The 56,987-nt window shown below is 61.5% G+C and carries 50 protein-coding genes and 1 pseudogene (2 of these 51 running past the window's edge); 20 read left to right on the top strand and 31 right to left on the bottom strand.

Annotation, left to right across the window (positions count from 1 at the left end; all coding sequences use genetic code 11):
• The 13 genes and pseudogenes from mnmG to ACOSV0_RS20075 form a co-directional block, all read right to left on the bottom strand.
• Positions 1-278 carry the start of a tRNA uridine-5-carboxymethylaminomethyl(34) synthesis enzyme MnmG gene (mnmG, locus tag ACOSV0_RS20015; protein ID WP_434107853.1) on the bottom strand. 1,681 nt of this gene lie to the left of the window's left edge, so the window shows 278 of its 1,959 coding nt (coding positions 1-278); it begins with the start codon at positions 276-278; the stop codon falls past the left edge of the window.
• 175 nt (positions 279-453) lie between these two features.
• Positions 454-1,206 (bottom strand): ABC transporter ATP-binding protein, encoded by a 753-nt coding sequence (locus ACOSV0_RS20020; protein WP_434107854.1) that lies wholly within the window; start codon positions 1,204-1,206, stop codon positions 454-456.
• A gap of 11 nt (positions 1,207-1,217) precedes the next feature.
• The gene (locus ACOSV0_RS20025; protein ID WP_434107855.1) at positions 1,218-3,002 is read right to left on the bottom strand and encodes a branched-chain amino acid ABC transporter ATP-binding protein/permease; all 1,785 of its coding nucleotides are present in this window, start codon (positions 3,000-3,002) and stop codon (positions 1,218-1,220) included.
• Between the two features lie 4 nt (positions 3,003-3,006).
• Positions 3,007-4,062: a branched-chain amino acid ABC transporter permease gene (locus ACOSV0_RS20030; protein WP_434107856.1), complete on the bottom strand. Its 1,056-nt coding sequence runs from the start codon at positions 4,060-4,062 to the stop codon at positions 3,007-3,009.
• Between the two features lie 206 nt (positions 4,063-4,268).
• Positions 4,269-5,429, bottom strand: coding sequence for an ABC transporter substrate-binding protein (locus ACOSV0_RS20035; protein WP_434107857.1), 1,161 nt, complete (start codon positions 5,427-5,429; stop codon positions 4,269-4,271).
• Positions 5,430-5,832: 403 nt separating this feature from the next.
• Positions 5,833-5,970: pseudogene (locus ACOSV0_RS20040) on the bottom strand (ABC transporter substrate-binding protein); the annotation flags it as partial.
• 621 nt (positions 5,971-6,591) lie between these two features.
• Entirely contained in the window at positions 6,592-7,563 is a 972-nt protein-coding gene (locus ACOSV0_RS20045; RefSeq protein ID WP_434110339.1) for a branched-chain amino acid ABC transporter permease, read from the bottom strand.
• Positions 7,563-8,447 carry a branched-chain amino acid ABC transporter permease gene (locus ACOSV0_RS20050; protein ID WP_434107858.1) on the bottom strand — a complete coding sequence of 295 codons (885 nt, stop codon included), beginning with the start codon at positions 8,445-8,447 and terminating at the stop codon, positions 7,563-7,565. The genes ACOSV0_RS20045 and ACOSV0_RS20050 overlap by 1 nt, the downstream gene beginning before the upstream one ends.
• A gap of 195 nt (positions 8,448-8,642) precedes the next feature.
• Positions 8,643-9,857: an ABC transporter substrate-binding protein gene (locus ACOSV0_RS20055; RefSeq protein WP_434107859.1), complete on the bottom strand. Its 1,215-nt coding sequence runs from the start codon at positions 9,855-9,857 to the stop codon at positions 8,643-8,645.
• A 66-nt stretch (positions 9,858-9,923) separates the two neighbouring features.
• Positions 9,924-10,682: an ABC transporter ATP-binding protein gene (locus tag ACOSV0_RS20060; RefSeq protein ID WP_434107860.1), complete on the bottom strand. Its 759-nt coding sequence runs from the start codon at positions 10,680-10,682 to the stop codon at positions 9,924-9,926.
• A complete protein-coding gene (locus tag ACOSV0_RS20065; RefSeq protein ID WP_054038612.1) occupies positions 10,679-11,458 on the bottom strand; it encodes an ABC transporter ATP-binding protein in 780 nt (259 codons plus the stop codon). The genes ACOSV0_RS20060 and ACOSV0_RS20065 overlap by 4 nt, the downstream gene beginning before the upstream one ends.
• A gap of 453 nt (positions 11,459-11,911) precedes the next feature.
• A complete protein-coding gene (locus ACOSV0_RS20070) occupies positions 11,912-13,627 on the bottom strand; it encodes a GMC family oxidoreductase (protein WP_434107862.1) in 1,716 nt (571 codons plus the stop codon).
• A gap of 1,129 nt (positions 13,628-14,756) precedes the next feature.
• On the bottom strand, positions 14,757-16,295 hold the full coding sequence (locus ACOSV0_RS20075; RefSeq protein ID WP_434107864.1) for a CoA-acylating methylmalonate-semialdehyde dehydrogenase: 1,539 nt from the start codon (positions 16,293-16,295) through the stop codon (positions 14,757-14,759).
• A gap of 133 nt (positions 16,296-16,428) precedes the next feature.
• Between ACOSV0_RS20075 and ACOSV0_RS20080 the strand changes: the two genes are divergently transcribed.
• Together ACOSV0_RS20080 and ACOSV0_RS20085 are read left to right on the top strand one after the other, a co-directional pair.
• Entirely contained in the window at positions 16,429-17,328 is a 900-nt protein-coding gene (locus ACOSV0_RS20080) for a LysR family transcriptional regulator (RefSeq protein ID WP_434107866.1), read from the top strand.
• Positions 17,329-17,702: 374 nt separating this feature from the next.
• The gene (locus ACOSV0_RS20085) at positions 17,703-18,239 is read left to right on the top strand and encodes a class IV adenylate cyclase (RefSeq protein ID WP_120302736.1); all 537 of its coding nucleotides are present in this window, start codon (positions 17,703-17,705) and stop codon (positions 18,237-18,239) included.
• Between the two features lie 89 nt (positions 18,240-18,328).
• Here the strand turns inward: ACOSV0_RS20085 and ACOSV0_RS20090 are convergent, their stop codons facing one another.
• Positions 18,329-18,820 (bottom strand): Lrp/AsnC family transcriptional regulator, encoded by a 492-nt coding sequence (locus tag ACOSV0_RS20090; RefSeq protein ID WP_054042727.1) that lies wholly within the window; start codon positions 18,818-18,820, stop codon positions 18,329-18,331.
• Between the two features lie 148 nt (positions 18,821-18,968).
• Between ACOSV0_RS20090 and phhA the strand changes: the two genes are divergently transcribed.
• A complete protein-coding gene (phhA, locus tag ACOSV0_RS20095; protein WP_434107867.1) occupies positions 18,969-19,859 on the top strand; it encodes a phenylalanine 4-monooxygenase in 891 nt (296 codons plus the stop codon).
• Between the two features lie 103 nt (positions 19,860-19,962).
• On the top strand, positions 19,963-20,253 hold the full coding sequence (locus tag ACOSV0_RS20100; protein ID WP_434107868.1) for a 4a-hydroxytetrahydrobiopterin dehydratase: 291 nt from the start codon (positions 19,963-19,965) through the stop codon (positions 20,251-20,253).
• Positions 20,254-20,347: 94 nt separating this feature from the next.
• Here the strand turns inward: ACOSV0_RS20100 and ACOSV0_RS20105 are convergent, their stop codons facing one another.
• Complete coding sequence (locus ACOSV0_RS20105) at positions 20,348-20,572, bottom strand: DUF3717 domain-containing protein (RefSeq protein ID WP_325047281.1); 225 nt, start codon at positions 20,570-20,572, stop codon at positions 20,348-20,350.
• A 184-nt stretch (positions 20,573-20,756) separates the two neighbouring features.
• Between ACOSV0_RS20105 and ACOSV0_RS20110 the strand changes: the two genes are divergently transcribed.
• Positions 20,757-21,443 carry a response regulator transcription factor gene (locus ACOSV0_RS20110; protein ID WP_028197606.1) on the top strand — a complete coding sequence of 229 codons (687 nt, stop codon included), beginning with the start codon at positions 20,757-20,759 and terminating at the stop codon, positions 21,441-21,443.
• Positions 21,444-21,585: 142 nt separating this feature from the next.
• Positions 21,586-23,085: a sensor histidine kinase gene (locus ACOSV0_RS20115; RefSeq protein ID WP_434107870.1), complete on the top strand. Its 1,500-nt coding sequence runs from the start codon at positions 21,586-21,588 to the stop codon at positions 23,083-23,085.
• 70 nt (positions 23,086-23,155) lie between these two features.
• On the opposite strand, the gene ACOSV0_RS20120 is transcribed toward ACOSV0_RS20115, so the two are convergent.
• The 7 genes from ACOSV0_RS20120 to mnmC form a co-directional block, all read right to left on the bottom strand.
• Positions 23,156-23,668, bottom strand: a complete 513-nt coding sequence (locus ACOSV0_RS20120; protein WP_434107872.1) for an SET domain-containing protein — start codon at positions 23,666-23,668, stop codon at positions 23,156-23,158.
• A 220-nt stretch (positions 23,669-23,888) separates the two neighbouring features.
• A complete protein-coding gene (locus ACOSV0_RS20125) occupies positions 23,889-25,001 on the bottom strand; it encodes an NADH:flavin oxidoreductase/NADH oxidase (RefSeq protein WP_434107873.1) in 1,113 nt (370 codons plus the stop codon).
• 73 nt (positions 25,002-25,074) lie between these two features.
• The gene (locus ACOSV0_RS20130; protein WP_434107874.1) at positions 25,075-25,788 is read right to left on the bottom strand and encodes a glutamine amidotransferase; all 714 of its coding nucleotides are present in this window, start codon (positions 25,786-25,788) and stop codon (positions 25,075-25,077) included.
• A 128-nt stretch (positions 25,789-25,916) separates the two neighbouring features.
• The gene (locus tag ACOSV0_RS20135; RefSeq protein WP_434107876.1) at positions 25,917-26,555 is read right to left on the bottom strand and encodes a MarR family winged helix-turn-helix transcriptional regulator; all 639 of its coding nucleotides are present in this window, start codon (positions 26,553-26,555) and stop codon (positions 25,917-25,919) included.
• Between the two features lie 535 nt (positions 26,556-27,090).
• Complete coding sequence (locus tag ACOSV0_RS20140) at positions 27,091-28,206, bottom strand: YbdK family carboxylate-amine ligase (protein WP_434107877.1); 1,116 nt, start codon at positions 28,204-28,206, stop codon at positions 27,091-27,093.
• Positions 28,207-28,310: 104 nt separating this feature from the next.
• A complete protein-coding gene (locus ACOSV0_RS20145; protein WP_434107878.1) occupies positions 28,311-29,516 on the bottom strand; it encodes a cation:proton antiporter in 1,206 nt (401 codons plus the stop codon).
• Between the two features lie 844 nt (positions 29,517-30,360).
• Entirely contained in the window at positions 30,361-32,328 is a 1,968-nt protein-coding gene (mnmC, locus tag ACOSV0_RS20150) for a bifunctional tRNA (5-methylaminomethyl-2-thiouridine)(34)-methyltransferase MnmD/FAD-dependent 5-carboxymethylaminomethyl-2-thiouridine(34) oxidoreductase MnmC (protein WP_434107879.1), read from the bottom strand.
• A gap of 416 nt (positions 32,329-32,744) precedes the next feature.
• On the opposite strand from mnmC, the gene ACOSV0_RS20155 reads away from it, so the two are divergent.
• Complete coding sequence (locus ACOSV0_RS20155) at positions 32,745-33,023, top strand: HU family DNA-binding protein (protein WP_006050811.1); 279 nt, start codon at positions 32,745-32,747, stop codon at positions 33,021-33,023.
• 125 nt (positions 33,024-33,148) lie between these two features.
• On the opposite strand, the gene ACOSV0_RS20160 is transcribed toward ACOSV0_RS20155, so the two are convergent.
• The 3 genes from ACOSV0_RS20160 to ACOSV0_RS20170 form a co-directional block, all read right to left on the bottom strand.
• The gene (locus ACOSV0_RS20160; RefSeq protein WP_434107880.1) at positions 33,149-34,474 is read right to left on the bottom strand and encodes a GTP-binding protein; all 1,326 of its coding nucleotides are present in this window, start codon (positions 34,472-34,474) and stop codon (positions 33,149-33,151) included.
• A 159-nt stretch (positions 34,475-34,633) separates the two neighbouring features.
• Positions 34,634-35,080, bottom strand: coding sequence for a lytic transglycosylase domain-containing protein (locus ACOSV0_RS20165; protein WP_434107881.1), 447 nt, complete (start codon positions 35,078-35,080; stop codon positions 34,634-34,636).
• A gap of 336 nt (positions 35,081-35,416) precedes the next feature.
• A complete protein-coding gene (locus tag ACOSV0_RS20170; protein WP_434107882.1) occupies positions 35,417-35,593 on the bottom strand; it encodes a hypothetical protein in 177 nt (58 codons plus the stop codon).
• Here ACOSV0_RS20170 and gspD point away from each other — a divergent pair.
• The 3 genes from gspD to gspF are packed head-to-tail and all read left to right on the top strand — an operon-like array spanning position 35,587 to position 40,776.
• The gene (gene gspD / locus ACOSV0_RS20175; protein ID WP_434107884.1) at positions 35,587-37,977 is read left to right on the top strand and encodes a type II secretion system secretin GspD; all 2,391 of its coding nucleotides are present in this window, start codon (positions 35,587-35,589) and stop codon (positions 37,975-37,977) included. The genes ACOSV0_RS20170 and gspD overlap by 7 nt on opposite strands.
• A complete protein-coding gene (gene gspE / locus ACOSV0_RS20180; RefSeq protein WP_434107885.1) occupies positions 37,974-39,554 on the top strand; it encodes a type II secretion system ATPase GspE in 1,581 nt (526 codons plus the stop codon). The genes gspD and gspE overlap by 4 nt, the downstream gene beginning before the upstream one ends.
• Positions 39,555-39,558: 4 nt before the next feature.
• The gene (gene gspF / locus ACOSV0_RS20185) at positions 39,559-40,776 is read left to right on the top strand and encodes a type II secretion system inner membrane protein GspF (protein ID WP_434107886.1); all 1,218 of its coding nucleotides are present in this window, start codon (positions 39,559-39,561) and stop codon (positions 40,774-40,776) included.
• Between the two features lie 132 nt (positions 40,777-40,908).
• On the opposite strand, the gene ACOSV0_RS20190 is transcribed toward gspF, so the two are convergent.
• A complete protein-coding gene (locus tag ACOSV0_RS20190) occupies positions 40,909-41,322 on the bottom strand; it encodes a type II secretion system protein N (RefSeq protein WP_434107887.1) in 414 nt (137 codons plus the stop codon).
• A 204-nt stretch (positions 41,323-41,526) separates the two neighbouring features.
• On the opposite strand from ACOSV0_RS20190, the gene gspG reads away from it, so the two are divergent.
• From gspG to ACOSV0_RS20230, 8 genes are all read left to right on the top strand, one after another.
• Positions 41,527-41,991, top strand: a complete 465-nt coding sequence (gene gspG / locus ACOSV0_RS20195) for a type II secretion system major pseudopilin GspG (protein WP_434107888.1) — start codon at positions 41,527-41,529, stop codon at positions 41,989-41,991.
• A gap of 135 nt (positions 41,992-42,126) precedes the next feature.
• Positions 42,127-42,723 carry a GspH/FimT family pseudopilin gene (locus ACOSV0_RS20200; RefSeq protein WP_434107889.1) on the top strand — a complete coding sequence of 199 codons (597 nt, stop codon included), beginning with the start codon at positions 42,127-42,129 and terminating at the stop codon, positions 42,721-42,723.
• 1 nt (position 42,724) lies between these two features.
• On the top strand, positions 42,725-43,141 hold the full coding sequence (gspI, locus tag ACOSV0_RS20205; RefSeq protein ID WP_434107890.1) for a type II secretion system minor pseudopilin GspI: 417 nt from the start codon (positions 42,725-42,727) through the stop codon (positions 43,139-43,141).
• Complete coding sequence (locus ACOSV0_RS20210; RefSeq protein ID WP_434107891.1) at positions 43,119-43,796, top strand: prepilin-type N-terminal cleavage/methylation domain-containing protein; 678 nt, start codon at positions 43,119-43,121, stop codon at positions 43,794-43,796. Before gspI ends, ACOSV0_RS20210 begins: the two co-directional genes overlap by 23 nt.
• A gap of 974 nt (positions 43,797-44,770) precedes the next feature.
• Entirely contained in the window at positions 44,771-45,838 is a 1,068-nt protein-coding gene (gene gspK / locus ACOSV0_RS20215; RefSeq protein ID WP_434110341.1) for a type II secretion system minor pseudopilin GspK, read from the top strand.
• 28 nt (positions 45,839-45,866) lie between these two features.
• Positions 45,867-47,291: a type II secretion system protein GspL gene (gene gspL / locus ACOSV0_RS20220; protein ID WP_434107892.1), complete on the top strand. Its 1,425-nt coding sequence runs from the start codon at positions 45,867-45,869 to the stop codon at positions 47,289-47,291.
• Positions 47,288-47,791 (top strand): type II secretion system protein M, encoded by a 504-nt coding sequence (locus ACOSV0_RS20225; RefSeq protein WP_434107893.1) that lies wholly within the window; start codon positions 47,288-47,290, stop codon positions 47,789-47,791. Before gspL ends, ACOSV0_RS20225 begins: the two co-directional genes overlap by 4 nt.
• 22 nt (positions 47,792-47,813) lie before the next feature.
• Complete coding sequence (locus tag ACOSV0_RS20230; protein WP_434107895.1) at positions 47,814-48,593, top strand: type II secretion system protein N; 780 nt, start codon at positions 47,814-47,816, stop codon at positions 48,591-48,593.
• 192 nt (positions 48,594-48,785) lie between these two features.
• Here ACOSV0_RS20230 and ACOSV0_RS20235 read toward each other — a convergent pair whose 3' ends face one another.
• Together ACOSV0_RS20235 and ACOSV0_RS20240 are read right to left on the bottom strand one after the other, a co-directional pair.
• Entirely contained in the window at positions 48,786-50,345 is a 1,560-nt protein-coding gene (locus ACOSV0_RS20235) for an efflux transporter outer membrane subunit (RefSeq protein WP_434107896.1), read from the bottom strand.
• Positions 50,346-50,591: 246 nt separating this feature from the next.
• Positions 50,592-50,954, bottom strand: a complete 363-nt coding sequence (locus tag ACOSV0_RS20240; RefSeq protein ID WP_434107897.1) for a hypothetical protein — start codon at positions 50,952-50,954, stop codon at positions 50,592-50,594.
• A 253-nt stretch (positions 50,955-51,207) separates the two neighbouring features.
• Between ACOSV0_RS20240 and ACOSV0_RS20245 the strand changes: the two genes are divergently transcribed.
• Both ACOSV0_RS20245 and ACOSV0_RS20250 read left to right on the top strand, forming a co-directional pair.
• Positions 51,208-51,750 (top strand): MarR family winged helix-turn-helix transcriptional regulator, encoded by a 543-nt coding sequence (locus tag ACOSV0_RS20245; RefSeq protein WP_434107899.1) that lies wholly within the window; start codon positions 51,208-51,210, stop codon positions 51,748-51,750.
• 133 nt (positions 51,751-51,883) lie between these two features.
• Positions 51,884-53,446 carry a DHA2 family efflux MFS transporter permease subunit gene (locus tag ACOSV0_RS20250; protein WP_434107901.1) on the top strand — a complete coding sequence of 521 codons (1,563 nt, stop codon included), beginning with the start codon at positions 51,884-51,886 and terminating at the stop codon, positions 53,444-53,446.
• Positions 53,447-53,874: 428 nt separating this feature from the next.
• Here ACOSV0_RS20250 and ACOSV0_RS20255 read toward each other — a convergent pair whose 3' ends face one another.
• From ACOSV0_RS20255 to ACOSV0_RS20265, 3 genes are all read right to left on the bottom strand, one after another.
• A complete protein-coding gene (locus ACOSV0_RS20255; RefSeq protein WP_434107902.1) occupies positions 53,875-54,366 on the bottom strand; it encodes a hypothetical protein in 492 nt (163 codons plus the stop codon).
• Positions 54,367-54,646: 280 nt separating this feature from the next.
• Positions 54,647-56,263: a glutamate--cysteine ligase gene (gene gshA / locus ACOSV0_RS20260; RefSeq protein WP_434107903.1), complete on the bottom strand. Its 1,617-nt coding sequence runs from the start codon at positions 56,261-56,263 to the stop codon at positions 54,647-54,649.
• A 416-nt stretch (positions 56,264-56,679) separates the two neighbouring features.
• A protein-coding gene (locus ACOSV0_RS20265) for a DNA-3-methyladenine glycosylase family protein (protein ID WP_434107904.1) crosses the window boundary here: on the bottom strand, positions 56,680-56,987 show its end. It continues 610 nt past the right edge of the window; the window shows 308 of its 918 coding nt (coding positions 611-918); its start codon lies beyond the right edge, outside the window; its stop codon occupies positions 56,680-56,682.

Below are 56,987 nucleotides of genomic sequence, written 5' to 3' on the forward strand. Positions count from 1 at the left end.
CGGACAGCAGGCCCCTTCGACGAATTGAGGATGCGGAACTGGATCCCGCCCTCGTCCGTCGCAGCCGCCATCGCACCGCCGAGCGCATCGACTTCCTTCACCAGATGGCCCTTGCCAATCCCGCCAATGGACGGGTTGCAGCTCATCTGACCGAGGGTTTCGATGTTATGCGTCAGCAGGAGGGTCGTATTGCCCATGCGTGCTGAGGCCAAAGCGGCCTCAGTACCGGCATGACCGCCGCCAACGACGATTACGTCAAATTCTGTGGGAAAAAGCATCGCGGATCTCACGCCAGATCGTCGCGTGAGCCTTTCAGAGAAAAATGTATGGGCGAATTATAACGGGTTCGGTTTAGGCCCGAATTTCGTCCGAATGGCCAGGCAACAAAAAAGCGGTGTGTTTCACGTGAAACACACCGCTTTGAACCACAGCGAACTGAACGAAAGTGGAGAGTTAAGCCACCTTCTTAGCCAGCCCCAGATACGTTTCAATCACACGCGGATTCTGCGCCAGATCAGCCGCGGGTCCTTCCAAAGCCAGTTCACCGGTTTCCAGCACGTAGCCGTAGTCGGAAATCTGCAGTGCAGCGCGTGCGTTCTGCTCGATCAACAGCGTCGCGACGCCGGTCTGCCGTAGTGCGCTAATGATGTGGAAAATTTCCTTCACGATCAGCGGCGCGAGGCCCAAGCTCGGCTCGTCGAGCATCAGCAGATCGGGTTTGCCCATCAGCGCACGGCCGACCGCGAGCATCTGCCGCTCCCCACCCGATAGTGTCCCGGCCGCCTGTTTCCGACGTTCCTTCAAACGAGGAAAAAGCGTGAAGACCGGCTCGAGTTGGTCGAGAAAGTCGCGCTCCCCGGCCCGCTTGCGCCGATACGCGCCGAGAACCAGATTGTCTTCAACGGTCATCGACGCGAATAGCTCGCGCTTTTCCGGCACCAGGCACATACCGCGCGCGACCCGCTTTTCAACGGGCACGGCACTGACATCCTCACCCCGATACAGAATCGAGCCTTTCGCATGCCCCGTAGTCGGCAATGCGCCCATGATCGCGTTCAGCAACGTAGACTTGCCCGCGCCGTTCGGACCGATCACCGAGACGATCTGCCCGGGACGCACCTTGATTGCCGCACCGTGTAGCGCTTCGACCTTGCCATAGCGGACCGACAAGCCGTTCACGTCGAGAATCGGTGCAGCTGCGTTCATCGTGTTCTCCATCACTCCACCCCGCCCAGATAAGCCTCAAGCACGGCCGGATCTTGCTGGACGTCCTGCGGCAAGCCTTCCGCGATCCGCGTGCCGAACTCCATCACCACCAGACGATCGGTGAGATTCATCACGAAATCCATATCGTGCTCGACCAGTAACACGCTCATGCCTTCGGCTTTGAGGCGGCGCAGCAAGTCCGCCAGTTGCAGCTTTTCCTGATAACGCAAACCAGCGGCCGGTTCGTCCAGCAGCAGCAAGGTCGGGTCGCAACACAGCGCGCGAGCAATTTCGAGAATTCGCTGCTGCCCCAGCGCCAGGCTGCCCGCTTCGTCATACATATGCTGCTCAAGCCCGACACGACGAATCTGGCGGGCCGCTTCGGCCATCAAGCGCGCTTCCTCCGCACTGTTCAGCCGCGCCACGCTGCGCCACACACCTGCCTGACCACGCAGATGTGCGCCGATCGCAACGTTCTCCAGCACCGTCATCCCAGGCAGCAGCTTGACGTGCTGGAAGGTGCGGCCAATGCCACGCTTGACGATTTCACGTGAACTCAGCGAATCGATGCGCTCGCCATGAAACGTGATTTCGCCACTCGTCGCTTGCAGCACGCCCGTGACCAGATTGAAGGTCGTCGACTTGCCGGCGCCGTTCGGGCCGATCAAACCGATGATCTGCCCTGCTTTCACCTCAAAGCTGACATCGTTCACCGCGACCAGACCGCCGAATTGTTTGCGTGCCTTATTCACCGTCAACAGGCTTTCGCCCGCGGCCGGCTTGCTGCGTTGCGGCAACGGCTCCGCATGATCGGACACATGCGCGCGTGGCCCCTTCGGGAAAAATCGCGCGACAAACGGCCAGACACCTTGGCGAGCGTATTGCAGCAGCAGCACCATCAGAATGCCGAACACGATCACTTCGAAGTTACCGTTCTCGCCAAGCAGCTTGGGCAGCAGTGTTTGCAGATAGTCCTGCAGGATGGTCAGAATCGCGGCGCCGAGCACTGCGCCCCAGACGTGCGAGACGCCACCCACCACCGCCATGAACAAAAATTCGATGCCGTGGTTCAGACCGAACGGCGTCGGATTCACCGCGCGTTGCAGATGCGCGTAAAGGAACCCCGAAATCGACGCCAATACCGCGGCATAGACGAAGATCACCACGCGCATCCATGCCGTATTGACACCCATCGCTTCGGCCATCATGCCGCCGCCGCGCAATGCGCGGATCGCCCGCCCTGGCCGGCTATTAAGCAGATTCTGAACAGAGATCACCGCACCGAGCACCACCACCCAGATCAGGTAATAGATATGGCGACCAGACTCCAGGTTAATGCCAAAAACATTCAGCACGGGAATGCCATTAATGCCGTCGTACTTGCCAAGCATCTCCAGGTTGCCGAACAGATAGAACAGCGCGAGCCCCCACGCGATCGTGCCGAGCGGCAGAAAGTGACCCGATAGCCGCATCGTCACGAGCCCCAGCATCAGCGCGATCAGCGCCGTCACCACCACGCCCGCGATCAGCGCGAGCCACGGCGACACGCCGTACGTCGTTGTCAGATACGCGGTCGCATACGCGCCGATGCCGACGAACGCCGCCTGCCCGAAGCTCGTCATCCCGCCGATACCCGTCAGCAGCACGAGACCGATCGCGACGATCGAATACAGCCCGATGTAGTTGAGCAGCGTCACCCAGTACTCAGGCACGTGAATCGGGTGCGGCAATACCGGCAGCGCGAACAGCACCACGAGGAACAGCCAGAAGAACTTGTTTTGCATGATCCGTTTCATCGCGTCACTCCTCTTCCTCTTCCGAGTGCGCGCTGGCCAGACTCCGCCACAGCAGCACCGGGATGATTAGCGTGAACACGATCACTTCCTTATAAGCGCTCGCCCAGAACGACGAATACGACTCCAGCAGGCCGACGAGAATCGAACCCGCAGCGGCCAGCGGATAGCTGACCAGGCCGCCGATAATCGCCCCCACAAAGCCCTTCAAACCGATCAGGAAGCCCGAGTCGTAGTAGATGGTGGTCAAGGGTGCAACGAGGATGCCGCACAGCGCACCGAGGCCCGCAGCGAGCGTGAACGCGAGGCGCCCTGCCTGCGTCGTGCCGATGCCGACGAGCCGCGCACCGAGCCGGTTCACCGACGTCGCGCGCAAAGCCTTGCCGGAAATCGAGCGATCGAAGTACAGGTACAGGCCACCGATCAACACCACCGCCGTGCCCACCACCCACAGGCTTTGTCCGGAAATGGACAACGTACCGAGATTGAAGGTCGCATCGGAAAACGCCGTGGTGCGTGAGCCTTCCGCGCCGAACATCACAAGCCCGAGGCCGACCATCGCAAAGTGCACCGCCACCGCCACGATCAGCAGCAACAGCGTGGTCGCCTCCGCGATCGGTTCATACGCGAGCCGGTAGACGAACGGTCCCATCGGAATCACGATCAGCAGCGTCAGCGCGATTTGCGCGATCATCGGCAGCGGGTGCAGGAAAACGCCTTGCGTGAGCGCGTAAACCGCGACCGGGAACAGCAGGTATTTGCCGACCAGCATCACCAGCGTGCGCGCCGCATGCCGGCGCCGTTCGGGATGCCGCACCAGCCCCGCTATCTCGACGACAAAACACGCCGCGCCCATCGCCATCAGCAACCAGCACGTCGCCGGAAATTTCTGTGTCTGCAATGCGGCGAGCGTCAGCGCGCCGTACGAAACAAACTCGCCCTGCGGGATGAAGATCACCCGCGTCACGGAGAACACCAGCACCAGCGCGAGCGCGAGCAGCGCATAGATGGCGCCGGTGGTGATGCCGTCCTGCGCGAGGATCGCCGCAATTGATAGATCCATACTTCCTCGTCCTGAAGCGTCGAAATCGAAACCGGGAAACAGTCCGTGGCGGCAGAACCCCTGGCCGGTCACTGACCTGCAATGCCAGAAAAGGCGACCGCCGCGCCGGAACATGGCGCGGCGGTCGTTGCCATTGTCATCGAACAGAATGGCAATGCGGCATGACATGCCGCAGGTTGCGCGAGAGGCGCGTACCGCTTTTGTTGTTAGTCGTTCTGCAGCTTCCATTTGCCGTCGACAATCTGCACGATCACGCGTGCGCGCTTGTCGAGGCCGTTGTGGTCGGTCGTCGTGGTGTTCATGATGCCGTGCGAAACCGGCAGCTCCTTGATGTTTTCAAGCGCACCACGCAGCGCCTCGCGGAACGCAGGCGTGCCCGGCTGAGCAGTCTTCAGCGCAACCGGAATCGCAGCTTGCAGCATCTGGCCGGCATCCCATGCATGACCGCCGAAGGTCGCCACCGAGCCCGCGCCATACGCTTTCTCGTACGCTGCCTTGTACGCTTCCGACGACTTCTTCACCGGATTCGATTCCGGCAACTGATCCGCCACGAGGATCGGGCCAGCCGGCAGGAACTCGCCTTCGCAATCCTTGCCGCAAACGCGCAGGAAGTCGTTGTTGGCGACGCCGTGCGTCTGATAGACCTTGCCCTTGTAGCCGCGCTCCTTGAGCGTCTTGGCCGGCAACGCCGAGGGCGTACCCGCGCCCGCGATCAGCACCGCATCCGGGTTCGCGCCCATCGTCTTCAGCACCTGGCCGGTCACCGATGCATCGGTGCGGTTAAAGCGTTCGTTGGAGACGATCTTCAGATGGTGTGCCGCGGCCGCGGCAGTGAAGACGTTGTTCCAGCCGTCGCCATACGCATCCGCGAAGCCGATGAAACCCACCGTCTTCACGCCGTGACGCTCCATGTAGTCGGCGATCGCGTCAGCCATCAGGCTGTCGTTTTGCGGCGGTTTGAAGGCCCATGCGCGCTTGGCGTCCATCGGCGAAATGATCGCCGCCGATGCCGCCAGCGAAATCACCGGCGTCTTGCCTTCGGCCGCGGGGTCGAGCATTGCCAGTGAATTCGGCGTGACAGTCGAACCGATGATTGCGTCGACGTGGTCTTCGTCGATCAGCTTGCGCGTGTTCTGCACGGCCTTGCCGGTGTCCGATGCATCATCGAGGATGATGTATTGCACGGTCTTGCCGCCAATCTCTTTCGGCAGCAGCGCGATCGTGTTCTTTTCAGGAATCCCGAGCGATGCAGCCGGCCCCGTGGTGGATAGCGTGACGCCGATTTTCACCTGCGCGAAGGCAGCGCCCGCACTGCACATCAACGCCATCGCGATACCGGTGCGTACCCATTGCTTTGTCTTTTTCATGCAAGTCTCCAAACGCTTTGAAGCGCGTATCTGAATCCGGCGCACGGGCCGGGTGTCTGAATCTAGTTATAGGGTTCAGGCATGCCAAGCATGGTTTTCCCTGCTCAACGCCAATGCCTTCGCCGTTCTGGTGCTACTCCCTGCTGCTAACCACTACTGCGATTTCGGTGCGTTAAACACTAATATGTTAGTAGTATTGCGTTCTGCATCATTCATGGTCAATAGACTGTCGCCCGAATGCGGGTTTGTCCTGAAACCGACCGCTTTGGCTACGCTTTGACCGCCCGTATTTCACTCGTCCAGCGCACTTCATGCACCGCCATTCATCAAATGCGGGCAATAAAAAAGACGCGTCAACTGCACGCGTCTTGTTTAATGGGGTTCCGTATCGCCTCGTCTCCACTCAGTCGCCGGACCGCTTCCACTTGCCGCCGGCGATCTCCACCATCACACGCGCCTGCTGGTCGAGATCAGCGTGGCTGTTCGTGCTCATGTTGAAGATGCCATGGGAAATGGGCATGTCTTTCGTTCTTTGCGCGGCGACGCCGATTTTCACGTCCGCGAATGCATGGCCGCTCCACGCGGCGGATGCTCCGGTGGCGACTCGTGCCGCGCTCATCCAACGCAATGCCGATTTCATCCCGCTCCCCTATCTACCCCGTTATTCATTTGAATTCAAATTCGCAAATTCGATTCCCCGACCAAGCGGTCGGTGAATGGCAAGTTTAGCGGACAAAAGCCCCGCGCTGCAAGCAATTTGCAGGGTGGCAACGAGTGAAATCGGGAGTGATCCGGTGAATAAAAAAGGGGCACCGAATTAGCGGAAGATTTGAATGGCGAATAACGGAAAATGCAAATAAAAAGCGCTGTTGGATATCAATCCAACAGCGCTTTCGTCTGGGCACTGAGTGCCTCATTGTCTCCTCGTTCTCCACCTGCAAAATTCGTGGTGCATCAGAACTGCATGAAGATTAAACGAGCACCTGGGTGACTACAACTAGCAATTACCCTAGTGGTGCACTGCGGCACAAATTTGGGGCACGTTTGGTGCAGCTTGGGTCGCGGGGGTCAACAGCGCACAATACAGGACCCGGCTCAACCGACGTCAGGACCGCCGGATTATATCGGATGCCAAAGCAATTTAGCATCCGGCACCACGGTTTCAGGCTCGCAATGGCCGCACACGCGCGACGATCTCACCGACAATGCCGCGTCTGAACGCCAGCACACAGGCAATGAAAATCAGGCCGGTGACGATGGTTACCGATTCACCCAGCGACTGGAACCATGCGACACCCGTCGACGAAGCCAGCGCCGTACCGATATCGCCGAGCCGGTCTTCGAGCGCGACGATCAGCGCCGCACCGAGTAGCGGCCCAAACAGCGTGCCCATTCCGCCGACGAGCGTCATCAGGATCACGAGGCCCGACATGGTCCAGTAGGCGTCGCTCAGCGTCTCGAAGCCCTGCACCAGCACCTTGAGCGAGCCCGCCAGACCGGCGAGTCCTGCGGACAGAATAAAAGCCAGCAACTTGAAGCGATCGGTGTCGTAACCGAGCGACACGGCACGCGGTTCGTTCTCCTTGATCGCCACCAGCACCTGCCCGAACGGCGAGTGCACGATCCGCACGATCAGCAGGAATGCCAGCACCATCACCGCCAGCACGACAAAGTACAGCGCCACGTCCGACGACAGATCCAGCAAGCCGAACAGCTTGCCGCGCGGCACGCCTTGCAGACCGTCCTCGCCGTGCGTGAACGGCGCTTGCAGGAACACGAAGTAGACCATTTGCGCGAGCGCCAGCGTCACCATCGCGAAGTAGATGCCCTGCCGGCGGATCGCAAACAGACCGACTACCAGCCCAAGCAGCGTCGCTGCGGCAGTGCCGGCCAGCACACCGAGTTCGGGGGAAAAACCAAGCGTCTGCATCGCGTAGCCGGTGACGTAGCCGGCCGAAGCGAGAAACATCGCATGACCGAACGAGAGCAGGCCCGTGTAGCCGATCAGCAGATTGAAGGCCGCAGCGAACAACGCGAAGCACAGCACCTTCATGACGAATAGCGGATAGATGCCGAGCACGGGCACCGCGAGAAGCGCGATCAGCAGCAGACCGTAGAGCACTTTTCTCTGCATCATTTTTCCTTGCCGAAGAGACCCGCCGGGCGCACCAGCAACACCAGCGCCATGATTACGAAGACGACGGTCGCCGACGCTTCCGGGTAAAACACGCGCGTCAGCCCCTCGATCACGCCGAGCATCAGGCCGGTCAGAATCGAGCCCATGATCGAACCCATGCCGCCGATCACGACCACCGCGAACACGGTGATGATCATCGGCTGGCCCATCAACGGCGAGACCTGGATCACCGGCGCGGCCAGCACGCCGGCGAACGCCGCCAGCGCGACACCGAAGCCATACGTGAGCGTGATCATCAACGGTACGTTGACACCGAACGCCTCGACCAGCTTCGGGTTTTCGGTGCCCGCGCGCAGGTAGGCGCCGAGGCGCGTCTTCTCGATCACGAACCACGTCGCGAAGCAGACCGCGAGCGACGCCACCACCACCCACGCACGATAGTTCGGCAGGAACATGAAGCCGAGATCGGTCGCACCGGCAAGTGCCGACGGCACGTCGTACGGCTGGCCGGAAGAACCGTAGATCGAACGGAACACGCCTTCGACCACCAGCGTGAGTCCGAAGGTGAGCAGCAGCCCATAGAGGTGATCGAGCTTATACAGCCAGCGCAGCATCGAGCGCTCGATCAGAATGCCGAACACGCCGACGATCAGCGGCGCGAGCACCAGCATCACCCAGTACGGCAGATTGAAATACGACAGGCCCATCCACGCGAGCATCGCGCCGAGCATGAACAATGCGCCATGCGCGAAGTTGATCACGTTGAGCAAGCCGAAGATCACGGCCAGACCCAGGCTCAGAATCGCGTAGAACGAGCCGTTCACGAGCCCCAGCAGCAACTGGCTCAGCATTGCCGGTAGCGGAACGCCAAAGATTTCCATTGAAGCCTTAATCCCTTAAGCCAACGACCTGGTGAGATCGGTTGCGCACGATCCAGCCGGCGTGCGACCGGTGAGGAAAACGCCGATCGCACGTGACTTGCGAAACGCTTTGTCATCGGTCTGTGTACCATCCCGGTGCGACGCATTGCTTACCAGGATTGGTACACAGACGTCCGTCTGGTTATCAATCCGCGCTTATTTCCACAGCGCGCAGCGCGTTTCAGCCTTGGTCGTGAACGCCTGCTCGCCCGGAATCGTCGCAGTGATCTTGTAGTAGTCCCACGGCTCTTTGGATTCGGCCGGCGTCTTCACCTGCATCAGGTACATATCGTGGATCATGCTGCCGTCCTGACGGATGTAGCCCTTCGCGTAGAAGTCGTCGATCTTGGTCTTCTTCAGTTGCGCCATCACCTTGTCGGAGTCGGTCGAACCAACTGCTTTCACCGCGTTCAGGTAGGTCATGGTCGCGGAGTAGTCCGCAGCCTGCAGGCTGGACGGCATCTTCTTCATCTTGTCGAAGTAGCGCCGCGCCCACGCGCGCGTCGTGGCGTCCTTGTTCCAGTACCAGCTGTCCGTCAGCACCAGGCCTTGGGTCGTTTCCAGACCCAGACTGTGGACGTCGTCGATAAACATCAGCAGCGCGGCCAGCTTCATCGTCTTCGTGATGCCGAATTCCTTGGCGGCCTTGATCGAGTTGATCGTGTCGCCGCCCGCGTTGGCGAGGCCGAGGATCTGCGCCTTCGACGCTTGCGCCTGCAACAGGAACGACGAGAAATCCGATGCCGACAGCGGATGACGCACGGCGCCCAGCACCTGGCCGCCGTTGGCCTTCACCACGTCCGACGTATTCTTTTCGAGCGCCTTGCCGAATGCGTAGTCAGCGGTCAGGAAGTACCACGTCTTGCCGCCCTGCTTCGTCACCGCCGAACCGGTGCCCTTGGCGAGCGCCGTCGTGTCGTACGCATAGTGGATCGTGTACGGCGTGCACTGTTCATTGGTCAGGGTGTCGGCGCCCGCGCCAATGCTGATGTAGACCTTGTGCTTTTCACCGGCCACGGTGTTCATGGAAAGGCCGGTCGCCGAGTTCGTGCCGCCGATCAGCAGATCGACGCCGTCACGGTCGAACCACTCGCGTGCGCGCGATGCCGCGATATCCGCCTTGTTCTGGTGATCGGCGTAGACCACCGTCACCGGCTTGCCATTGACCTTGCCGCCAAAGTCAGCCACCGCCATGCGGATCGCCTCAAGGCCGCCTTGTCCGTCGATGTCCGCGTACAACCCCGACATGTCGGTGATGAAGCCGATCTTCACTGCATCGTCAGCCGCTTGCGCGCTGCTCATCGTCAACGCGGCGCCGGCGGCAACCGCGAAACATAGTGTGGCAAGCCGCGCGAGTGGGTTCTTTTTCATTCGTGTCTCCTGGTTTCTTCGCTTGTGGTTATCAGAGGCAATCGGACGCTTCTCGTTACTTCCTGTCTATACGCCCAGTAGGTCGTGCAGTACGGGCATCTTGCTTTCGAGCTCAGCAGCCTCGAAGTGCTCCACGATCGCACCGTGCTCCATCACATAGAAGCGATCGGCGAGTGGCGCGGCAAAGCGGAAATTCTGTTCGACCATCACGACGGTGTAGCCGCGCGCCTTGAGCGTCATGATCATGCGGGCGAGCGCCTGCACGATCACCGGCGCAAGACCTTCCGAGATTTCGTCGAGCAGCAGCAGACTCGCGCCGGTGCGCAGAATGCGCGCGACCGCCAGCATCTGCTGCTCGCCACCCGAGAGCCGCGTGCCCTGGCTCATGCGGCGTTCCTGCAGATTCGGAAACATCGAATAGATTTCTTCGAGCGACATCATGTGCGCCTTGTCGCCGACGGGCGGCGGCAACAGCAGATTTTCCTCGCACGAGAGGCTCGAAAAAATTCCGCGCTCTTCCGGGCAATAACCAATGCCACAGTGCGCGATGCGATGTGTGGGCAGGTTGACGGTTTCGCGTCCGCCGATGCGGATCGAGCCGGTGCGCCGGCCCGTCAGCCCCATGATCGCGCGCAGTGTGGTGGTGCGCCCCGCGCCGTTACGGCCCAGCAGCGTGACGACTTCGCCGCGGTTCACCGTCAGATCGACGCCATGCAGGATATGGGACTCCCCGTACCATGCCTGCAAACCCGCGATCTCCAGCGCGGGGGCACCGCCAGCCGTGCCGCTCACCTCGAGGCTTTCGCGCTCGGCAATCGTATTCATGCGTGGGCTCCGGCGAGCGCCGCGTCGGCGCTGCCCATATAGGCTTGCATCACGAGCGGGTTCTTCGACACTTCGGCGTAGCTGCCTTCGGCGAGCACTTCGCCTCGTTGCAGCACGGTGATGGTGTCGGAGATGCCGGCGATCACGTTCATGTTGTGCTCGACCATCAGGATCGTGCGGCCGCTCGATACTTTCTTGATCAGGGCGGTGACGCGATCGACGTCTTCATGGCCCATGCCTTGCGTCGGTTCGTCGAGCAGCATCAACTCGGGCTCCATCGCGAGCGTGGTGGCGATTTCCAGCGCGCGCTTGCGGCCATAGGACAGTTCTACCGTGAGTACGTCGGCGAAATCGGTCAGTCCGACCTGGGTGAGCAAATCCATTGCCCGATCGTCGAGTTGACGCAGCGTGCGTTCGCTCTTCCAGAAATGAAATGCCGTGCCGAGCACGCGCTGCAATCCAATACGCACGTTCTGCAATGCCGTCAGATGGGGAAATACCGCGGAAATCTGAAACGACCGGATGATGCCGCGACGGGCGATTTGCGCCGGGCGTTCACTGGTGATGTCGATTCCGTTGAAGACGATCTGACCCGCTGTCGGTTCGAGGAATTTGGTGAGCAGGTTGAAGCAGGTGGTCTTGCCTGCCCCATTGGGGCCGATCAGCGCATGGATCGAGCCACGGCGCACGCGCAGGTTCACCCCGTTCACGGCGATAAAGCCTTTGAACTCGCGGGTGAGACCGCGCGTTTCGAGAATCGTATCGCCGAGAATCATGTTCCCTTCCATACGGAGTAAGGCGAAGCATTACGATTTTCCGCGCGAACGGCTGCGCGGCTTTTTTACGACGAGGGCACCCCGTGCCGCTCGTTGGCGTGCTGCACCAATCCGGACGGTAATCCATGGGGCGGCACGCAGCATGGCTGCCATTGTCGCGCCAATGATGCAGCGCATTCATCGGGATTTGCACTTAGTGGATGACGACTGTTTGAAGCAACGTCGAGGCATGTTCAAGCGCTGCTTCCATCTTTCTCGTGACGCGCCCAAGGGATGTGCAAGCGGCGCGTCAACCTTGCCCGGCGCGCAACTGGGGGATGCGCGGGCGGCACTTCAACCGGTCGCGGCGCGTGTCCGGGCGATACGCGAGCGATGCGTCACTCGTGCTCGAGGCATGCCAGGGAAAGTCCGAGGCGCACGCGGCGGCCTCGGCTCCTGTTGCCACATTGCGTGTCACATAGCGGACATGAACGGCGCAGCACTCGACTGAACCGCGACGCTGCCGGCCACGCGTGCGCGGCGGTCTTCGCGAATCATGTCGCTGGCGCGTTCGGCGATCATCAGCGTCGGCGAATTGGTGTTGCCCGAAGTGATGAACGGCATGACAGACGCATCGACCACGCGCAAACCGTCAACCCCGATAACTCGCAGGCGGTTATCGACTACCGCGCCAGGATCGTCGACGGTGCCCATACGGCAGGTGCCGACCGGATGAAAGATAGTGGTGCCGACCGCGCCCGCGGCCTGCTGGAGTTCCTCTTCGGTCTGGTACTGAATGCCAGGGAGAATCTCTTGCGGCCGATAGGGCGCGAGCGCTGGTGCGGCGGCAATACGGCGCGTGAGACGCAATGCGTTGGCGGCGACGTGCCGGTCGTAATCGGTGGACAGATAATTCGGTGCGATCAACGGTGGCGCCGAAGCATCGGCTGATTCGATGTGAATGCTGCCGCGCGAGGTCGGCCGCAACTGGCACACCGACGCGGTGAATGCATTGAAGCGATGCAACGGTTCACCGAAGCGATCGAGCGAAAGCGGCTGCACGTGATATTCGAGGTCGGGGCGCGTGAGCGAGCGATCGTCCGGATCGGATTTGGCGAATGCCCCGAGTTGCGACGGCGACATCGACATGGGACCGCTTTGAAAGAGCGCGTACTGCATGCCGATCATCAGCTTGCCCCACCAATGCGCGGAGGCAGTATTGAGCGTGCGTACGCCGTCGACTTTATACGCCATCCGCAATTGCAGATGATCCTGCAGATTTTCGCCGACGCCGCGCAGATCTTTCACCACCTCGATGCCGAGATTCTGCAGACGTGCGCCATTGCCGATACCTGAGAGTTCGAGCAATTGCGGCGAGTTGACTGCGCCAGAGCTGAGGATCACTTCACAACGGGCTTTGGCGAGAAAGTCGATGTTGTCGCCGCGATATTCGACACCGTTGCAGCGACGCCCTTCGAACACCACGCGCTGGGTGTGCGCACCGGTGATGACGGTGAGATTCGGCCGCTTGAGTGCCGGGCGCAAGAATGCTTTCGATGCATTCCAGCGGATGCCGCGTTTCTGATTGACATCGAAGTAACCGACGCCGGTGTTGTCGCCGCGATTGAAGTCGTCGGTGGCCGGTATGCCGGCCTGTTGTGCCGCTTGTGAAAACTCTTCGAGGATCTTCCATTTCAGGCGTTGCTTTTCAACACGCCATGGGCCGCCTGCTCCATGCGATTCGGACGCGCCGGCGTGGTGGTCTTCGCTGCGTTTGAAGATGGGGAGGACGGCGTTCCAGGACCAGGAGGCGTCATTGGTGACGCGGGCCCATTCGTCGTAGTCTTCGCGCTGGCCGCGCATGTAGATCATGCCGTTGATCGATGAACTGCCACCTAATACTCTGCCCCGTGGGTATGAGAGGGCACGGCCGTTCAGGCCGGGTTCCGATTGGGTTTTGTAGAGCCAATCCGTGCGGGGATTGCCGATGCAGTAGAGATAGCCTACCGGCACGTGGATCCAGTGGTAGTCGTCTTTGCCGCCGGCTTCTAGCAGTAGGACCTGTATTTCTGGATCTTCGGTCAGGCGGTTGGCCAGCACGCAACCTGCCGTTCCGGCGCCTACTATGATGTAGTCGAATTCGCCTTCCAGGCGGCGGGTTTTCGGTGGTGATTTTTCGGTGGTGCTCATTTGTTTAGTCTCCTAAGCTTTTTTCCCTGCGGGGCGATTTTTTGTTTTTTCGCCTACGGCGTAGGGCTCTTGCTGGATTTGTTTGCCTGCGCGGCGCTTTGCTTGCCTGGTTGCCTGTGGTGTTGGCCTTTCCTTGTCTGGTTGCCTACGGCGTTGGCCTTTCCTTGTTTTCTTATTGGTTTATTAGCGTCGCCCCTGTGCGGGGCAGGCACCTACTTTTCTTTGCCTGCTGCAAAGAAAAGTAGGCAAAAGAAAGCAGCTCACCCCGCCAGCTTATAAGCGGGTCCCCCGCACAGTCACGGTAGTGGTGCATCTGGAATCCGTGCCCTCGCACATTCGGCCTTCGTGACAAGGCAGTCATTCTTCCGGCGGCGCTGCGCGCGCCGAAGCGTACTTCATAGAACCAGACTCCACGTGTTGGCATTCGCGCTCCATTCGTCGCTCCACCGAGGCAAAGCCAATGACCCCGGCTCAACAAACCCTCTTGGCTTCTCACGCAATTCCGTCGGCGCCAAGCAAAGCCGACACCTCTCACCACGCCCAAATGAAACACCCTGGCTTCTCACGCAATTCCGTCATCGCCAAGGCAAAGCCAACAGCTCCCACCGCGCGCAAACGAAGCCCTTGGTTTCTCACATAACTCCGTCGTCGCCGGGGCAAAGCCGACGGCCCCCACCGCGCCCAAACGAAACACCCGGGTCGCCCACGCAATTCCGTCGTCACTGAGGCGAAGCCGATGGCCCCCACCACACCCAAACGAAGCCCTAGGTTTCCCTAGCAAACCCGTCCGCGACGCACGCAGTGCGGAGTGGGAGCGGATGAACCCTTTGTCACTCACGCCGAATGTGCGAGGGCACAGATTCCAGATGCACCACTACCGCGGCTGTGCGGGGGACCCACTTAAGAATTAGCGGGGTGAGCCGCTTTCTTTGCTTATCTTTCTTTGCGGCGGCAAAGAAAGTAAGTGCCTGCCCCGCACAGGGGCGAACGCTAATAGACCACGAAGAAAACAAGGAAAGGCCAACGCCATAAAAACACAGACAAGAAAGCGTCGCGCAGACAACCAGATCAAGCAAAACCCCAACACCACAAGCAAGCAACCAAGAAAGCGCCACGCAAGAAAACCCGTTTATTTAGCCACCGGCATAGTGAACTCAGCCCCCTTGGCGATGCTATCCGGCCACCGCTGCATAATGCTCTTATACCGCGTATAGAACCGCACCCCCTCCTCCCCATAGGCATGGTGGTCACCAAAAAGAGACCGCTTCCATCCACCAAAAGAATGCCAAGCCATCGGCACAGGAATCGGCACATTAATCCCCACCATCCCAATCTCGATCTGCCGCGAAAAAGCCCGAGCCACGCCGCCATCGGAGGTAAACAACGACACCCCATTAGCAAACTCGTTAGCGTTGATCAACTCAACAGCAGAAGCAAAATCCGGCACCCGCACAACACACAGCACCGGACCAAAAATCTCTTCACGGTAAATCTTCATGTCGGTCGAGACATCATCGAACAACGTGCCGCCGAGAAAGAACCCCTTCTCATGTCCCGCCACCTGATGGCCACGCCCATCAACTACCAGCTTCGCACCAGCAGCAACACCCGCATCAATGTAACCAGCTACTTTGTCGCGATGCGCCGCCGTCACCAACGGCCCCATCTCGGCTGCCGGTTCCATGCCGTTCAGAATCTTCAGGCTCCTGACTCGCGGCGTCAGTCGCTCGATCAGTTCGTCGGCAATATGCCCCACGGCAACGGCCACCGAAATCGCCATACAGCGCTCACCCGCCGAACCATATGCCGCACCAATCAGCGCGTCGACAGCCTGATCGAGATCCGCGTCCGGCATCACTACCAGATGATTCTTCGCACCGCCCAACGCCTGGACGCGCTTGCCGTGCTTCGTGCCTTCCGTATAGATGTACTCGGCAATCGGCGTCGAACCGACAAACGACAAAGCGCTCACCTCCGGATGCACGAGCAAGGCATCGACCGCCACCTTGTCACCATGCACGACGTTGAACACGCCATCCGGCAAACCCGCCTCCTTGAACAGTTCAGCCAATCGGATCGAGGCGGACGGATCACGCTCTGACGGCTTCAGCACAAACGTGTTGCCGCATGCAATCGCCACCGGAAACATCCAGCACGGCACCATCATCGGGAAATTGAACGGCGTAATGCCGGCGACCACGCCCAGCGGCTGACGCAGATTCCAGTTGTCGATGCCGCCGCCGATCTGGTCGGTGAAATCGGTCTTCAACAGGTTCGGAATGCCGCACGCGAATTCGACGATCTCGATGCCACGCATCACCTCGCCCTTCGCATCCGAAAACACCTTGCCGTGCTCGCGGGTAATCAACTCCGCCAGTTCGTCATGGTGACGGTCGAGCAATTCCTTGAACTTGAACAGTACGCGCGCCCGCTTGATCGGCGCGGTTTCGCTCCATGCAGGAAACGCGGCGTTGGCCGCGGCGACGGCCGCGTCTACTTCAGCAACGCTCGCCAGTGGCACGCGCGCACTGACGCTGCCCAGCGCGGGATTGAAGACGTCGCCGAAACGGCCGCTCGTGCCGCCGACCGTCTTGCCGTTGATGAAATGGGTCAGCACGCCTGCACCCGTCTCGCTCCGGACGGTCTCGTCCTGATATGTCTCGCTCATCTTCCTGTCCTCTTCCTATGAAGGTCTTCCGCCCACCGCAACCGGCGTGATGAACGCAAGCGTACGGCGCTTCGAGGTGACAAATCCAATGAGTAATGCTCAACTGCGCTATAAGCCGCGCTAATATCAGGATATGGATCTGACTCTGTTACGGGCATTCGTCACCGTCGCGCGCGAGGGCAACCTCACGCGTGCCGCGGTGCAGCTTCACCTGACCCAGCCTGCCGTCAGCCTGCAAATCAAGCATCTGCAGGAGACGCTCGGCGTGACGCTGTTCACGCGGACTTCGCATGGGCTTTCGCTGACACGCGACGGCCAGGCCCTGCTGCCTCATGCCGAACGTGCACTGGGCGCCGCAAGCGACGTGCAGCGTGCGGCGGCGGCGCTGCGTCACGAAGTGCGCGGTCGATTGCAGATCGGCACGATTCTCGACCCGGCTTTTCTGCGTCTCGGCGGTTTTCTCAAGCAGCTGGTGGAAACCTGGCCGCACATTGAAACGGCGTTACGCCACGGCATGTCGGGTTGGGTGCTGGAACAGGTTCGCGCGGGGGAACTGGATGTGGGCTACTACATCGGCCTTCCATCCGATGACGATACCCGCGACGGCGCTGCCTTTCACGCCGTCACGCTCACGCATTTCCAGTACCGCGTGCTGGCGCCAGCGGGCTGGAAAGATCGCGTGAAAGGCGCGCGCGACTGGCGCTCGCTCGCCGCGCTGCCGTGGATCTGGACGCCGCCCGCGTCCGCGCATAACAGATTGTTGACGCGCTGCTTCGGTGAGGCCGGCGTAAGACCGGTTAAGGTGGCCGAAGTGGATCAGGAACCGTCGATGCTCGATCTGGTGAAATCAGGCGTCGGCCTGACGCTCGCGCGCGACGCCACCGCAATCGCCGAAGCCCATGCACACGCATTGACCATCGTCGAAGGCGTGACCGTGCCGACCCAGCTCAGCTTTATCACGCTGGCGGAGCGCAAGGACGAACCGGCGATCGCCGCCGCATTGAAGCTGATCGAGCAGCAGTGGGCGACTTGAGGACGGTACGAAAAACGGCGTGGGACCATCCCGAAGGCACCACAACCGCAAAGGCGATATGAGCCGTCCTCATGACAGCCGCCCACCATGCGACCGATTAATCATCTCGCCGCGTGTCCTCGCAGGCCGCTTCCGGCCGGTGGTGCAAGCAGAGCAACCAGCCGGGCGGTCACTCGGGGTCCGCCTCGAAGCCCGCATTTACTGGTCTCGTCATCTGAAACCACACCGTCACGCACTTTTTGTTAGATTGAGGGTTCGCGCTCACGCGCCGGCCCCGCATCGTTTCTGTTCCGTCTGACTTCGTCCTTCCCGGCAGCTTCGCCCCGGCAACACCGGAAGCTGCCGACCACGCCATCCTTCGACAGGAGCCTGACATGGCACGCAACATTGAAATCAAAGCCCGCGCCCAGCATTTCGAGCAACTGCGCGAACGCGCCGCGAAGCTCGCACCGGACGCGCCACTGATCTTTCGCCAGCAGGACTTTTTCTACGATGTGCCGCGTGGCCGCCTGAAGCTGCGCCAGTTCGACGACGGCACGCCGGCCGAACTGATCTTCTACCAGCGCGACGACCGCGACGGCCCGAAGGCGTCGTATTACACGCGCAGCCCGGTGACCAACCCTGAAGCGATGCACGCGCTGCTCGCCACGGCGCTGACCACACGCGGCATCGTCACGAAGGAACGTCACGTCTATCTGACAGGCCGTACGCGGATTCATCTGGATCGGGTCGATGGTCTCGGCGACTTCGTCGAGCTCGAAGTCGTGCTGGCTCAGGACGACGACGAAGAAAGCGGCCATGCCGAAGCACACGCCATGTTCGCGACCCTCGGCGTGCCGGAATCGGATCTGGTGGCGGTGGCCTACGTCGACTTGCTGAGCCCGGACAGCGAACCCAAGCAAGCTGCGTAAAACTTAAGCATCAAGGGTCGCGGCGGCATCCGCCCAGGAACTGCGACCCTACACACCCTGAACAGCAGAAAGGCCAGGAAGGCGCCGCTTCAAGCGGCGGCCGCCCCCGGCGACAGATGCCCGAGCGGCAGCGGCCCATTGCGCTTGAACGTGGTCAACACGATATTGGAGCGCACGCTGTCGACACCCGGTACACGCATCAGCTTCTTCATCACGAACGTCGAGAGATAGTTCAGATCGGGCGCAACGATGCGCAGCAGATAATCGGCGTCGCCGACCACTGCGTGACATTCCAGTACTTCCGGCAGCACCTCGATCTGTTGCTGGAATTGTTCGATGATCGAATCGCCGTGATGCTTCAACTTCAGACTCGTAAACGCCGTTACGCCAAGGCCGAGTTTTTCCGGCCGCAGCACGACGCGGTAACCGTCCACCACACCGACCTGCTCTAACCGCTGCAAACGCCGCCCAATCTGCGACGGTGACAGCGGCACCTGCTCAGCCAATTGCTGATGCGTGGCCCGGCCGAAGCGCTGAAGAACGTCTAGCAGCGCGAGATCGAAGTGATCGAGTTCTAACATGATCGATATCCGCATTGAATCCATAATTTATGCACGATTATTGCATACTGATGCATCGTAACGCCATCGTTGCGCCCTTTCCGCACGCCTGCCGCTCTACACTTGCATTACCGTTTCAATCCGCAGTCACCGTAGAGCACGCAGCAACATGTCCACAGCCAACACCGCCAAACTCAAGGAGCAATTCGACGCCGGCCTCGAGACCCGCGCCGATTTCACCATCGACCAGCCGACCGAGCGCTATGGCGCGGTCGACCACGCCGTATGGCAACAGCTTTATGCACGCCAGACCGCGTTGCTCAAGGGCCGCGTGTGCGATGAGTTTCTGGCAGGCGTCGACCGTATCGGCATGCCGCACGACCGCGTGCCCTCGTTCGACGAAATCAACGCGAAGCTGACGCCCGCAACGGGCTGGCAGATCGTCGCCGTGCCGGGACTCGTACCCGATCAGGTGTTCTTCGAGCACCTGGCGAACCGCCGTTTTCCAGTGACATGGTGGATGCGCCGCCCCGACCAACTCGATTATCTGCAGGAGCCGGACTGTTTTCACGATCTGTTCGGCCACGTGCCGCTGCTGATCAATCCGGTATTCGCGGACTACATGCACGCATACGGCCGCGCCGCGCTCGCCGCCAACGACGCCGGCGCCCTGCCGCTGCTCGCGCGGCTCTATTGGTACACAGTCGAGTTCGGCCTGATCCGCGACGCAGCGAGTCCGAACGGCGTGAAGATCTACGGCGCGGGCATTGTGTCGAGCAAAGGCGAGACGCTTTACAGTCAGCAAAGCGCAGCGCCGAACCGGCTGGGCTTCGACCTCGAACGTGTGATGCGTACGCGCTACCGCATCGACACGTTCCAGAAAACCTACTTCGTGATCGACGACTTCGCGCAATTGTTCGGCGTCGCGCAAACCGATTTCGCGCCGCTGCTGGAAAAGCTGGCTGCAGAACCGGCATTCGCGGCGGGCGACGTGCTCGAGCACGATCACATCATCACGCGCGGTTCGCAGGAAGGCTGGCAAGCCGACGGCGATATCTGACAACACCGCTTGAGCAGGCCGTCAGCGGGCTGACCGCATCCGTGAAAAAATAGCGGATGCGCACGCCCACTGGCGCGCCTGTTCAGGTTAACGAGGTAGCACCATGATCCATAAACTGACTTCCGAAGAACGCGCCACGCAGATTGCGGAACTGCGCGGTTGGCAAGCCGTAGCGGGACGCGACGCGATCCAGCGTCACTTCGAATTCGCCGACTTCAACGAAGCATTCGGCTTCATGACGCGCGTGGCGATCAAGGCACAGGAAATGGACCACCATCCGGAATGGTTCAACGTGTACAACAAGGTGGAGATCACCCTGTCGACGCACGAGGCCAATGGCTTGACCGAACGGGACATCAAATTGGCCCAATTTATCGACAGTATTACGGTTTGATACAGGCAATCATGCGCCTTGATGCACGCTGAATCGAACAATCTGCCGGTAATGAAAGGGCATTGCAGGCAATCTGGCGCTCAAACCTTCAGTTCTACAGGCTATTATTAAGGCGCACGTAAGAATCCCACGCGAGCCTGGCAATCCCGTCTAAACGATCCGGTGATAGCGTGTGCTGACGCTGTACAATCATCAGCGCATACGGCTTGGAGAGCGCGCTTGCCTCCTTGCACAGAACGAGTTCGTCGCCGCTCGAAGGTGAGCGGGCGCGCCAGAAGTTGATTGCGGCTTCCAGTTCGTGAATCGTTATCTCGGACATGACGTCGTGATCGCTCGGTGGCCGCTTTATGGCTGCTTCTTGGCTATTTCATGGCTGCTCGATAGCTGCTTCGTGGCCGCTGTGTGCCGGTTCGGCACGGCCACGCCGCACGTTACCTGTGCAGCAGGCGCCCCGGCGAACCGCTTGCCCAGACGCCTAAAACCATTGTACTTGAGCGAAATCCATGCGACTCCTTCTGATCGAAGATGACCGCCCCATCGCACGCGGCATCCAAAGCAGTCTCGAACAAGCCGGCTTCACCGTCGACATGGTCCATGACGGCATTTTCGCCGAACAGGCCCTTACGCAAAACCGCCACGAGCTGGTGATCCTCGATCTGGGCTTGCCCGGTATCGACGGCATGACGCTGCTCGCGCGCTTCCGTCAGAGCAATCGTCATACGCCGGTGATCATTCTCACCGCGCGCGACGAGTTGAACGACCGCGTGCAAGGCCTGAATTCCGGCGCGGACGACTACATGCTGAAGCCGTTCGAACCCACCGAACTCGAAGCGCGCATCCGCGCCGTGATGCGCCGCAGCGGCCCGCACGGCGACATGCCGCGTCCGGAAGTGTCGTTGGGCGGTGTGCGTCTGTCGGGCGTCGATCGCCGCATTTTCAACGACGACAAGCCGCTAGAACTGTCGCCGCGCGAATTCGCGGTGCTCGAAATGCTGCTGCTGCGCCATGGCCGTGTGGTCAGCAAGGCCCAGCTGCAAGACCATCTGACGCACTTCGGCGGCGATCTCGGCGATACCGCGATCGAAGTCTACGTGCACCGGGTGCGCAAAAAGCTCGAAAACTGCCGTGTCGAAATCGTCACGGTACGCGGCTTCGGTTACCTGTTGCAGGAAATCCGTCAGGCCGCATAATCGTCGCAAGGGCCGCAATCTGTGTTGCGGCCTGACAGCGCCGGGCCGGCGCCGCGCACTCGGTGCGCCACTCGCCGGCATCCGGCGAATTTTCACGGCGCCACGGTGCTTTACGCCGTAGCCTCTTTCCGCGCGTTCGATCATGCCCCAGCCGGCCGCCAATAGTCTGCGCCGCACGCTGCTGCGGCGCCTCGCTGCTCCCCTTTCGCTGCTCGCCCTGATGAGCGGCCTGATCGCTTACTGGCTGGCTTGGCAGTACACGCAGCATGTGGTCGACCGGTCGCTCGCCGATCTCGCCACCGCGATCTCCAAACAGATCCAGATTGCCGGGCCGGATGCACGCGTCACGGTCCCGCCGCTCGCGCAGGCCATGTTCTCCGATCCGGTCGAACACCTCGTCTATCGAATCAGCAACGGCGAAACCGAAATCGCCGGCGACCACAATCTGCCGCTGCAAGGTACCAGCGTACGGCGTATGCACTATGCGTACGTCTTCGAAACGCAACACGAAGGCGTGACGGTACGCGTGGCCCAGGTACGCGTCGATCAGCCGGTCGGTAATCCGATCATTGTCGAAGTGGGTCAGCCCGTCCATCACCGTTTTCGCATCGCCGCCGAATTTCTGGTCGCGATCATGATGCCGCTGCTGTTGCTGCTGCTGGCGGGCTGGGTGATCGTGTGGCGCGTGGTCAACCAGCAGCTCAATCCGTTGACCGATCTCGCGGACTCGCTGAACCGGCAAACCCACACGTCGCTCGAACCGGTAGACGAAACCTATGTGCCGGTTGAAATCCGGCCGCTCACCGGCGCGCTGAACGCACTGCTTGGCCGTCTGAAAACCGCGCTCGACGGCCAGCGCAAATTCATCGCTGACGCCGCGCATCAGCTGCGCACGCCGCTTACCGCCGTCAAGCTGCATGCGGAACAGGCCGCGGTCGCGCGTGACCCGCAGCAGACCCTTGCCGCAGTCCGTGAGCTGCGTGCAGCGGCCGACCGCGCCGTGCGGCTGTCGAACCAGTTGCTTTCGCTGGCGCGCGCGGAGCCGGGCGAACAGGCGGCACGTTTCGTCAATGTGGATATGGCCGCACTCGCTTTCGATACGGGTGCGGAATGGGTGCCACGCGCATTGACTTTCCACGTCGACCTGGGCTTTCAGCGTCTCGACGACCCCAACGATCATCCGCTGATGGCGCGCGGCAATCCGGTGCTGCTGCACGAAGTGATCGCCAATCTGCTGGATAACGCGCTCAAGTACGTGCCGCCGTCGCGCTTCGATGGCGGTCGCATCACCGTGACGGTGTCGCAAACCCTGATCGACGATCTGCGCATGGCCGAGATCATCGTCGAAGACAATGGGCCGGGCGTGCCGCTCACGCAGCAAGCCGATCTGTTCAAACGGTTCTTCCGCGGCGACGGTCAGACCGACGCCGGTGTGGATAGCGGCGCCGGTCTCGGTCTCGCGATCGTTCACGACATCATGGTGCTGCATCACGGCAGCGTGCATTACGAAGATGCGCCGGAAGGCGGTGCGCGCTTTATCGTGCGTATTCCGCTTGTACCGGGCAGCGTTCTGCACGACGTCGATCCCGAGGTGCGGCGCCCGGCAAAAAAATCGGCGCACTCGGCGCCGATCGATATGTGACTCTCTAGTGAGTCAATGCACTGCCACAGGCTGCCTCGAGTTCGCTTACGCTCAACTCAGGCAGCCTGCTTCATTTCTTTTTCGCTTTTTTCGCCTTCTTCACCGTCTTGTCTGATCTGGAAGCGCCCTTCTCTTTCTCCGGCGGAGCCAGCATCGTGCCGCGGCACTTGCGCGCGCCGCAACGGCATTCGTATTCCTTCTTGAGCTTCCTGGTCTGGCGCTCGTCGATGACGAGGCCATAGTCGTAAAAGACTTCCTCACCTTCGGCGATGTCACGCAGCGCGTGCACATACACGTGCCCGTCGATCTCTTCGGCTTCGCAGTTCGGCGCGCATGAATGGTTGATCCAGCGCGCGCTGTTGCCGTCCACTTTGCCGTCGATCACCTTGCCGCTATCGAGCGCAAAATAGAACGTGTGATTCGGTTCGTCCGGATTATGCGGATGACGGCGCAACGCTTCTTTCCAGGAGATCCGCTCACCCTTGTATTCGATCAGCCGCTCGCCTGCCGCAATCGGCTCGATGGCAAACACGCCTTTGCCGTGCACACCCGAACGGCGCACGGCGATCCTGCGTGAACTCATTGAATGAATCCTTGTGAAGAACTAGGGGTGAAGATCCGGCAGCCGCCAGAAATGCCCGCGTGTAACGCGCTGCTTTTTCTGACGCGGATAGCAAACGCGGCGCCTTGCGAGCGCCGCGTCGACTTGCGACGCTCATGCGCCACATCCGGCATCCTACACGCTCAATACGTCTTCGTTCAACCGTCAAAAAGACGTATACGCACAGGACCTGCCGGCAAGTTCAGCGTTGTCCGAACGAAATCTCGCCGAACAGTGCCTTTTGCTCGCGCGGTTGCGAGCGCCAGTACTGCGGCGGCGCTTCGACGGTCGCGCCGAGTTGCGCCGCGGCGTGCCACGGCCAACGCGGGTTGTACAACAACGCGCGGGCCAGTGCGATCAGATCGGCATCGCCCGCTTCGATAAGCTGCTCGGCATGCAGCGGATCGGTAATCAGGCCCACGCCGATCGTCACGAGGCCCGTTGCCTGTTTGACAGCCTTCGCGAACGGAATCTGATAGCCCGGCTCAAGCGGAATTCTCTGCAATGGGGAGACGCCACCGGACGACACGTCGATCCAGTCGCAGCCGCGCTTTTTCAACTCCAGCGCGAACGTGATCGTGTCCTCGAGCGTCCAGCCGCCTTCAACCCAGTCGGTTGCCGAGACACGCACGCCAACCGGTTTGTCGGCGGGAAACGCCGCGCGCACGATGTCGAATATTTCGAGCGGAAAGCGCATGCGGTTTTCGAGCGAACCGCCGTAGTCGTCGCTGCGTTGGTTGGCAATCGGCGACAGGAATTGATGCAGCAGATAGCCGTGCGCGGCGTGCACTTCCAGTGCATCGAGACCAAGGCGCGCGGCGCGACGTGCGGAAGCGGCGAAGGCTTCTCGAATCCGGTTCAATGCAGGTGTATCCAGGGCCAAAGGCGGCTCTTCACCTGCTTTATGCGGCAACGCCGACGGCGCATGCGGCAGCCAGCCGCCTTGTGAAACCGGAATCAGCTGACCGCCTTCCCAAGGCGTGTGGCTCGACGCCTTGCGTCCTGCATGCGCCAACTGCATCGTCACACGAATGTGCGAATGCTTGCGAATCGCAGCCAGCACCGGCACAAGCGCGGCTTCGGTGGCGTCGTCCCACAGTCCAAGATCGCCGGGCGTGATGCGTCCGTCCGGCTCGACCGCGGTCGCCTCGATACACAACATGCCGGCGCCGGATAACGCGAGACTGCCGAGATGGATCATGTGCCATGCGGTAGCCTCGCCACGTTCGGCGGAATACTGGCACATCGGGGACACAACGATACGATTGGGAAGCGTCACGCTACGCAGCGTGAGCGGGGAAAAAAGCGCGCTCATGGATTACGCCCAGTAGAAACCCGAGAGCGAACGAGCATAGCACCGCGGGTGATTGTCTGCAGGCGCGCGCAGATCAGGGTTTCGGCTCGACCTGATCGAGCCACTCGCCGAACATCCGGCGCGCGGCGACTTCCAGCGTCGGACCGAATTGCGCGGTCTCGGCCCGCAGCTGGCGCGCATCGATACCGTGGCCGGCAATCTCGCCGGCATTGCCGATCAGCCAGGGTTCGAAACGATCAGCGCGAATCTCCGGATGACATTGCAGACCCAGCACATGACCACCCCAGGCGAACGCCTGGTTTTCGCACGCCGGGGTCGAAGCGAGACGGGTGGCGCTGTCGGGCAGATCGAAGGTGTCGCCGTGCCAATGCAGCATCGACGTATGCGCGCCGTCCAGATGACGCACCGGCGAAGCACGGCCCGCATCGGTAAGCGTAAGCGGGGTCCAGCCGAGTTCGGTATGGCCTGCGGGATAAACACGCGCACCAAGTGCACGGGCGATCAATTGCGCACCGAGGCAGATGCCGAGCGTCGGCAAACCGGCGGCGATCCGCTTTTCGATCATGGAGAGCAACGGGACGAGCGTCGGATAAAGCGCGTCGTCGGTTGCACTGATCGGGCCGCCGAGCACGACCATCAGCGACGCAGCAACCGGGTCCGGCGCGTCGATCCGGGCAAAGCCGACATCGAGATAGCGCACCGGGCGACTCCGTGCACCGAGTTCCAGTTCAAGACTGCCCAGATCCTCGAAGTGCACATGGCGAATGGCCAGAACTTCGTGATTCATCAGCCTGCCCCACCTTCAGGTTGACTAAAGACTTGCCGCTACACGGCGCGAACCGGCCGGCAGACGGCGATCGCCGCCCGCCGGAACACGGCATGGCAGTGTAGCGGATTGTCCCTGGAGATGCCGCCTTATTGGGCGAAGATCTTCCAGGTCTTCTTCTGGGTGGCGACGTCGGCCGCTTCGTACACCGAGCAATCGAGACGCAAATCCGTGTCCGACATGTTCATGCCGAGCAGCCCGCAGTGGTGCGGCGTCTTCTTCGGATTCTTGCTCGGCTCGAAATGCGTGCAGCTCAGGCACATGCGGTGCGGCGGAATCGTGCCTTGCGCTTCCAACTGGTGGACGGTCTTGAGCAACGTGCGATAGAACAACGCCTGTTCTTCGTCGCGCAACGTGCCGACAGCCTTGGCCAGAAAGTCCGGCCATTGCGCAGCGCGCTTCGCGGCGGTTCGGCCACGCGCCGTCAGACGGACGGCGAGGGCACGGCCATCGTCGAGGGCGCGGCGTTTTTCGACCAGACCTTTGGTCTCGAGCGTGCTCACGGCATCGCTGGTGGTCGCGGCGGTCAGGGCCGTTTCACGGGCAATTTCGCCGAGACGCATCGGGCCTTTGCGCTGCATCAGCAAGACCAGGATTTCGCCCTGGGTCGGCGTAAGGCCTGCGCCTTCCGCCCATTCCCAAGCCTGGCTCCGCATGGCCGTGCTCAATCGCAATAGGCTGTGGGTCACTCGCCCGGATGCCTGTTCTCCGTATACGCCTTCGCTCATAATCTTCGTTTGGTTTATTAAAGCTTGCGTGCGATGCCGGTGAACCGCTGCCGAACACGCCCGTAGCCTGTGTGGGGTAGCCTCGCCCAGAAGCAGACGAGACGGAATCTACTATCTCAAAAATTTACCGCCTTGCAAGCCGAAGCGGTGCAAACGACATTCTATGCGAGAGCGGAGAATCGTACAGCTAAGTTATCCAACACAAGCTGTGGATAACCATGGGAAAACACAGGGGATGGCATGTGTGTCGATTCTTGATAAGCAATTTGACCGCTCCCGCCTTACATAAGTTGTCCTCGTTTCCCAGTGCCGATGCACCTCCGACCAGTCTAGTTATAGTTTACGTAGGACTTTGACTTTTCAGGGAATTATTCAGTTGTCCACAGGCAGATGCAATGCTTGTTAACTACTACTACGTTTGTATACGTAAACTTTAGAAAAACCTGAAGCCCTGCGAACTGGAAATTATTTATGAAAAAAAACCCGCACGAGGCGGGTCTTCCTTACCGTTTGACGTAAGCAATCCTGTATCCGGCTAGGCCCGCCACTGCAGGCATTGCTGCCTTACGGCTTCGTGCAAGGACTTTTCCCGCTCGAATACGCCACGCAGCCACGTCGCATCATTGACCTGACCGCGCGCAATCGTGCCGATTTCAGCGAGCGCGTTGCCCGAGCCCAATGCTTCGGCGTGCGGCGCAATCAGATCCAGCGTTTCGAGGATATCTTCGGAAATCGTTTTGCGTTCGCTCGTTTGCGGATTGATGCAGTTGCCGGCCAGACCGAACCGGCAAGCCTCGAAACGGTTAAACGTGTAGACGAGGTAATCGTCTTCTTTCGGCGTGATCGGCTTATCGAGCAGCAGATGCCGTGCAAGCGTCTGGATGTAGCAGGCGATCGCCGCGGCGCGATCCACCGACATCGGCGTATCCATCACACGTACTTCGATCGTGCCGAAACCGGGTTTCGGCCGGATGTCCCAGTAGAAATCCTTCATGCTGTTGACCACGCCTGTGTGGACCATCTTCGAGAAATATTCTTCGAAGCTGTCCCACGTCAACACAAACGGCGCGCGGCCCGACAGCGGAAACGCGAACACGGAATTCAGTCGTGCCGAATGAAAACCGGTATCGACACCCTGCACAAACGGCGATGAAGCGGACAAGGCGATGAAATGCGGAATGAAGCGCGACATGGAATGCAGCAGATACAGCGCGCTGTTCGGATTCGGACAGCCGATGTGCACGTGCTGTCCGAACACCGTAAATTGCTTGGCAAGATAGCCGTACAGCTCGGAAAGATACTGAAAGCGTGGCGTATCGACGATCTGCCGTTCGCTCCATTGCTGGAACGCGTGCGTACCGCCACCGCACAAGCCGACGTTCAGGTGGTCGGCGGCGGAAACCAGCGTGTCGCGAATCTTGCGTAAATCGGTGACGGCCTGTTCATGCGTCGTGCAGATACCGGTCGACAACTCGATCATGCTTTCGGTGATTTCCGGCGTAATGTTGCCGGGGATTTTTTCATCCTTGATGAGGCGCATCAGATCCGAGCCGGCTTTGGTCAGATCATAGTCGTGCGTATTGACGATCTGCATCTCGAGTTCGACACCGAAAGTGAACGGTTTCGAATCGATGAAGGGTTCGAGTGACATGGCGTCCCCTGAGTCAGGTCGGCCGGGCATTTGTCACATGCCCGGCCGTTTTTGAAGCGAATAAGTTGGATAAAGCGCGTGCCGCATTGAGAAGCGGCGTGCGCTTACTCTTCGCGCCGTTCACCCACCAGCGCAAGGCTGCGATACACGAGCCACGGCCCGAGAATCTGCAGCACGAAAATCGAGCACATCACGATCGCCCGCAGTTGCGGGTCGAAATTCGGATAGAGGTTGTACGTATCGTCGACGAGGAGGTAAGCGAGCGCCGACATGGGCGATAACGACAAACCTAGCGCCATCCCCTGCTTCCAGTTCAAGCCGCTCGGTTTGGCGAAGGCCAGCACGCCGACCAGTTTCGCCGCCAGACGAGCAACAATCAGACCCAACGCCGCCACACCGCCGAGCGCGATGTCTTTCCATTCGAACGAAGTCAGCGTCAGCACGAACAGAATCACGGTCAACAACCAGCCGGCCGTGCCGAAATGTTCCGGCCACAACTGCGGACGCGCTTCAAGATTCTTCACGATGATGCCCGCGGCCAGCAAGGCAAGAATGGTGGACAGCTTGAACAGATGCGCCACCGCAATCGCCAGCAGCACGAGGCCGAACAGCGCGACGAACGAATGCTCATCCTGCATATTCAGGCGGCGATAAAAAAACGTGCACGTGCGCGCCAGCAGATAGGCCAGCACGAGCGAGCCGACCAGCAGATACAGCGGCTGCAGAATCGTGGCGTATACGTTGCCGTAGACCTCCTGGTGCAACCAGCTCGATACCAGCTTTTCGATCACCACCGCATACATGCTGTTCAACGCGGTAAGAGTCAGCAAACGTTGGGTGACCTGACCTTCCGCGCGCAACTCGGTTTTGAGCTGGATCACCATTGCCGGCGAGGTCGCCATGGCAATCGCGGCAAGCACGGTCGCCACCATCAGCGGCACTTTCAGGAACAACAAAACCGGCAAAACCAGCGCGAACGTCAGCGTGGCTTCGGCGACGCTCGACAGAATCAGCCAGGGATTGCGGCGAATCCAGCGCAGATCGAGTCGGCTGCCAAGTTCGAATAACAACAAACCGAGCGCCACGTCGAGCAACGGGCGTGCAGCGCTGGCGGAATCCGCGTCGATCACGCCGGAACCGGCGGCGCCTGCTATCAGGCCGATGACCGCATACCCGGAGATGCGCGGCAAACGCCATGCGCGATAGCAAAGTTCCCCGCATAGACCCGCGACGAGCAATGCGAGACCAGCCCAAAAAATGGCGTCGGGTATCAGTGGCCAGGCTGGAAAAAATGAAAACGCCGATTTCATCGTGATGGGTTCTCCTTTGCAGCAACGGCAGACGACACGAACCGGCGCACATACCGGCGAGCGGGTGGGCGCATGAGGCGCTCACTGTCGCGATCGTTTCGCGTGACCAGCGTTGCGAGTTTTCAACGATCGGATGATCTGAATGCGCCGCAGCCGCAGGGAGCGCGGCGCATTCCGGGGTGCGGCCGCAGCATCCGGCACGACACGGTGAAAGAACGCCGTCGACTTTGAATCAGATTCTGATTGAGCGGCACCGTTCCATTGCTGCGTGTGCCGCCAGAGGCGAGGCACGACGCGGAAAAGAACGGCGATTGTGCCATAGCTTTTTCAGACTTGACCGAAAAGACAGGAACATGCAGGCAAAACGGTAAAAACGTGCGTTATCTACTAGAGATGAGGAAAAAGCGACCGTTTGAGAAGATAGTCTGGCGCCCTTAGCGTACAGGTTCAACGTTGCAGATATGTTTTTCGGAGCGGCGCCGGCAGTGTTTTTTCCTCGATTGCGAGCGGTTTCGACTCGACGATTGCGCTCGATCTCGAGAGGGTTCTTCTGTTTACAGGTTTACCGTATGTATACGTAGTAACAGTTAACAAGGTGCCTCGTTTTCTGTGGATAACCTTGGTTTACCGAATCGATTCATCGGGTTGCCGCTCGTATAACAGGATGCACAGCGTGTGCGGGAGCGGCGGGTATACAAGGGTAACTTTTCGCGATTTTCGACGGTCGCCGAGTTACCCCGTTTACGTCCACAACGGTTCCACATGAGTTGCGCCGGTAAACGGCGCGGTTATCCACAAGATTCGGTGGATAACTTTTCTCGTCGCAAATGTTCAGTGCGTGCGGTTAACGCACTGTGCCCTGGCGCAATGCGCGCAAGAGGAAGCGGGCAGGATCGATGTCTTCGGCCAACTCCCGTTCGAGCGGCCATGGCTCACCTTCGATTTGCGAGGCGATCAACTCGGCGCCTAACGCCGCCCATACCAGACCGCGGGATCCATAGGCGAACGCGCTGTACAAGCCATCGACGCGCGGCAGATCGAGCGGCCATGCGCCACGCAGACGCTCGGCGTCGCGCGTCGAGGCGGCTTCGTCGGCGATGTTGCCGATCATCGGCATGCGGTCGCTCGTGACGCAGCGAAACGCAACGCGCCCAGCGAGCGCCGCTGTCCGTGCCGGATCGACGATGCCGTCGAAGGCCGGCAGCATCTGCGCGACACGTTCGAGGTTTTCCAGATGGCCATCCGGCCGCAGTGCGGTGTCGGGGTCGTCGAGTTCGTAAGTCGCACCGGTGAGCGTGACACCGTCGGCTAATGGGACTGCGTAGCCTTCGCCGATTACCGGCATCGCAAGCGGCGGGACAGTGCCCGGCGGTAGCAAAGTCAACTGGCCACGGATACTGCGGGTTGGCGCGTGCTGCAAACCGGCGATGCGCGCGGCCTCGTGTGCGCTTGCGACAATAACCACCGGCGCGCGCGCGATAGCCTGTCCTTCTGCATCGAAGACGGTCCATTGATTGCCCGATCGCTCAAGGCGCGCCACGTTCACGCCGAAGCGGCGTTCGAGCCGATCGCCTGCCGCCGCGCACTGCGCGGCGCAAAGGGATGCCGGATCGATCCAGCCGCCGTGTGGAAAGAGCCAGCCGCTTCGGGAAAGCGGCATGCCGGCAAGGGCTTGTGCTTCGCTCTGCGATACGGGCGTCACGTATTCAGACGGATAACCGAACGCCGCGATTGCCTCGCTCATCGAGCGTGCTTCATCATCGTCCGCGGCAATCTGCAATAGGCCGGGAGCGCCGCGCAATACAGGGTGGCCAAGCCGTTCGAGCGCGGCCCAGCGCCTCAGCGTGTAGAGAAAGCCCGCACGCGTGACGCGCGACGCGACGCTGTCGTCGCGCGAAATCATTGGGTGGAACACGCCGGCCGGATTGCCCGAGGCGTCTTGCGCCACTGAAGCATGGCGCTCCAGCGAGGTGACACGCCAGCCCCGTGCAGCCAGGCGCTCGATCACGGCGCAGCCGGCAAGCCCGGCGCCGATCACAATGGCGTGCCGTTCGTCGACTTCGAGCGGCGCTGGCGGCTCATAGCGGCGCACGCGCCAGCGCGGCGCGAAGCGGCCGACCAGCATCGCCCGTTTCCAGCCGAAGCCGTCGACTTTCCGATACTCGAAACCACATTGCGTCAACGCGCGCTTGATGTCGCCGGCGCTGGTGTATGTAGAGAATGTGGCGCCCTCACCCGCCATGCGAGCGATCGACTTGAAGATCGCCGGCGTCCAGATCTCGGGGTTTTTGGCCGGCGCGAAGCCGTCGAGATAGAACGCGTCGGCGCGCAGCCGCAGGTTCGGCAAGGTCTCCCCGGCGTCGCCGAACACGAGCGTCAGGACGACCCGCCCGTCTTCGAACTCCAGCCGATGGGTGCCGGGCACGAGCATCGGCCATGCGCCGGCCACTGTTTGCGCGAGCGCGGCTATCGCCGGATCGGAAATCGTCGCGGCATATACGCTTTGCAAATCGGCCTGAGTAAAAGGATGTTTCTCGGTCGAGACGAAGTGCAACCGCTCGCAGCGCGCCGGATCGTCACGCCAGGCAGCCCAGGTCATCAGGAAGTTGATGCCCATGCCGAAGCCGGTTTCAAGCACCGTGAAAATGCGACGGCCCTGCCATCGGTCCGGTAGCGCGTTGCCGCGCAGGAAGACGTATTGAGCCTGCTCGAGACTGCCGACAGCACTGTGATAGATGTCGTTGTAGAGCGGCGAAAAAGGCGTGCCGTTGTCGCGAAACGCGAGGACGGCGGGGATCAGCGGATCGGTCATGCGCGGCGGAAAATGACGCTCGAAAGAGCGGATCAGACGTTACCGCCAGCGCGCGCAGCTCGCCGGACGGCGAAAAAGACGCGCTTCAACGTTGGCAAAAACCAACGCTGAGCCCCGTCCATACTGGGTTTGAGCCTCCAATTGAGGCTCGCGAAGCGAAAAAAGAAGGGTTTCCCCTCAATCTCGGCCCCGAAACCGCTTAAATTCTTCGAAACCCTTATCCTGATTGGGTTTGCGCTGCGCTATCATAGCAAGCGCCGCGAAGGGAGCGGCAGCACGGCCGACGGGTAGTCAAATCGCCCGGCGCTATTGTCCGGAGGGGATCCGGATTGCAGCTGCTCGACGGCGTGGCCCGCGCACGGATAATCGGCGCGTTCGCGCTGTTCGTGTCAACCTAAACTCAGAAAGGAACCTTAATGAACAAACAGGAACTGATCGACGCCGTCGCAGGACAGACCGGCGCCAGCAAGGCTCAAACCGGTGAGACGCTGGACACGTTGCTTGAAGTGATCAAGAAGTCCGTGTCGAAGGGTGACGCGGTCCAGCTGATCGGCTTCGGCAGCTTCGGTTCGGGCAAGCGCGCAGCACGTACGGGTCGTAACCCCAAGACCGGCGAGACTATCAAGATCCCGGCCGCCAAGACCGTCAAGTTCACGGCTGGTAAGGCATTCAAGGATGCAGTCAACAAGCGCTAAGCAGATTACTGCCTGGCAGTTGACACCCGCCCATGGCGGGTTTTTTTTCGCCTGCGATTTTTTGTTTTGGCCGCAACCGTAACAAGCGCCGCGGCCAAACAAACAGCACCAGGAGCAAAAGCGGCCTAGTCGTGGCGATGCACGATTTCGCCGTGACCATGGCCGTCGTGGTCGTGGTCGTGATCATGGTCATGATCGTCTTCGTCGAAGTCCCATGTGGGGAACGGATCGGCGAATTGTTGCCACGCTTGCGGGCCCGCCGCGTATTCCTCGTCGGTCACGAGGCACGCGTCGAACTTCGCTTTCCAGACAGCCGGGTCGATGCCGACGCCAATCATCACCAATTCCTGGCGACGATCGCCGATGCTCAGGTCGTCCGGATCGCCGTACCAGTCGGCGGCAATTTCGGCGGCCAGCTCGTCATCGCCATCCGGCCATTCGCTGCGATCCTGAGCGGCCCACCACATGCCCGCCGGACCATGCCGGCAAGCGCCACCCGCCTGCGACAGCGAACCGGCGATGTCGTTACGCGTGGCCAGCCAGAAGAAGCCCTTGCTGCGCAACACGCCCTTCCACTCTTCATGCAGCAGTGCCCACAGGCGCTCCGGGTGAAACGGCCGGCGCGCGCGGTAAATGAAATTGCCGATGCCGAATTCGTCCGCTTCACCGTGATGAGCATGGCCGTGTTCATGACCGTGCTCATGCTCGTGTTCGTCATTAAGCGACGCCAGCCAGCCCGGTGCGCTCGATGCCTCGTCGAAATCGAAGCGCCCGGTGTTCAGCACTTCGCCAAGCGGCACTTCGCCGAAACGGCTCACCACCTGCACGGCGCGCGGATTGATACGCGCAAGGATGCGCTGCAAACGCGTGAGCTCATCCGCGCTCACCAGATCGGCCTTGTTCACCACCAGTACGTCGCAGAATTCAATCTGCTCGATCAGCAACTCGACCAGCGTCCGGTCGTCCTCCTCGGTCGCGGCAATGCCCCGTTCGGAGAGCGCGTCGGCCGACCCATAGTCGCGCAGGAAGTTGAACGCATCGACCACCGTCACCATCGTGTCGAGCTGGGCGACATCGGACAGCGACACGCCGTCCTCATCGACGAAGGTAAAGGTTTCGGCAATCGGCATGGGCTCGGCCACGCCGGTCGACTCGATCAGGATCGCATCGAAGCGCTTTTCGCCCGCGAGCCGCTTGATCTCGACCAGCAAGTCGTCACGCAACGTGCAGCAGATGCAACCGTTCGACAGCTCGACGAGCTGTTCTTCGACATGCGAAAGCGCGGCGGCGTCACGCACGAGCGTTGCATCGATATTGACGGCGGCCAGATCGTTGACGATCACGGCGACGCGCAAATCGGCGCGATTCGCGAGGATGTGGTTCAGGAGCGTGGTCTTGCCGGCGCCCAGAAAACCGGAGAGCACGGTGACTGGCAATAGCGGCTGGTTCATCGCAGTACGGAAAGACAAGAGGATTGGAAGGCGTGCCGGGCTTGGGGTTGCATGACTCCGGGACCGGAAGATGGCCGGACAGCGACGGCAGCACGAAGCCGCATTGTGCATCAAACGGGGGACGGCCGCGTGACGGGCCGGATCAAAAACCGCTACCGCTCACTGTCCGGCCGGCATCAGGTTCCACTTGCGCAGGATCGCGGCGATCTGCTGCGCGTACTTGTCGCGCAGGGCCGGCGTCTCGGAATGATATGCGCCGACTGCCTGCCAGGTATTGCCGTATTTGTTCATCTGGCGCCGCAGATGCCACGCCGCGATATAGACGTTCTTGCAAGGCTCCATCAGCGTGCCTTGCGAGATGCCGTACTGGGCGAGCGTCGGCAGATGAATCGAGTTGATCTGCATCACGCCGTAGTCGGTCGAACCGTTGGCGTTCTTATGCAGCGCGTCCGGCCGATTGTGTGATTCCTGCCAGGCAATTGCACGCAGAATCAAGGGGTTGACCTTCTGATACCCCGCAGCCGCGTCAAAACAATCGGCGCGCGCGGACCCTGCTGCGATCAGCAAGGCAAGTCCTGCGGCGACGGTGACGAGACGTTGTTTCATCACTCAAGATGACTAAACAAATTGCAAAGGTAAGGTTCGGTAAGGTAATGCGCGGACCATATTTCAGCCGCTGAGGCTCACTGGCTGGGCCTTCGTTGGACATCGGGGAAAACCCGCGTCGGCAAGTCACAACCAGCACCTCGAACGGCTCGTATCATACCGGCACACCTAGACGCGTCAAGTTGGCTAACCGACATAATCAAGCGTAAAACGAAGGGCTTCTGCGGTTTGGCGCACTGAAGCTCATTTGCTTTCAATTGATTGACGATTCGAGACGGTCTTTAGAGTAATCACACAGGGCCGTTTGTTTTGTGACAAATCCGACATGAAAAACTGTTACTGTTCATTTTTTTCGGACATTGGATGTCCGGCATCCGGGTCGCTGATCGCCTGTGACGCCGGCTGGCAGACCGACAGGGCGGCGGCCTGCTCAAATGTTCGCACGGCATGACCGTCGACGGCTACGGCTGTTGGCATCGATCCCACATTCCATGAGAAGAAATCGTATGGCATTGCGTCGCGTCGCAACGGCGCTGCTGGTGGCTGGATTGATCACCGCGCAGACAGCACAGGCACAGGTGACACTCAATTTCGTGAACGCCGATATCGACCAGGTGGCCAAGGCGATTGGCGCAGCGACCGGTAAAACGATCATCGTCGATCCGCGTGTGAAGGGTCAGCTGAACCTCGTTTCGGAAAATGCGGTGCCTGAGGACCAGGCGCTCAAGACCTTGCAATCCGCTTTGCGGATGCAGGGTTTCGCGCTGGTTCAGGATCACGGCGTGCTGAAGGTCGTACCCGAGGCCGACGCCAAGCTGCAAGGCGTGCCGACCTACGTCGGCAATGCACCGGTGGCGCGAGGCGATCAGGTGGTCACGCAGGTGTTCGTGCTGAAGAACGAATCGGCCAATAACCTGCTGCCGGTCTTGCGTCCGCTGATCTCGCCGAACAACACCGTGGCGGCTTATCCGGCCAACAACACGATTGTCGTGACCGATTACGCCGACAACGTGCGGCGTATCGCTCAGATCATCGCGGGTGTCGATACGGCGGCGGGCCAGTCGGTGTCGGTCGTGCAGTTGAAGAACGCCAACGCGATCGACATCGCCACACAGTTGACCAAGATGCTCGACCCCGGCGCGATCGGCAGCACCGACGCCACGCTGAAGGTGTCGATCACGGCGGACCCGCGCACCAACTCCCTGCTGATCCGTGCGTCGAACGGCGGCCGTCTCGCGGCGGCGAAGCAACTGGCAAAGGAACTTGATACGCCGACCACGATGCCTGGCAACATGCACGTCGTGGCGCTGCGCAACGCGGATGCGACGAAGCTCGCGAAGACCTTGCGCGGGATGCTTGGCAAAGGCGGAGACAGCGGTTCGTCGGGCGGCTCGAATGAAGCGAATTCGTTCAACCAGAACGGCGGCGGTGGCGGGTTGGGCAGCAATTCGACAGGCACGTCGGGTACGCCGCCGCTGCCGTCGGGCGGACTCAACAGCAGCTCCTCGTCGTCGCCGATGGGCGGTAGCGGGGGGGGATACGGATCGAGCGGCGGTGCCGGTTCCGCCGGACTGCTAGGCGGCGACAAGGACAAGAGCGACGACAATCAGCCGGGCGGCATGATCCAGGCGGACTCCGCGACCAACTCGCTGATCATCACCGCGGCCGAACCGGTGTACCGCAACCTGCGGGCGGTGATCGACCAGCTCGATGCGCGGCGCGCGCAGGTTTATATCGAGGCACTGATCGTCGAGTTGAACTCGAACACGAATGCCAATCTCGGCATTCAGTGGCAGGTCGCGAACAATTCGCTGTATGCCGGCACCAACCTGTCCACGGGCAACAGCAACAGCATTGTCAATCTGACGGCGGCTGCCGCGGCAGGCGCGACCACCGGCGGCCTCGCCGGGGCGCTCGGAAACGCGACCGGCGGGCTCCAGCAGGGCCTCAACATCGGCTGGATTCACAACATTTTCGGTGTGCAGGGACTCGGCGCGCTGCTGCAGGCGCTGTCGCAGACCGCCGACGCAAACGTGCTGTCGACACCTAACCTCATCACGCTCGACAACGAGGAAGCCAAGATCGTTGTCGGTACGAACGTGCCGATTCAGACCGGTTCGTATTCGAACCTCACGAGCGCGACCGCGACGTCTGCGTTCAATACTTACGACCGTGTCGACGTCGGTCTGACGCTGCACGTCAAGCCGCAGATCACCGACGGCGGGATTCTCAAGCTGCAGCTCTACACGGAAGACTCGGCGATCGTGAACGGCACGACCAACGCGACGACTAACCCGGCCGGTCCGGAGTTCACGAAGCGTTCGATCCAGTCGACGGTGCTTGCCGATAACGGCGAGATCATCGTGCTGGGTGGCCTGATGCAGGACAACTATCAGGTCAGCAACAGCAAGGTGCCGTTGCTGGGCGATATTCCGTGGATCGGCCAGCTGTTCCGCTCGGAACAGAAGACCCGCAACAAGACCAACCTGATGGTGTTCCTGCGCCCCGTGATCATCACCGACCGCGCTACCGCGCAGGCGGTGACGTCGAACCGCTACGATTACATCCAGGGCGTGCAGGGTGCCTACAAGTCGGACAATAATCTGATCAAGGACAAGGACGATCCGGTGGTTCCGCCGATGCCGATCGGTCCGAGCCAGGGCGGTTCGCCCGCGATGAATCTGTTCGATCTCGACAAGATGCGTCGTCAGCAGCTAACGCCGCCGCCAGTTTCGGCGCCGGCGCCGGTCACGAATGGCGGCGCTGTGACGACGAATCCGGTCATGAACAATGGTGGAACCGTGCAGCAGACGTACCCCGCCACGAATGGCGCCGCGGTGCAGACGAACCCGGTAACGGTGACGCCTTCCACCGCTTCGCCCGGAGTGCAGCCGTGAGCACGCCGTCCACGCCGCCGTCAGCTTCTGCGTCGTCGGCAGCAGCGCGAGCCGGTGCATCGACGCAAGCTGCGGCGCCCTCCTCGGCCATTCAGACTGCGATCGTGGCGGAGCATGCCGAACGTATCGCGCCGTCAGGCGTTGCCGCGCGCCTCGTGCCCTACGGTTTTGCTCGCAGCGGTCAGATTCTGGTCGCGCATCAGCACGCCGACAGCCTCGAAGTCTGGATCAGCGAGCGCACCAGTGACGCGGCGCTTGCCGAAGTCGCGCGTAACTTTGGCGCATTGTCCATTGTGCGTGTGCCCGCCGACGAACTGGCCCAGGCGATTAACCAGGCCTACGCGCGCCAGGACGGCAGCGCGGCGCAGGTGGTTGGCGAGGTGGAAGGCGAAGTCGATCTGTCGCGTTTGATGCAGGACATCCCCGAGGTCGAGGATCTGCTCGAGTCGGAAGACGACGCGCCGATCATCCGCATGATCAACGCGCTGCTCACGCAAGCCGCACGCGAGCAGGCTTCGGATATTCATATCGAGCCGTTCGAGACTTCGTCGGTGGTGCGCTTTCGCGTCGACGGCACCTTGCGCGATGTCGTGCGGCCGAAGAAAGCGTTGCACGGCGCGCTGATCTCGCGGATCAAGATCATGGCGCAGCTCGATATCGCCGAGAAGCGTCTGCCGCAAGATGGCCGTATCACGCTGCGTGTCGGTGGACGACCGGTCGATGTGCGCGTCTCAACGTTGCCGACCGGTCACGGCGAACGCGCGGTACTGCGTCTGCTGGAAAAGGACGCCTCGCGCCTGAATCTCGAAGCGCTCGGCATGGCGCCCGACACACTCGTCAGGTTCGACAAGCTGATCGGCAAGCCGCACGGGATCGTGCTGGTGACCGGCCCGACCGGCTCGGGCAAGACGACCACGCTGTATGCGTCGATGTCGCGGCTCGAGACCGCGACCACTAACATCATGACGGTCGAAGACCCGATCGAATACGACCTGTCCGGCATCGGCCAGACGCAGGTCAACGAGCGGATCGGCATGACCTTCGCGCGAGCGCTGCGCTCGATTCTGCGGCAGGATCCGGACGTCATCATGATCGGTGAAATCCGCGACCTGGAAACCGCGCAGATCGCGGTGCAAGCGTCGCTGACAGGTCACCTTGTGCTGGCGACGCTGCACACGAACGACGCGGCATCCGCAGTGACACGTTTGACCGACATGGGCGTCGAGCCGTATCTGCTGGCGTCGTCGCTGCTCGGCGTGCTGGCGCAACGGCTGGTGCGGCGTCTGTGCCCGGTGTGCCGCGAAGAACGCGTCGAAGAAGACGGCAGCGTGCGCTGGCATCCGGTCGGCTGCGACAAGTGCGGACAGTCGGGTTATGCGGGACGGCGCGGTGTCTACGAATTGCTGCTGATGGATGACGACATTCGCACCCTGGTTCACCGCAATGCGTCCGATGCGGAAATTCTCATTTCGGGCCGTGCGCAAGGTATGCGTACGCTGCGCGAAGACTCGGACCGCTGGCTCGCCTCCGGGCTGACGTCGCTCGAAGAAGTGATCCGTGTGACGGGCGGAGCATAAGCGCATGCCGGCATTTCGTTTTGAAGCGATCGATGCAGCGGGCAAAGCGCAAAAAGGCGTGCTCGATGCGGACAGCGCGCGCGGCGCGCGGACCAATCTGCGTTCGCAAGGACTGACGCCGCTCGTCGTCGAACCGGCAGCGACGCGCACGCGTGGCGAGCGCAATCAACGCCTGTCGCTAGGACGGCGGTTGTCGCAACGCGAGCAGGCGATTCTCACGCGTCAACTGGCCAGCCTGCTGATCGCCGGCTTGCCGCTCGACGAAGCGCTCTCGGTGTTGACCGAGCAATCGGAGCGCGACTACATCCGCGAGCTGATGGCGTCGATTCGCGCCGAAGTGCTCGGCGGCCATTCCCTCGCGAATGCACTGACGCAGCATCCGAAAGACTTCCCCGAGATCTATCGGGCGCTGGTGGCTGCCGGCGAACATACCGGCAAGCTCGGCCTCGTGCTCTCGCGTCTGGCCGACTACATCGAGCAACGCAACGCGCTCAAGCAGAAGATCGTGCTCGCGTTCACGTATCCGGCGATCGTGACCCTTATCGCCTTCGGCATCGTCACGTTTCTGCTGAGCTACGTCGTGCCGCAAGTGGTCAACGTGTTCGCCAGCACCAAACAGCAACTGCCGTTTCTTACCATCATGATGATGGCGCTGTCCGGTTTCGTGCGGCACTGGTGGTGGGCGATGCTGATCGGCGTGGCCGTGCTGGCGTATCTGGTGCGCTCGATCCTGAAGCAGCCCGGTCCGCGCCTTGCGTTCGACCGGTGGCTATTGACCGCCCCGCTGCTCGGCAAACTCGTGCGCGGCTACAACACGGTGCGCTTTGCCAGCACGCTCGGCATTCTGACGGCCGCGGGCGTGCCGATCCTGCGCGCGCTGCAAGCCGCAGCCGAAACGCTCAGCAACGTCGCGATGCGCGAGAACATCGACGATGCGATCGTGCGTGTGCGCGAAGGCACGTCCTTATCGCGCGCGCTTGGCAATACGAAGACATTTCCGCCGGTGCTGGTTCACCTGATCCGTTCGGGCGAAGCGACCGGCGACGTGACGACCATGCTCGACCGCGCGGCCGACGGCGAAGCACGCGAACTGGAGCGTCGCACGATGTTCCTGACGAGCCTGCTCGAGCCGTTGCTGATTCTGGCGATGGGGGGCGTGGTGCTCGTGATCGTGCTGGCGGTGATGCTGCCGATCATCGAGTTGAACAACCTGGTGCAGTGACCGGGGCGAGTTTGAAGTTGGGTGGCCGATTCGGCTATGCCGGTTGTTGTGCCGGTAGTGATGCCGATTGCTTACTCAGGCGGCGAGTACGGCGGCCGCGCAATCAGCTGAAGCGATCCGAAGCAGGACGCTTCAGCGGACGTAGATCGTAGGGCCTGCGGCATTAGCCGGCAGGAATACTTCGGAATGCGCGCCATTGCGGTCGATGATGATCGAGCGGGCGCGGACTTCGGAGAGTTTGGCGCCTTGCATGAGCGTGCTGCCGAGCGACACCGCATGCGGCGGTTCGCCACCCACGCTGACGATGGCCGCGGCGCCTTCACGCAAAGCGAGTATGCCGAACAGATGCACGTCCTGGTTGGCGCTGCGGGTGAGCTGGCCGCCGAACAGCGTGGTGGCCTGGTCGGTCGAGACCTGCGTATGCGCGGCGGCCGCGGGCAACGGTGCGCCCGACGTCGTGGAGATCGTGATGACCCAGTAGGTCAGCGTGGCGCAAAACACGGCGAACAGCGCGAGCGACAGAAGTCGGATTTGGATGGCGTTCATGCTCATATTGTACGGACTATTGTGAAACTTACGTTGGGGGATGGGCACTAACCTGGTGCTTTGCACCAGGTCCGGTGTTTTCTCGCAACCCTTCAACTACATGACATTAAAATGACCGGCCGGGTGTGTTCAATGGCAGCCTGATTGCCTGACACGCAAATCCCGCCCGATCAAAAAAATTCACCTGAGAAGAGGTAGCAAGCTATGCAACTGTCGACCATTCGCCGTCCTGAAATCGCGGGTCCGCGCAGCCGTCGTCAACGCGGTTTCACGCTGATTGAAATTATGGTCGTGATCGCGATTCTGGGCATTCTGGCCGCATTGATCGTGCCGAAAATCATGAGCCGTCCGGACGAAGCGCGGCGCGTGGCCGCCAAGCAGGACATCGGCACCGTGATGCAGGCGCTGAAACTCTACCGTCTCGACAACGGCCGTTATCCGACTCAGGAGCAAGGTCTGCGCGCGCTGATCGAAAAGCCGAGCACGGACCCGGTGCCGAACAACTGGAAGGACGGCGGCTACCTCGAACGTCTGCCGAACGATCCGTGGGGCAATAGCTATCAGTATCTGAACCCGGGCGTGCATGGCGAAATCGACGTGTTCAGCTATGGCGCGGACGGTAAAGCGGGCGGCGAAGGCAACGACGCCGACGTGGGTTCGTGGCAGTAGTCCGGCAATTCAGCCGACAGTAAGCGCCGTTGATTTTTATGCGTGCCGGATCGCCCTGCTTTTCTGGCGATCTGCTGCGCGTCTTATCGACTCATTGTTTTTCTGATCTGTAGTTGATCGTTCGTGGCCGGCACTATGCGATTGTCCGCTTGCAAGTCCCGTGTGGACACTCCGTGTACGGCGCCGTTGCCGGGCATGGCGTGCGCCGGCGCGCATATGCGCGATCAGCGTGGCTTACGCGGTCCGCTTGGCCCACGTGATTTACGCGCAGGCGGCCCGAAGCGTGCAGCGGGTTTCACGCTGCTCGAAATGATGGTGGTGCTGGTGATCGCGGGCATTCTGGTATCGCTGACCGCGCTGACGATGACTCGCAACCCGCGCACCGATCTGAACGAAGAAGCGCAGCGTCTCGCGCTGCTGTTCGAGTCGGCCGGCGACGAAGCGCAGGTGCGCGCGCGGCCGATCGCCTGGCAACCGCTCGACGGCGGCTTCCGCTTCGATCAGCGTACGGAAGACGGCTGGCGTCCGTTGCGTGACGATCTGCTCGGGCCGCGCAACTGGGAAGGTGGCGTGACCGGCGTAGCGATCGATTACCCCGGCTCGGATTCGCACCCGAGCCGTGTCGTGTTCGGCACCGAAGCGATCGACGTGCCGGTGCAGATCACGCTGTTTTCGGCGGCGGGGCGCGCGACGATCGTCGGCACCGGCAATGGCCGCTATGAGGTGCACTGAGATGCGTCGTTGCAGGGACATGGGTGCGCGCGAGATGGTCCACAGCGCGCAGCGCGGTTTTACGATGATCGAAGTGCTGGTGGCGCTCGCGATCATCGCGATTGCGTTGGCGGCATCGTTGCGCGCGGTGGGGAGTCTTGCGAATGGCGAGGCTGATTTGCATCGTCGCCTGCTCGCGGGTTGGAGTGCGGACAACACGCTGGCGCAATTGCGTTTGACGCATGGCTGGCCGAACGTCGGCTCGACGAGCTTCGACTGTTCGCAGGGCAATCTGGAGCTGATCTGTACCGAGCATGTGACGGCGACGCCGAATCCGGTGTTTCGTCGAGTGGAAGTGATGGTGACGACGCCTGGGCGTTCCGGCAATCTTGCCCAGATGGTGACGGTGGTCGCGAATGAAAACAACCGTTCGCTCTAAGCGCCCTGGCCGATCGGGCGCGCGTGGTTTCACGCTGATCGAGTTGCTCGTCGCGATCGCGATTATGGCGGTGATTGCCGTGCTGTCGTGGCGCGGGCTCGATCAGATCATTCGTGGCCGGCAGACGATTACGAACGCGATGGAAGACGAGCGCGTCTTTGCGCAGCTGTTCGACCAGATGCGGATCGACGTGCGGCAGGCCGCATCGGATGATGAATCCGGACAGGCGGCGGTGTCGGTTTCGGGCAATGTGCTGCAGATCGTGCGGGAGACGCTGTTGCCGGGGACGGCGCCGCGTTTGCAGGTGGTGAGGTATCGCGTGTCCGAGGGGCGCGTGGTCCGGTATGCGTCGCCGCCGTTGGGGAATGTGGGCGAGTTGCGGCGTGCGCTGCGCGGTGGTGAAGGAGAGGGCTGGACGGCGGTGCCTTTGATGGGTGGAGTTGGTGCTATTTCTGCGCGTCTTTACGTGCCGAAGCTTGGCTGGACCACGCAGATGAAGGATGTGCAGAGTGCTATCACGGAGAACGATAATAATTTGAAGGTGCCCCAGTTGGGGAATGCGCCGCTGCCGCGGTCGGTGACTGGGCTGGAAGTGAGTGTTGGGGCTAAGTCGTTGGCGCGGCCTGTTACGCGGGTTTTTCTCGTCGGAGAATGAATATGAGGTTCTCGTTTTTGTCTCCGCGATGGTCAGAGGGTTTTGGGGGTTTTTTGTCTCCGCGACGCTCTGTGTTTGGGCGTGTGTGGTTGTGGTTTTTCTTTGGGTTTTTGCTTGCTCGGCGTTCTTTTCTTTGTCTGCGCTCTTTCGGCGTTGGCCTTTCCTTGTTTTCTTATTGGTCTATTAGCGTCGCCCCTGTGCGGGGCAGGCACCTACTTTTCTTTGCAGCCGCAAAGAAAAGTAGGCAAAAGAAAGCGGCTCAAACCGCTAATGCTAAGCGGGTCCCCCGCACAGTTAACCGTAGTGGCACATCTGGAATCGGTGCCCCCGCACACTCCACTCTCGTGACAAGGCAGTCATCCGTTCCGGCGGCGCTGCGCGCGCCGTGCGGTACATCACGAAAAATACGGGGTGTTTCTGACGCTTGCACTCCAGCGGCCAGCGTCTTTGCACGAAGGGAGGCGCAATTGCTCTCTTCAACGCCTCTGCTCACTTCATTCGGTCGTCTCGACGCGACGCGCCTTTTGGCCGCACGCGCTTGGCCTCACGCACAGACATCCGCCGAAAAATGGGTGGTGGGGCATTCCGCCGAGGCAAAGCCGACGGCCCCCATCCACCTCAAACCAAGCCACGGGTTTTCAAGCCAAGCCGTTCCGGCGAGCGCGGAGCGCGAGGCGGGAAGTATGACTGCCTTGTCACTTCGGGTTGAGGGTACGGGGGCACAGATTCCAGATGCACCACTGCCTCTTCCGAGCCAGGGGACCCACTTAAGAATTAGCGGTGTGAGCTGCTTTCTTTTGCCTACTTTTCTTTGCAGCAGGCAAAGAAAAGTAGGTGCCCCCCCGCACAGGGGGAAAGCTAATAAACCAATAACAAAACAAGGAAAGGCCAACGCCGTAGGCACACAGCCAGGAAAGCAGCCACAAGCAAACCAAGAAAAGGCCAACGCCGCAGGCGCACAACCCAAACAACACCTGCACGCAAACCAAAGAGGCGCAGCAATAATCAGCGCCCTCCTAGTAGTCGCGCTATCAGCGATCTTAGTATCGGGCATGCTCTGGCGCCAGCAAGTCCAAATCCGCCGGATAGAAAACCAGCGCCTCCTATCCCAGGCGCAATGGGTAGCCCGCGGCGCACTCGACTGGACGCGCCTGATCCTCCGCTCGGAGGGCGACACCTCAGCCGGCATCACCTATCTGGGTGGCCTGTGGGGCGTCCCCATCGCCAAAACCCGCCTGTCGGATTTCCTCGGGCAAATAGGTGAAGTCAGAGCCGAACAAGGCCAGGACACCTATCTCTCCGGTTCGATCGAAGACGCCCAGGCGAAATTCAACCTCCGCAATCTGGTATCGAGCCCGGCGCCGGGCGTCATGCAACTGAACACGGAACAGATCGGCGCTTATCAGCGTTTGCTCGTGTCTCTCGGCGTGAACAGCCAACTGGCCAAAAACACCGCCGTGCAGGTCCGCGCGAGTCTCGCTCAATCGGCGACACGCTTCCAGACGGTCACGTCCACCACCGGCACAACAACGACCCCGACCCCGCAGGGCGGCGCCACCGGCGGCAGCTTCACCGACAAACCCGGTATGGAAGACGGCGACGACAACGCGGCGCTCGCACCGCTGCAAATGATCAGCGTCGATTCGCTGCTCGACATCCCAGGCTATACGCCGGAAATGGTCGCGCGCTTGCGGCCGTTCGTCACCGTGCTGCCGACGGTATCGGCCGTCAACATGAATACCGCCTCCGCCGAAGTGATCGCGGCGATCGTGCCGGGAATGAATCTGTCGTCCGCGCAAGCCTTTGTCGCGCGCCGGCAGACAGTGTTTTTCCATAACGTCAGCGATGTGCAACTCGCCTTGACCGGCGCCGGCGTACCGTCGGCCGGCGTCGATGCGAGCGAAATGGACGTCAACACGAATTACTTTCTGATCCACGGCCGCGTGCAGCACGAACGCGCGGAAGTGGACCGCACGACCCTCGTCTATCGCGACGCATTGACTCACACTACGCGTATCGTGCGGGTGCAAGACCAATTATGAATAACGCCTTTCCCAGAGAGAGTGGCCTTTGAGCACGCTGATCGTTCTATTGCCGCCGCGTGATCCGGCGGTGCCGTCGCAGGAATGGCAACTGCCGGACCTGCCGTTCGTGCTGCTCGACAAGTCGGGCCGCACCCAACGTGCGGGCCGCTCGGCGCTCGCGCTGCTGCCGCGCGCTTCGTCGACGGTGCTGATGGTCGCCGCCCGCGACCTGCTGATGATGCCCGCCAAGCTGCCGCCATTGCGCGGCCCGCGGCTGCGTCAGGCGTTGCCGAATATCGTCGAGGATCAGCTGATCCAGGACCCGCAAACCTGCCATATTGCCGTCGACCCGCAGCCGGTCGCGGGCGGCCGGCAATTGCTCGCGATCATTGACCGGGGCTGGTTCCGCTTCATCTGCGAGGCCTTTGCCGCAGCAGGCCACCGCAGCATGCGCGCCGTGCCGGTCACGCGCTGCCTGCCGCAAGCCGTGGCGCTCGATACACCCGCCGAAGTCGCGGAAACGGTCAACGCGGGCGAGCCGGTCATGGCGGGCTCGGCTAGCGTGGCGACGTCGCTGCCGGGTGTCGCACCGGTGGTGGCGCCAGGCGTCGCGTCGGCGGTGCCGATGGTGGCGGCCGTGCTCGGCGCCGTGGTCCAGACCGCGCCCGCCTTGTTGCTCGAAGGCGCGATTGAAAGCGCGATGGTCAGCAGCGGTGTACCGCGCGTCGAACTGGCTATCGCGCGCGGCGTGCAAGGCGAAGGGCTGGCGGTGCCGGCTAACGCTGTGAACGCGACGCTCGCCGCGCTTGCTGGCGCGGCGCCGGTTTCGCTATACATGCTGACCGAGGTGCCGGGCAACGAGCCAGGTCTCGCTGCAACCAGCCCCGCGAGACTCGCTGCTCATATCCATGGAGCCAGCCCACTGCCGTTCGAGCAACTCGCGCGGCGCGCGCTGGAGTGCCGCTTCGATCTGTGTCAGTTCGAGTTCGCCTCGCAGCCGTGGCGGCTCGACCGCGCGACGCTGCGGCGTCTGCGTCTGCCGGTCATGCTGGCGGTCGGCGCGCTGGTGGTCGCGATCATCGGCGCGAATGTGCAGTGGCTGATGCTCGCGCGTCAGCGCGATGCGATCAACACGCAGATGACCGAGCTGTTCCTCAATACCTTCCCGAAGACGACGGTCGTGCTCGATGCGCCCGATCAGATGTCGCGTCAGTTGCAGCAGTTGCGCGTGGCGGCGGGTGAACTGTCGCCGGACGATTTTCTGTCGCTCGCCGATGGTCTCGCGCGTTCGTTGGCGCCGGTGCCGGTCAACGGCATCGCCGCGCTCGACTATCACGATCGGCGGCTCGATGTGACCTTCAAGCCCGAGGTGAAACTCGATGCCGATTTCGCCAAGCGCCTCGCGCGCAACGGGCTGACCGGCGCGATCGATAGCAACACCGGCAAGTGGACCATCAGGAACGGACAATGAAAGCTGAACTCGCCCAAAGCTGGGCTGGATTCTGGGACCAGCGCACCGAGCGTGAAAAAACGTTGCTGGCGTGGGGCGGCGGCGTGCTGGCCGTGGTGATCGCATGGTCGGTGCTGTGGGCGCCGGCGCAGGATGGCCGCGCGCATCTGCGTGAATCGCTGCCTACGTTGCAGCGCCAGTTGGCGCAGATGACCGCGCAATCGAATGAAGCGCGCCAGCTTTCCGCGGCGGCGCAAGGCGTCGCACCGACCGGCGCCGCGCTGAAGGACGCGCTCACCGCCTCGCTCAGCGATCACGGCCTGGCCGCGACCCAGGTGCAGGTAATCGGCAACGCGGTGCAGATCCAGATGAAGAACGCGTCGTTCCCCGCCTGGACGAGCTGGGTCGACGATGTGCGCAAGCAGTTCAAGGTGCAGGTCGCCGAGGCGCATGTGACCGCGCTCAAGGAAGACGGCCAGGTGGATCTGACGGCATCGTTGCAGCCGTCCACCGCGAAATGACCGCGCCGTTACAGGATCTCGCATGAATTACTGGATGCGGCGCCTGCGCGTCGCGCTACCTTGGCTGGCGGTCGCGATACTGGCGAGCGCGGCCGTGATACTCACGTTGTTGCCGGCCGCCTGGATCACACCGCAGTTCGCCAGACAGACCCATGGTCACGTCAATCTCGTCGACCCGGCCGGCTCGTTGTGGCACGGTTCGGCCACGCTGATGCTGGCCGCCGGTTCCGACATGAGCGCGGCGACCCTGTTGCCGGGGCGGATCGAATGGCGCACGGCGTTCTGGCCGCTCTTCACCGGCCGTGTGCGGATGATCATGCGGCAGAGCGAAGCAATGCCCGACCCGATCACCGTCGACGTTACGCCGCGCAGCGCCATCGTCACGCCGGGCGCGATGACGGTGCCGGCCTCGTTGCTGAGCGGCCTCGGCGCGCCTTTCAACACGCTCGATCTGCAAGGCGACGTGCGTCTCGCGTGGTCCGATTGGCGCAGCTTCAATCAGGAAGCGTTCGGGCAACTGACGGTGACGCTGAACGACGTCAGTTCGCGTGTCTCGCTGGTCAAGCCGCTGGGTTCTTACCGGCTGCTGTTCCAGGCGCAAGGGGTGTCGTCCACGCTGGATCTGACGACCCTCAAGGGGCCGCTGATGCTGACCGGCAATGGCAGCGTGTCGCCGGCCTTGACGTCGTTTCATGGGACGGCCAGTGCCGCCCCGGAAGCGCGCGACAACCTCGCGGGGCTGCTGAATCTGTTGGGACGGCCAAGCGGACCGGATACGGTCGCGTTGACGTTCGTCCACTGAGACGGGTGCCTCGCGCGGGTGCGCGATTGCGGTACGGGGGTTGTGCCGTGCGAAGCTGTGCCGTGCGAAGCTGTGCCGTGTGAGCGCGTGCCGTCCTCACCGCCGCAGTGTGTGCTGTGCGACGCTGGTGCCGTGCCGTGCCGTGCCGTGCCGTGCCGTGCGGAGCGAAGCGGGGGCCGGTTTGCCCCTCGCCTAGTTGCTCTGCGCCGGCTGCGACGCGGTGCCGTTTTGCGCCACAGGCGTTGCGGACGCTGCCGGCAGCGGCGCGGGTGCTACCACATCGCCCGTTTCGCGATTCATTTGCGCTACGTCCCAGCCGCCGCCGAGCGCCTTCACCAGACCCACCGACGACACCATCCGCTGTCCGGCGATGGTCTCCAGTTTCTGCTCCGCCGTGAAGGCGGTGGTCTGCGCGGTCAGCACGTTGACGTAGCCGACCGTGCCTGCCTTGTACTCGTTCGTGACGATGGCTAGCGCTTGCCTCGCCGAATCCACCGCTTGCCGTTGCACGACGATTTCCTGTTCGAGGATGCGCTGCGAGGCGAGATTGTCCTCGACGTCCTGGAACGCGGCCAGAATCGTTTGGCGGTATGCCGCGACGTCCTGATCGTAGGCAGCGCGTGCGGCTTCGGTCTTTGCCTGGCGCAAGCCGGCATCGAACAGGGTCGCGGCAAGCTGCGGCCCGACCGTCCAGAAGCGCGACGGCGCGGTCAGCAATTGCGAGAACACGGAATTTTCGAAGCCGCCGGTAGCCGACAGTGTCAGCGAAGGGAAGAACGCGGCAATCGCGACACCGATCTGTTCATTCGCTGCCGCCGCCTTGCGCTCAGCCGACGCGATATCCGGGCGCCGCTCGAGCAACGCCGACGGCATCTGCTCGGGTACCGCAGGCGGTGTGGCGGTGAGCGGCATCGGCGGAATCGAGAAAATCGAGGCCGGTTCGCCGACGAGTACGGCGATCGCGTGTTCGTCCTGCGCGCGTTGCACACCGTTGTCGATCGCGGCCGCCTGTGCCGATTGCAACTGCGTTTGCGCCTGAATCACGTCCGAGCGCGCGGCGACGCCTGCCGCGTACTGGTTCTGCGTGAGTTGCAGCGAGCGCTGATAGGCCGCGACGGTGTCATCGAGCAGCTTCTGGGTGGAGTCGAGCGCGCGCAGCGAGAAATAGGTTTGCGCGAGCGTGGCCTGCGCGGACAGGCGCGCATTCGCGAGATCGGCGGCGGCGCCTTGCTGGCCGGCTTTCTGCGCATTCACCGAACGCGTGACCGAGCCCCACAGATCCGGCTCCCAGCTTGCGTCGAGTTGCACATTGAAACTGTTGCTGACGCCGGAGCGGCTCGACGTGGTGGTGCTGGACGATGAACCGTTGCCTGAGCGCGTAGCGCCCGCCGATGCACCGACAGTCGGGAAATACGCCGCGCGTGCTTCACCGACCAGCGCGCGTGCTTGCCGGTAGGCGGCGGCAAATTGGGCGATGGTCTGGTTCGACGCGTTCAGCTTGTCTTCAAGCGCATTGAGTTGCGGGTCTTCGTAAATGGTCCACCAGTCGCCGCGGTCTTGCCGATCGGCTGGCTGGGCGACTTTCCAGCCTGGGGCGGCTTCCTTGTAGGAAGCGGGGATCTCGGCCGTGGGCGTTTTGTAGTCGGGGCCGACCACACAACCGGCCAGCAGGGTGGCGAGGGCCGCTGCGACCGCAATAGTCAGGACGCGGGGCGTAATCGTCCGCGCGCGCGAGATTCGATCAAACTGCATGCAATGGATTCCTTCAGGACGCCGCAGTGCGGCCTATGGCGGCACTGCCGGTCGAGATCATGGCTCTGCCGGGATGTTAGCGTATGGAGCCGCTCAGGCGCGGAAAACTGAAAGGGTAATGCGGGGGGAGAAGGAGGTGTGTTACTTAGGGTGTCGGGATGGTTACATGCTATTACCGGCTTCGTTGCCTCTGGCGGCGGTAAAAACGCCATGCAGGCAACGAAGGACAGCTTTGTCAGACCGGAATTAAACCCGCGAATCCGATGAAGTAGTCTGCCGGGCCAGCTTGCCAGCCGCCGCCCGGCACGGCGCACCCAGGCGCGCCTGGCAAGCACCCGCAGCGCTTGTAGCAGCACTCGTGGCTACAACGACACTCGTCACTGCGACGGAGGGCACCGCCGATTCCTCTGGGGCTGCCTTAGCGCCTTTCTGCCCCCGCCGATGCTCCGCCCACGCAAGCACCGCGACCCCCACCGATCCACCGGGCAGCACGAACAGCACAGCGAACAACGCCAGTTTCCACCAGCGATGCGGCCCTTGAAAGCTGCTTAGCGCGGAATCGGTCAGGGAGCGGCTCAAGCCGCCAAGGGTGTTTTTGAGGTACAGCATCGGGGGAAATCCTTTTTGCACGGCGCCATCGCGGCGTGCAGGCAGTCGGTCAGAACATGGTCTCGGGTGGCGCGGGTCGCGCGTAACTCGTTGCCTATAATAATATTGACTATGCAATTAAATTTCAAGATACTTTGCTTCGCGCGGAACTGGGGTGTTGTTTTTTGCGCCGTCCGCACAGCGTGAAATGAATTTGACTTGTCTGCTTAGGCAGCTAAAATCCGTTCTGCTAGACGATGTTCCCGGATACACGATGACCGATGGGCCCTACAACGCGGACGAGATTCACCTCGAATCGAGTCTTGGCTATTACCTGACGAAAGCGCGAAACGTGCTTGTCGAGCGGATGGACCGTGCGGTCAAACCGCTAGGGCTGACCGCCCAGCAAATCGGCGTGATTCTGGTGCTGTCTGCGCAACGCGCGAGCACGCCGTTCGAGTTGTCGCGCGTCATGTCGTACGACAGCGGATCGATGACGCGTTTGCTCGATCGCCTTGAAAAGAAAGGCTTTGTGGCACGTTCGCGCAGCGACGCCGACCGTCGGATGGTCAAGCTGGAGCTGACGCCGCAGGGCCACGAAGCCGCGCGGCAATTGCCCGCTCTGGGAGCCGCCGTGCTGAACGAGCAATTGCGCGGATTTTCCGCTGCGGACCACGCCGCCTTGCTCGACCTGCTCGGCCGTTTCATTGCGAACGGCATCGGCGAGGGGGCGAGCGCGTGTTGCGGCCTCGGAGCGTCGCAGGAATCGCTGGAAGACTCACCCGAAGAGCCGTTGCCGGATCACGGCGGGCAGTAACCAGGAGGCGCTTTTGCAAGCGCCATCGTTTGAAAATATCTGTCTGGGCAGAGGGTGATGCAGCATGTAAGCGCGCCATTCGAAAGGTGCGATAAAGCTGCCGCGACAAGCTTTCCCAGTTGAGGAGAAACACATGGCTGCTACGGCTCCCGCCGAAGCCCTACCCGGCGCCGAACTCGCTCCGCTCAAGGGCGGGACGCTGGCGTTGCTCACCGTCGGTCTCGCGCTCGGTACGTTCATGGAAGTGCTCGACACGTCGATCGCGAACGTCGCGGTGCCGACCATTTCCGGCAGCCTCGGCGTGGCGACCAGTCAGGGCACCTGGGTCATCTCGTCGTATTCCGTGGCCTCGGCGATCGCGGTGCCGCTGACCGGTTGGCTCGCGCGGCGCGTCGGCGAAGTGCGGCTGTTCACGTTGTCGGTTCTGCTGTTCACGATCGCCTCGGCGTTGTGCGGCTTCGCGCACAACTTCGAGTCGCTGATCGCGTTCCGGCTCGTGCAAGGGCTCGTCTCGGGGCCAATGGTCCCGCTTTCGCAGACGATTCTCATGCGTTCATACCCGCCGGAAAAACGCGGACTCGCGCTCGGCCTCTGGGCGATGACCGTGATTTGCGCGCCAATTTTCGGGCCCGTGATGGGCGGCTATATCACCGACAACTACACATGGCCGTGGATCTTCTACATCAACGTGCCGATCGGTCTGTTCTCGGCGGTGTGCGCGTTCCTGCTGCTGCGCGGCCGCGAGACCAAGGTCACCAAACAGCGTATCGACGCGGTCGGACTCGCGTTGCTCGTGATCGGCGTGTCGTGCCTGCAGATGGTGCTCGACCTCGGCAAGGATCGCGACTGGTTCAACTCGACGTTCATTGTCACGCTGGCGATTATCGCGGTGGTGGCGATTGCATTCCTGCTGGTGTGGGAGATGACGGACAAGGAACCCGTTGTCGATCTTTCGCTATTCAGGGATCGTAATTTCGCGCTCGGCGTGGTGATTATTTCGTTCGGGTTTATGGCGTTCTTCGGGTCGGTGGTGATCTTCCCGCTCTGGTTGCAGACGGTGATGGGTTACACCGCTGGGCTTGCCGGTCTGGCAACCGCGCCGGTCGGCATTCTCGCGCTGTTTTTGTCGCCGATGATCGGCAGGAACATGCATCGGCTGAATCTGCGCGTGGTGGCGAGTTTTGCGTTCATCGTGTTTGCTTTCGTGTCGTTCTGGAACTCGACTTTTACGCTCGATGTGCCGTTCAATCACGTGATCTGGCCACGGTTGGTGCAAGGCATCGGTGTCGCCTGCTTCTTCGTGCCGATGACTACGATTACGCTGTCCAGCGTGTCTGATGAGCGGCTCGCTAGTGCTTCTGGTTTGTCGAACTTTTTTCGGACTTTGTCCGGGGCGATCGGGACGGCTATCAGTACGACGTACTGGGAGAACGATACGATCTACCATCATGCGATGTTGGCTGATTCGGTGAATGTTTATTCGGCGAATACAAATGCTTTTACCAACGCGTTGGGGGGGCTTGGGCTTTCTGGTGATGGTGTTACTGCGCAGTTGAATCAGATTGTTACGGCGCAGGCTTATATGATGGCGACTAATGATTTTTTCCGGATTTCTTGTGCGGGGTTTCTTGTGCTGGCTGTGTTGGTTTGGGTGACTAAGCCCCGGAAGGGGGTTGGGGCTTCTGTGGGGCATTAAGGGTCTTTTTTTGCCTGTTCGTCTGTTGGCCTGCGGTGTTGGGCTTTCCTTGGTCTGGTTGCCCTACGGTGTTGGCCTTTCCTTGTTTTCTTATTGGTTTATTCGCGTCGCCCCTGTGCGGGGCAGGCACCTACTTTTCTTTGCTTGCCGCAAAGAAAAGTAGGCAAAAGAAAGCGGCTCACACCGCCAGCTTATAAGCGGGTCCCCCGCGCAGTCACGGTAGTGGTGCATCTGGAATCTGTGTTCTCGCACATTCGGCGTGAGTGACAAAGCCGTCATTCTTCCGGCGGCGCTGCGCGCGCCGAAGGGTTTTTCTTGAGCTGCCGTTTGCATTTTTTGTCGCGAGTTGTTCTCGGCATCACACCCGCATTTCATCCGTGAACGCTTTCTCTCCTCGCTCACGGCGTTATCGTTTTCCGTTTTTTCCCTCACTGCGTTATTGCTTCCCCACTCGTTCCCGGGATTGACTGGCCTGATGCGTCCGGGTGCATTGCCGTTGGGGCTGGTTGCGAGGGTTTTGCGTCGCTCTGCGGCGCGGTGCCTCGGACGTATTCCTTGAAGTCGGCGCCCGCCTCCCATGGGTTCGGTTTGCAACCCAGCGAGCCGTCGCAATGCGCAGCAAATCCTATCGTCGCTGTGCCGTCCGGGTTCGGCGTGCGCGTGATCTGGTACGCCAGAGCACGCTTGCCACCGTCCGGGCCGGCAGTCTGGATCAACGTGTCAGTCGCAGATTCAACCTTGTACTTCGAATGGCTCGTTACCCACGCCTGCGCACGCTGCCACCAGACATCACATTCGACTTTGCTCGAACACGTCAACGGCGTTGTCGCGATCTGCATCACGTCCGGGTCAACCTGCCCCTGCGTCGAACATCCCGCCGTCGCCACCAGACACAGCACGGCCAACAGATCTTTTCTCATCACGTCGAAGCCTCCCTCTCTGGAGCGGGTCATTCATGTTGGACCGTATCCCCGGCCCGGTGTTTCATACGCATCCGTGAATCGTCTAACAAGCGGAGATTTTGCCGGTGTGGTCATACGTCCCGCACCGCTCTGCGTAGGCGTTACCCGGGCGCAATAAAAAAGCGGCCTCCAAGGCCGCTGTCTACTTCATAAATGAAAATGCCGTTCGGTGTTAATCGAACGGCATCAGGGTACGATCTGCTTTCTGCTGTTCAGGTCATGGTCTGCGTTCTGTCGTTTAGACGCTAAAGCGGTTCAGGGTGTACGCCCGGTATGCCGCGACAAACGCGTCGAATGAACCGACCTCTTCCTGTTCAAGTTTGGTCTGCTCCGCCAACGACTGTGCCGCGAGGTCGGTGAATTCCTTCGTCTGCGCGGCGTCCAGCGGACGCGAGCGGAACCAGGCGGCGTGCGCCTCGCTTTGCTCGAGGCCGAATGCGAGGAAGCTCTGCTGTTTGTCGCGCATCGTCTGCAATACGCGCGCGGACGGTGTCAGCGATGCGTCCGCCAGCTTCGCGCGCTGAACCGCAACGGCGCGTGCGTGCGCGTCGCCACCGTGCAACGCGTCGAGCGTTGCCGCGGCTGCGTCGATCTTGACGAACAGTTCGTTCGCCCAATCCGTCATCGCAACCGGTTGGCGGTCGCGCATCAGCTCGAGGCCCGGCTTGCGGCCTTCCATCGTCACGCGGCCGAAGTTCTGATTCGCCTCCGCGTACGCGTCCGGCGGCAGCGGCGCGCTGTCGTCGAGTGCGCAGACCAGCAGGTAAGCGTCGAGAAAACGCGATGTCTCCAGCGAAATGCCAGTCGGCTCGAATGGATCGATGTCCATGCAGCGCACTTCGACATACTGCACGCCACGCGCAGCCAATGCATGCAACGGACGCTCGCCGGGATACGTCACGCGCTTCGGACGAATCGTCGAATAGAACTCGTTTTCGATCTGCAGCACATTCGTGTTGATCTGCACCCACTCGCCGTCGCGCTGTGTGCCGATCGCCTCGTACGCGGGGTACGGCTGGCTCACGGCCTTCGCGAGCGCGTCGAGGTAGCCCGGCAGCGTGTCATAGTCGGCGTGCAGCGCGGCTTGCGCGGTGGTGTTCGAGTAACCGAGGTCGCTCATGCGCAAGCTGGTCGCATACGGGCGATACAGCGTGTCGGCGTCGAAGGTTTCGAGCGTGTGCTGGCGGTCACGGAGGAATCGGCGATCCAGTGCCGGCGACGCGCCGAACAGGTACATCAGCAGCCAGTTGCTGCGGCGAAAATTGCGGATCAATGCGAGGTAACGGTCGGACTGAAAATCGACGGCGGTTGCCGTGGATTGCTGGTCGGTATGCAACACCCGCCACACTTCTTCGTTCAGCGAATAGTTGTAGTGGATGCCGGCGATGCACTGCATGGTGCGGCCGTAACGGAGCGCCAGGCCAATGCGGTACACGTACTTCAGTTTGCCGATATTCGACGAGCCGTAGCGCGCAATCGGAATACCGTCGTCCGTTTCGGGCAGCAGGCCCGGCATGGAGTTGTTCCACAGGATCTCGTCGCCGAGCTCCGCGTAGACAAAACGATGCAGCGTATCGAGCTTTTCGAGCGTGATCGCGACGTCGTGTTCGGCCGGCGTGATCAGTTCGAGCAGCGCTTCGGAATAGTCGGTGGTGAGCGAGGGATGCGTGAGCGCCGAGCCGAGCGCGCGCGAATGCGGCGTCATGGCGAGCTTGCCGTCGTGCGTCACGCGCAGGCTTTCCTTTTCGATGCCGCGCAAGCCGCGTACCAGCGCATCGCGCTGCGGGCCTGAGGTCAGCACGGACAGGCGGTGCGAGAACGCGTCGTTCGTGCGGGAGGATGTCGTGTTTGGCATTGATGCGAGTCGGGCGTTGTCGGCCGCCATGTGCCGCTTCGCTGCTTACGTGCAGCACTGCGCGGTTGACAACGTTCGGCGGAATTTTCGGGTAGCGGGCACTTTAACATCTCGCCACGGCGGCTGCTTGAGGCCGCTTCGGCGGGCCCTCGGACCACGCAACCCGGCCTGTTTGCCGGACGAATCGGCCCGCCCTGTGCCTCGTCGCTCTACCTCGCCCGCGCCCGGCGCGCGATCCGCGTTTGTTTCCGACTGGCGTATGACCTTCGCTTCCGCGCGAGACCGCCAGCTCCCGGTTCGCCGGTCCGCGCGGCGTTGCTCCCTAGATGTTGAATGATCCCAGCCACCGCGAGGAGGCGCCGCTTGCACGGCCCACTTACATCCGTGCCGCCTCACTCCCTGCGTGTCCCACCGCCTTAGCCGCCGCGCGCGGCTCCCGCCCGATCCGCTACCTCGTTCCACAGATGCATCGCCGCGTACGCGCGCCACGGCCGCCACGCGTCGGTACGGATGCGTTGCTGCGTGGGCCGCACGAGCGCCGGATCGCGTGCGCAGATCGACTGCATCAGCACGAGGTCCCATGCCGGCCACGCGTCGGCATCGCGCCATGCGCGCATCGCCACATACTCGACGGTCCATGGACCGATGCCAGGCAGAGCGAGCAACGCTGCGCGCAGGCTGCCGGCGTCGGCGATGCTGCTGTCGAGCGGCACGTCGCCTGAAG

The organism is Paraburkholderia caffeinilytica (assembly GCF_051027425.1).
Classification (GTDB): Bacteria; Pseudomonadota; Gammaproteobacteria; order Burkholderiales; family Burkholderiaceae; genus Paraburkholderia; species Paraburkholderia caffeinilytica_A.

Excerpts from the sequence above, each read along its gene's own strand:
- mnmC (WP_434107879.1), bottom strand. The coding sequence starts at position 32,328 with ATGACCGATCCGCTGATCCCCGCCGTCCTCGCGTTTCGCGACAACGGC.
- ACOSV0_RS20055 (WP_434107859.1), bottom strand. The coding sequence starts at position 9,857 with ATGAAAAAGAACCCACTCGCGCGGCTTGCCACACTATGTTTCGCGGTT.
- gspF (WP_434107886.1), top strand. The coding sequence starts at position 39,559 with ATGCCGGCATTTCGTTTTGAAGCGATCGATGCAGCGGGCAAAGCGCAA.
- gspD (WP_434107884.1), top strand. The coding sequence starts at position 35,587 with ATGGCATTGCGTCGCGTCGCAACGGCGCTGCTGGTGGCTGGATTGATC.
- ACOSV0_RS20025 (WP_434107855.1), bottom strand. The coding sequence starts at position 3,002 with ATGAAACGGATCATGCAAAACAAGTTCTTCTGGCTGTTCCTCGTGGTG.
- ACOSV0_RS20245 (WP_434107899.1), top strand. The coding sequence starts at position 51,208 with ATGACCGATGGGCCCTACAACGCGGACGAGATTCACCTCGAATCGAGT.
- ACOSV0_RS20250 (WP_434107901.1), top strand. The coding sequence starts at position 51,884 with ATGGCTGCTACGGCTCCCGCCGAAGCCCTACCCGGCGCCGAACTCGCT.
- ACOSV0_RS20130 (WP_434107874.1), bottom strand. The coding sequence starts at position 25,788 with ATGAATCACGAAGTTCTGGCCATTCGCCATGTGCACTTCGAGGATCTG.
- ACOSV0_RS20080 (WP_434107866.1), top strand. The coding sequence starts at position 16,429 with ATGGATCTGACTCTGTTACGGGCATTCGTCACCGTCGCGCGCGAGGGC.
- ACOSV0_RS20085 (WP_120302736.1), top strand. The coding sequence starts at position 17,703 with ATGGCACGCAACATTGAAATCAAAGCCCGCGCCCAGCATTTCGAGCAA.
- ACOSV0_RS20075 (WP_434107864.1), bottom strand. The coding sequence starts at position 16,295 with ATGAGCGAGACATATCAGGACGAGACCGTCCGGAGCGAGACGGGTGCA.
- ACOSV0_RS20140 (WP_434107877.1), bottom strand. The coding sequence starts at position 28,206 with ATGTCACTCGAACCCTTCATCGATTCGAAACCGTTCACTTTCGGTGTC.
- ACOSV0_RS20255 (WP_434107902.1), bottom strand. The coding sequence starts at position 54,366 with ATGAGAAAAGATCTGTTGGCCGTGCTGTGTCTGGTGGCGACGGCGGGA.
- ACOSV0_RS20160 (WP_434107880.1), bottom strand. The coding sequence starts at position 34,474 with ATGAACCAGCCGCTATTGCCAGTCACCGTGCTCTCCGGTTTTCTGGGC.
- ACOSV0_RS20060 (WP_434107860.1), bottom strand. The coding sequence starts at position 10,682 with ATGAATACGATTGCCGAGCGCGAAAGCCTCGAGGTGAGCGGCACGGCT.
- ACOSV0_RS20240 (WP_434107897.1), bottom strand. The coding sequence starts at position 50,954 with ATGCTGTACCTCAAAAACACCCTTGGCGGCTTGAGCCGCTCCCTGACC.
- ACOSV0_RS20155 (WP_006050811.1), top strand. The coding sequence starts at position 32,745 with ATGAACAAACAGGAACTGATCGACGCCGTCGCAGGACAGACCGGCGCC.
- ACOSV0_RS20020 (WP_434107854.1), bottom strand. The coding sequence starts at position 1,206 with ATGAACGCAGCTGCACCGATTCTCGACGTGAACGGCTTGTCGGTCCGC.
- ACOSV0_RS20065 (WP_054038612.1), bottom strand. The coding sequence starts at position 11,458 with ATGATTCTCGGCGATACGATTCTCGAAACGCGCGGTCTCACCCGCGAG.
- ACOSV0_RS20200 (WP_434107889.1), top strand. The coding sequence starts at position 42,127 with ATGCGATTGTCCGCTTGCAAGTCCCGTGTGGACACTCCGTGTACGGCG.
- ACOSV0_RS20235 (WP_434107896.1), bottom strand. The coding sequence starts at position 50,345 with ATGCAGTTTGATCGAATCTCGCGCGCGCGGACGATTACGCCCCGCGTC.
- ACOSV0_RS20230 (WP_434107895.1), top strand. The coding sequence starts at position 47,814 with ATGAATTACTGGATGCGGCGCCTGCGCGTCGCGCTACCTTGGCTGGCG.
- ACOSV0_RS20120 (WP_434107872.1), bottom strand. The coding sequence starts at position 23,668 with ATGAGTTCACGCAGGATCGCCGTGCGCCGTTCGGGTGTGCACGGCAAA.
- ACOSV0_RS20050 (WP_434107858.1), bottom strand. The coding sequence starts at position 8,447 with ATGGAAATCTTTGGCGTTCCGCTACCGGCAATGCTGAGCCAGTTGCTG.
- ACOSV0_RS20190 (WP_434107887.1), bottom strand. The coding sequence starts at position 41,322 with ATGAACGCCATCCAAATCCGACTTCTGTCGCTCGCGCTGTTCGCCGTG.
- ACOSV0_RS20070 (WP_434107862.1), bottom strand. The coding sequence starts at position 13,627 with ATGAGCACCACCGAAAAATCACCACCGAAAACCCGCCGCCTGGAAGGC.
- ACOSV0_RS20165 (WP_434107881.1), bottom strand. The coding sequence starts at position 35,080 with ATGAAACAACGTCTCGTCACCGTCGCCGCAGGACTTGCCTTGCTGATC.
- ACOSV0_RS20115 (WP_434107870.1), top strand. The coding sequence starts at position 21,586 with ATGCCCCAGCCGGCCGCCAATAGTCTGCGCCGCACGCTGCTGCGGCGC.
- ACOSV0_RS20170 (WP_434107882.1), bottom strand. The coding sequence starts at position 35,593 with ATGCCATACGATTTCTTCTCATGGAATGTGGGATCGATGCCAACAGCC.
- gspI (WP_434107890.1), top strand. The coding sequence starts at position 42,725 with ATGCGTCGTTGCAGGGACATGGGTGCGCGCGAGATGGTCCACAGCGCG.
- ACOSV0_RS20045 (WP_434110339.1), bottom strand. The coding sequence starts at position 7,563 with ATGCAGAGAAAAGTGCTCTACGGTCTGCTGCTGATCGCGCTTCTCGCG.
- ACOSV0_RS20210 (WP_434107891.1), top strand. The coding sequence starts at position 43,119 with ATGAAAACAACCGTTCGCTCTAAGCGCCCTGGCCGATCGGGCGCGCGT.
- ACOSV0_RS20135 (WP_434107876.1), bottom strand. The coding sequence starts at position 26,555 with ATGAGCGAAGGCGTATACGGAGAACAGGCATCCGGGCGAGTGACCCAC.
- ACOSV0_RS20100 (WP_434107868.1), top strand. The coding sequence starts at position 19,963 with ATGATCCATAAACTGACTTCCGAAGAACGCGCCACGCAGATTGCGGAA.
- gspG (WP_434107888.1), top strand. The coding sequence starts at position 41,527 with ATGCAACTGTCGACCATTCGCCGTCCTGAAATCGCGGGTCCGCGCAGC.
- ACOSV0_RS20035 (WP_434107857.1), bottom strand. The coding sequence starts at position 5,429 with ATGAAAAAGACAAAGCAATGGGTACGCACCGGTATCGCGATGGCGTTG.
- ACOSV0_RS20105 (WP_325047281.1), bottom strand. The coding sequence starts at position 20,572 with ATGTCCGAGATAACGATTCACGAACTGGAAGCCGCAATCAACTTCTGG.
- ACOSV0_RS20090 (WP_054042727.1), bottom strand. The coding sequence starts at position 18,820 with ATGTTAGAACTCGATCACTTCGATCTCGCGCTGCTAGACGTTCTTCAG.
- ACOSV0_RS20225 (WP_434107893.1), top strand. The coding sequence starts at position 47,288 with ATGAAAGCTGAACTCGCCCAAAGCTGGGCTGGATTCTGGGACCAGCGC.
- ACOSV0_RS20030 (WP_434107856.1), bottom strand. The coding sequence starts at position 4,062 with ATGGATCTATCAATTGCGGCGATCCTCGCGCAGGACGGCATCACCACC.
- phhA (WP_434107867.1), top strand. The coding sequence starts at position 18,969 with ATGTCCACAGCCAACACCGCCAAACTCAAGGAGCAATTCGACGCCGGC.
- ACOSV0_RS20125 (WP_434107873.1), bottom strand. The coding sequence starts at position 25,001 with ATGAGCGCGCTTTTTTCCCCGCTCACGCTGCGTAGCGTGACGCTTCCC.
- ACOSV0_RS20110 (WP_028197606.1), top strand. The coding sequence starts at position 20,757 with ATGCGACTCCTTCTGATCGAAGATGACCGCCCCATCGCACGCGGCATC.
- ACOSV0_RS20145 (WP_434107878.1), bottom strand. The coding sequence starts at position 29,516 with ATGAAATCGGCGTTTTCATTTTTTCCAGCCTGGCCACTGATACCCGAC.
- gshA (WP_434107903.1), bottom strand. The coding sequence starts at position 56,263 with ATGCCAAACACGACATCCTCCCGCACGAACGACGCGTTCTCGCACCGC.